Source organism: Rhodopseudomonas sp. (assembly GCF_036404135.1).
Classification (GTDB): domain Bacteria; phylum Pseudomonadota; class Alphaproteobacteria; order Rhizobiales; family Xanthobacteraceae; genus Rhodopseudomonas_A.
The window spans coordinates 1-55,830 of the sequence record NZ_DASWPE010000002.1; the positions used below are offsets into that span (position 1 = coordinate 1).

General features: G+C 67.1%; 50 protein-coding genes, 1 tRNA gene and 1 riboswitch. Of the genes, 19 read left to right on the plus strand and 32 right to left on the minus strand.

Annotation, left to right across the window (positions count from 1 at the left end; genetic code table 11):
- Positions 1-238: 238 nt before the first annotated feature.
- A complete protein-coding gene (locus VGC77_RS00145; protein WP_331169551.1) occupies positions 239-454 on the plus strand; it encodes a helix-turn-helix transcriptional regulator in 216 nt (71 codons plus the stop codon).
- 190 nt (positions 455-644) lie between these two features.
- Here the strand turns inward: VGC77_RS00145 and VGC77_RS00150 are convergent, their stop codons facing one another.
- From VGC77_RS00150 to VGC77_RS00170, 5 genes are all read right to left on the minus strand, one after another.
- Entirely contained in the window at positions 645-1,886 is a 1,242-nt protein-coding gene (locus VGC77_RS00150; RefSeq protein ID WP_331169552.1) for a tyrosine-type recombinase/integrase, read from the minus strand.
- 165 nt (positions 1,887-2,051) lie between these two features.
- Positions 2,052-2,127 (minus strand) — tRNA-Thr (locus VGC77_RS00155).
- Between the two features lie 189 nt (positions 2,128-2,316).
- The gene (locus tag VGC77_RS00160; RefSeq protein WP_331169553.1) at positions 2,317-3,987 is read right to left on the minus strand and encodes a heme biosynthesis protein HemY; all 1,671 of its coding nucleotides are present in this window, start codon (positions 3,985-3,987) and stop codon (positions 2,317-2,319) included.
- A gap of 7 nt (positions 3,988-3,994) precedes the next feature.
- On the minus strand, positions 3,995-5,410 hold the full coding sequence (locus tag VGC77_RS00165) for a hypothetical protein (RefSeq protein WP_331169554.1): 1,416 nt from the start codon (positions 5,408-5,410) through the stop codon (positions 3,995-3,997).
- Positions 5,411-5,449: 39 nt separating this feature from the next.
- A complete protein-coding gene (locus VGC77_RS00170; RefSeq protein ID WP_331169555.1) occupies positions 5,450-6,196 on the minus strand; it encodes a uroporphyrinogen-III synthase in 747 nt (248 codons plus the stop codon).
- Positions 6,197-6,323: 127 nt separating this feature from the next.
- Between VGC77_RS00170 and tsaD the strand changes: the two genes are divergently transcribed.
- From tsaD to VGC77_RS00185, 3 genes are all read left to right on the plus strand, one after another.
- Positions 6,324-7,469 carry a tRNA (adenosine(37)-N6)-threonylcarbamoyltransferase complex transferase subunit TsaD gene (gene tsaD / locus VGC77_RS00175; RefSeq protein WP_414709585.1) on the plus strand — a complete coding sequence of 382 codons (1,146 nt, stop codon included), beginning with the start codon at positions 6,324-6,326 and terminating at the stop codon, positions 7,467-7,469.
- Between the two features lie 186 nt (positions 7,470-7,655).
- Positions 7,656-8,645, plus strand: a complete 990-nt coding sequence (locus tag VGC77_RS00180) for an NAD(P)H-dependent glycerol-3-phosphate dehydrogenase (RefSeq protein WP_331169557.1) — start codon at positions 7,656-7,658, stop codon at positions 8,643-8,645.
- Positions 8,646-8,648: 3 nt separating this feature from the next.
- Positions 8,649-9,062 (plus strand): EVE domain-containing protein, encoded by a 414-nt coding sequence (locus VGC77_RS00185; RefSeq protein WP_331169558.1) that lies wholly within the window; start codon positions 8,649-8,651, stop codon positions 9,060-9,062.
- 99 nt (positions 9,063-9,161) lie between these two features.
- On the opposite strand, the gene VGC77_RS00190 is transcribed toward VGC77_RS00185, so the two are convergent.
- On the minus strand, positions 9,162-10,259 hold the full coding sequence (locus VGC77_RS00190) for a DNA topoisomerase IB (protein WP_414709586.1): 1,098 nt from the start codon (positions 10,257-10,259) through the stop codon (positions 9,162-9,164).
- A gap of 512 nt (positions 10,260-10,771) precedes the next feature.
- On the opposite strand from VGC77_RS00190, the gene acs reads away from it, so the two are divergent.
- The 6 genes from acs (at position 10,772) to VGC77_RS00220 (ending at position 19,987) form a co-directional block, all read left to right on the plus strand.
- Entirely contained in the window at positions 10,772-12,715 is a 1,944-nt protein-coding gene (acs, locus tag VGC77_RS00195; RefSeq protein ID WP_331169559.1) for an acetate--CoA ligase, read from the plus strand.
- A 587-nt stretch (positions 12,716-13,302) separates the two neighbouring features.
- Positions 13,303-13,818, plus strand: a complete 516-nt coding sequence (locus VGC77_RS00200) for a L,D-transpeptidase (protein ID WP_331169560.1) — start codon at positions 13,303-13,305, stop codon at positions 13,816-13,818.
- Positions 13,819-14,047: 229 nt separating this feature from the next.
- Positions 14,048-16,072 carry a methyl-accepting chemotaxis protein gene (locus VGC77_RS00205; protein WP_331169561.1) on the plus strand — a complete coding sequence of 675 codons (2,025 nt, stop codon included), beginning with the start codon at positions 14,048-14,050 and terminating at the stop codon, positions 16,070-16,072.
- A 65-nt stretch (positions 16,073-16,137) separates the two neighbouring features.
- A complete protein-coding gene (locus VGC77_RS00210) occupies positions 16,138-17,157 on the plus strand; it encodes a sulfotransferase family protein (protein WP_331169562.1) in 1,020 nt (339 codons plus the stop codon).
- A complete protein-coding gene (cysD, locus tag VGC77_RS00215; RefSeq protein WP_331169563.1) occupies positions 17,154-18,140 on the plus strand; it encodes a sulfate adenylyltransferase subunit CysD in 987 nt (328 codons plus the stop codon). The genes VGC77_RS00210 and cysD overlap by 4 nt, the downstream gene beginning before the upstream one ends.
- A complete protein-coding gene (locus VGC77_RS00220) occupies positions 18,140-19,987 on the plus strand; it encodes a bifunctional sulfate adenylyltransferase subunit 1/adenylylsulfate kinase (RefSeq protein ID WP_331169564.1) in 1,848 nt (615 codons plus the stop codon). Before cysD ends, VGC77_RS00220 begins: the two co-directional genes overlap by 1 nt.
- Before the next feature lie 81 nt (positions 19,988-20,068).
- On the opposite strand, the gene VGC77_RS00225 is transcribed toward VGC77_RS00220, so the two are convergent.
- The 7 genes from VGC77_RS00225 to sdhC all read right to left on the minus strand — a co-directional run bounded on the left by VGC77_RS00225 (position 20,069) and on the right by sdhC (position 26,867).
- The gene (locus VGC77_RS00225) at positions 20,069-21,946 is read right to left on the minus strand and encodes an OmpA family protein (RefSeq protein ID WP_331169565.1); all 1,878 of its coding nucleotides are present in this window, start codon (positions 21,944-21,946) and stop codon (positions 20,069-20,071) included.
- 208 nt (positions 21,947-22,154) lie between these two features.
- Positions 22,155-22,469 carry a hypothetical protein gene (locus tag VGC77_RS00230; protein WP_331169566.1) on the minus strand — a complete coding sequence of 105 codons (315 nt, stop codon included), beginning with the start codon at positions 22,467-22,469 and terminating at the stop codon, positions 22,155-22,157.
- 11 nt (positions 22,470-22,480) lie between these two features.
- Positions 22,481-22,966 (minus strand): pyridoxamine 5'-phosphate oxidase family protein, encoded by a 486-nt coding sequence (locus VGC77_RS00235; RefSeq protein WP_331169567.1) that lies wholly within the window; start codon positions 22,964-22,966, stop codon positions 22,481-22,483.
- A 322-nt stretch (positions 22,967-23,288) separates the two neighbouring features.
- Complete coding sequence (locus tag VGC77_RS00240; protein ID WP_331169568.1) at positions 23,289-24,071, minus strand: succinate dehydrogenase iron-sulfur subunit; 783 nt, start codon at positions 24,069-24,071, stop codon at positions 23,289-23,291.
- A 151-nt stretch (positions 24,072-24,222) separates the two neighbouring features.
- A complete protein-coding gene (gene sdhA / locus VGC77_RS00245) occupies positions 24,223-26,046 on the minus strand; it encodes a succinate dehydrogenase flavoprotein subunit (protein ID WP_331169569.1) in 1,824 nt (607 codons plus the stop codon).
- A 3-nt stretch (positions 26,047-26,049) separates the two neighbouring features.
- Positions 26,050-26,472, minus strand: a complete 423-nt coding sequence (sdhD, locus tag VGC77_RS00250) for a succinate dehydrogenase, hydrophobic membrane anchor protein (RefSeq protein ID WP_331169570.1) — start codon at positions 26,470-26,472, stop codon at positions 26,050-26,052.
- Entirely contained in the window at positions 26,469-26,867 is a 399-nt protein-coding gene (sdhC, locus tag VGC77_RS00255; protein ID WP_331169571.1) for a succinate dehydrogenase, cytochrome b556 subunit, read from the minus strand. Before sdhC ends, sdhD begins: the two co-directional genes overlap by 4 nt.
- A 355-nt stretch (positions 26,868-27,222) precedes the next feature.
- On the opposite strand from sdhC, the gene VGC77_RS00260 reads away from it, so the two are divergent.
- Together VGC77_RS00260 and VGC77_RS00265 are read left to right on the plus strand one after the other, a co-directional pair.
- On the plus strand, positions 27,223-28,209 hold the full coding sequence (locus VGC77_RS00260; RefSeq protein WP_331169572.1) for a cation diffusion facilitator family transporter: 987 nt from the start codon (positions 27,223-27,225) through the stop codon (positions 28,207-28,209).
- 179 nt (positions 28,210-28,388) lie between these two features.
- On the plus strand, positions 28,389-29,597 hold the full coding sequence (locus VGC77_RS00265) for an ABC transporter substrate-binding protein (protein ID WP_331169573.1): 1,209 nt from the start codon (positions 28,389-28,391) through the stop codon (positions 29,595-29,597).
- 98 nt (positions 29,598-29,695) lie between these two features.
- Here VGC77_RS00265 and VGC77_RS00270 read toward each other — a convergent pair whose 3' ends face one another.
- The 6 genes from VGC77_RS00270 to VGC77_RS00295 all read right to left on the minus strand — a co-directional run bounded on the left by VGC77_RS00270 (position 29,696) and on the right by VGC77_RS00295 (position 36,099).
- Positions 29,696-30,139, minus strand: coding sequence for a DUF2023 family protein (locus VGC77_RS00270; RefSeq protein WP_331169574.1), 444 nt, complete (start codon positions 30,137-30,139; stop codon positions 29,696-29,698).
- Entirely contained in the window at positions 30,118-30,600 is a 483-nt protein-coding gene (gene fldA / locus VGC77_RS00275) for a flavodoxin FldA (protein ID WP_331169575.1), read from the minus strand. Before fldA ends, VGC77_RS00270 begins: the two co-directional genes overlap by 22 nt.
- Positions 30,601-31,359: 759 nt before the next feature.
- On the minus strand, positions 31,360-31,752 hold the full coding sequence (locus tag VGC77_RS00280) for an MAPEG family protein (RefSeq protein ID WP_331169576.1): 393 nt from the start codon (positions 31,750-31,752) through the stop codon (positions 31,360-31,362).
- A gap of 123 nt (positions 31,753-31,875) precedes the next feature.
- Positions 31,876-32,961 carry a lipocalin-like domain-containing protein gene (locus tag VGC77_RS00285; RefSeq protein ID WP_331169577.1) on the minus strand — a complete coding sequence of 362 codons (1,086 nt, stop codon included), beginning with the start codon at positions 32,959-32,961 and terminating at the stop codon, positions 31,876-31,878.
- Positions 32,951-35,419, minus strand: a complete 2,469-nt coding sequence (locus tag VGC77_RS00290) for an ABC transporter permease (protein ID WP_331169578.1) — start codon at positions 35,417-35,419, stop codon at positions 32,951-32,953. Before VGC77_RS00290 ends, VGC77_RS00285 begins: the two co-directional genes overlap by 11 nt.
- Positions 35,416-36,099, minus strand: coding sequence for an ABC transporter ATP-binding protein (locus VGC77_RS00295; protein ID WP_331169579.1), 684 nt, complete (start codon positions 36,097-36,099; stop codon positions 35,416-35,418). Before VGC77_RS00295 ends, VGC77_RS00290 begins: the two co-directional genes overlap by 4 nt.
- 167 nt (positions 36,100-36,266) lie before the next feature.
- Between VGC77_RS00295 and VGC77_RS00300 the strand changes: the two genes are divergently transcribed.
- A complete protein-coding gene (locus tag VGC77_RS00300) occupies positions 36,267-37,523 on the plus strand; it encodes a hypothetical protein (RefSeq protein ID WP_331169580.1) in 1,257 nt (418 codons plus the stop codon).
- A gap of 19 nt (positions 37,524-37,542) precedes the next feature.
- Here the strand turns inward: VGC77_RS00300 and VGC77_RS00305 are convergent, their stop codons facing one another.
- Positions 37,543-37,743: a hypothetical protein gene (locus VGC77_RS00305; protein ID WP_331169581.1), complete on the minus strand. Its 201-nt coding sequence runs from the start codon at positions 37,741-37,743 to the stop codon at positions 37,543-37,545.
- Between the two features lie 156 nt (positions 37,744-37,899).
- On the opposite strand from VGC77_RS00305, the gene VGC77_RS00310 reads away from it, so the two are divergent.
- Positions 37,900-38,142 carry a hypothetical protein gene (locus VGC77_RS00310; RefSeq protein WP_331169582.1) on the plus strand — a complete coding sequence of 81 codons (243 nt, stop codon included), beginning with the start codon at positions 37,900-37,902 and terminating at the stop codon, positions 38,140-38,142.
- A 234-nt stretch (positions 38,143-38,376) separates the two neighbouring features.
- On the opposite strand, the gene VGC77_RS00315 is transcribed toward VGC77_RS00310, so the two are convergent.
- The 3 genes from VGC77_RS00315 to VGC77_RS00325 form a co-directional block, all read right to left on the minus strand.
- Positions 38,377-38,694: a hypothetical protein gene (locus VGC77_RS00315; RefSeq protein ID WP_331169583.1), complete on the minus strand. Its 318-nt coding sequence runs from the start codon at positions 38,692-38,694 to the stop codon at positions 38,377-38,379.
- Positions 38,694-38,924 carry a hypothetical protein gene (locus tag VGC77_RS00320; protein ID WP_331169584.1) on the minus strand — a complete coding sequence of 77 codons (231 nt, stop codon included), beginning with the start codon at positions 38,922-38,924 and terminating at the stop codon, positions 38,694-38,696. Before VGC77_RS00320 ends, VGC77_RS00315 begins: the two co-directional genes overlap by 1 nt.
- A 271-nt stretch (positions 38,925-39,195) precedes the next feature.
- A complete protein-coding gene (locus tag VGC77_RS00325) occupies positions 39,196-41,226 on the minus strand; it encodes a TonB-dependent receptor plug domain-containing protein (RefSeq protein ID WP_331169585.1) in 2,031 nt (676 codons plus the stop codon).
- Between the two features lie 111 nt (positions 41,227-41,337).
- A riboswitch (cobalamin riboswitch) is annotated at positions 41,338-41,551 on the minus strand.
- Between the two features lie 164 nt (positions 41,552-41,715).
- On the opposite strand from VGC77_RS00325, the gene VGC77_RS00330 reads away from it, so the two are divergent.
- The 5 genes from VGC77_RS00330 (at position 41,716) to VGC77_RS00350 (ending at position 46,484) form a co-directional block, all read left to right on the plus strand.
- Positions 41,716-42,744 (plus strand): iron ABC transporter permease, encoded by a 1,029-nt coding sequence (locus VGC77_RS00330; RefSeq protein WP_331169604.1) that lies wholly within the window; start codon positions 41,716-41,718, stop codon positions 42,742-42,744.
- A complete protein-coding gene (locus tag VGC77_RS00335) occupies positions 42,741-43,523 on the plus strand; it encodes an ABC transporter ATP-binding protein (RefSeq protein ID WP_331169586.1) in 783 nt (260 codons plus the stop codon). Before VGC77_RS00330 ends, VGC77_RS00335 begins: the two co-directional genes overlap by 4 nt.
- A 47-nt stretch (positions 43,524-43,570) precedes the next feature.
- Positions 43,571-44,356 carry an ABC transporter substrate-binding protein gene (locus tag VGC77_RS00340; protein WP_331169605.1) on the plus strand — a complete coding sequence of 262 codons (786 nt, stop codon included), beginning with the start codon at positions 43,571-43,573 and terminating at the stop codon, positions 44,354-44,356.
- 132 nt (positions 44,357-44,488) lie between these two features.
- Positions 44,489-45,160 (plus strand): DUF938 domain-containing protein, encoded by a 672-nt coding sequence (locus tag VGC77_RS00345; protein ID WP_331169587.1) that lies wholly within the window; start codon positions 44,489-44,491, stop codon positions 45,158-45,160.
- Between the two features lie 103 nt (positions 45,161-45,263).
- Complete coding sequence (locus tag VGC77_RS00350) at positions 45,264-46,484, plus strand: MFS transporter (protein WP_331169588.1); 1,221 nt, start codon at positions 45,264-45,266, stop codon at positions 46,482-46,484.
- A 25-nt stretch (positions 46,485-46,509) separates the two neighbouring features.
- Here the strand turns inward: VGC77_RS00350 and VGC77_RS00355 are convergent, their stop codons facing one another.
- From VGC77_RS00355 to VGC77_RS00395, 9 genes are all read right to left on the minus strand, one after another.
- A complete protein-coding gene (locus VGC77_RS00355) occupies positions 46,510-47,007 on the minus strand; it encodes a VOC family protein (protein ID WP_331169589.1) in 498 nt (165 codons plus the stop codon).
- Positions 47,008-47,088: 81 nt separating this feature from the next.
- Complete coding sequence (locus tag VGC77_RS00360) at positions 47,089-47,217, minus strand: DUF2474 family protein (RefSeq protein WP_331169590.1); 129 nt, start codon at positions 47,215-47,217, stop codon at positions 47,089-47,091.
- Complete coding sequence (gene cydB, locus VGC77_RS00365; protein WP_331169591.1) at positions 47,214-48,230, minus strand: cytochrome d ubiquinol oxidase subunit II; 1,017 nt, start codon at positions 48,228-48,230, stop codon at positions 47,214-47,216. Before cydB ends, VGC77_RS00360 begins: the two co-directional genes overlap by 4 nt.
- Positions 48,231-49,640, minus strand: coding sequence for a cytochrome ubiquinol oxidase subunit I (locus VGC77_RS00370; protein WP_331169592.1), 1,410 nt, complete (start codon positions 49,638-49,640; stop codon positions 48,231-48,233).
- Between the two features lie 298 nt (positions 49,641-49,938).
- Complete coding sequence (locus tag VGC77_RS00375) at positions 49,939-50,136, minus strand: hypothetical protein (protein ID WP_331169593.1); 198 nt, start codon at positions 50,134-50,136, stop codon at positions 49,939-49,941.
- A 149-nt stretch (positions 50,137-50,285) separates the two neighbouring features.
- Complete coding sequence (locus tag VGC77_RS00380; protein ID WP_331169594.1) at positions 50,286-50,897, minus strand: sigma-70 family RNA polymerase sigma factor; 612 nt, start codon at positions 50,895-50,897, stop codon at positions 50,286-50,288.
- 198 nt (positions 50,898-51,095) lie between these two features.
- A complete protein-coding gene (locus tag VGC77_RS00385) occupies positions 51,096-51,830 on the minus strand; it encodes a response regulator (RefSeq protein WP_331169595.1) in 735 nt (244 codons plus the stop codon).
- Complete coding sequence (locus tag VGC77_RS00390) at positions 51,827-53,575, minus strand: ATP-binding response regulator (protein ID WP_331169596.1); 1,749 nt, start codon at positions 53,573-53,575, stop codon at positions 51,827-51,829. The genes VGC77_RS00385 and VGC77_RS00390 overlap by 4 nt, the downstream gene beginning before the upstream one ends.
- Positions 53,545-55,614, minus strand: a complete 2,070-nt coding sequence (locus VGC77_RS00395) for a sensor histidine kinase (protein WP_331169606.1) — start codon at positions 55,612-55,614, stop codon at positions 53,545-53,547. Before VGC77_RS00395 ends, VGC77_RS00390 begins: the two co-directional genes overlap by 31 nt.
- Positions 55,615-55,830 lie beyond the last annotated feature (216 nt).

A 55,830-nucleotide genomic window follows, 5' to 3' on the forward strand; every position in this document is an offset into this window, starting at 1 on the left:
CCGCAAGCAACAACTCGGCATCGCGTTCGAAACAGGCCGCCGGCTCGGCCAAGAATTGGCATTCACCCACGGCATCGATCTCGGCAGAGGCCGGGGCATCGGAATTTGACCCATCCTATTTTCCGCCGACTCTTCGCCACAGTACGGCGACGCGCAAAACCCTCTTGCGTGTCCTTGAATGCCTGCCCTGTCTGGTCTCAGCAGTCGTCAGAAACAGCCAGCAGGAGGCCGCACGGCCATGCGCGAACCAGATCGTATCATCCGTCTGAAAGCTGTCCTTTCCCGGACCGGGCTGTCCCGATCCACGATCTACCGCAAGATTGCCGAGGGCACGTTTCCGGCCCAGCTCAAAATCAGTATCAACGGCGCAGGCTGGCGCGAATCTGACATCAACCGCTGGGTCGCAGATCCCGTCTCATGGCGCCCGAAACACGAGTTCGATGAGGCCCGGTGAGGTCGGTGGTTGTGCCATGTTCTCGCTGGTCCTTCAGGCTCCGCAGCCAGCGCCATGTGGGAATAGTGCGAAGCTAATTGATGGTGAGCGCCGTCGACGCATTGACGCCGCCGTCGCTGGTTAGGAAAGGCGGACGGGCAGAGAAACGTTTCTCAGCGGGTGATGGCCACCCTTGAGGCGACTGATTAGTTCAACGATTGGCTTTAGCGGCGTTCTGTTCAGCGCGAACAAACGTCACAACCTCGCCGCCCTCGCGTAGGACATCGAGATACTCCGCCCACCAGGCCATCATCTTGACGCGCTCGTCCCAATGCTCGCCGCGCGCATAAGCACGGCGAACGCTGTTGCTCTCCACGTGCGCGAGCGCGCGTTCGATCGCATCGGGATTCCACCTTCCGCATTCGTTCAAAAACGTCGAAGCCGTCGCGCGAAAACCGTGCGCCGTCGCCTCGTCCTGCGAGTAACCGAGCCGGCGCAGCGCCCCATTTAAGGTGTTCTCGGAAATCGGCCGAAGCACCGTTCTGATTGACGGGAAGACGAGCCTCCCGGCCCCCGTGACGCGATGAAGCTCCTTCAGCACGGCAATGGCCTGCGCCGGCAACGGCACCCGATGCGGGCGGCGCATCTTCATGCGGCTTTCGGGAACGGTCCATATCGCCGCTTGGAGGTCGAACTCCGACCATTCCGCGACACGCAACTCGCCCGGCCGCGGGAACAAAAATGCCATGAGCTTCAGGGCGGCACGCGTTGTCGGTTGTCCGTCGAAGCTATCGATCGCGCGCAGCAGCGCACCGAACGCCTGACGCTCCGTGATAGCCGCGCGCGGCGTTACAGTTGGGCTCGTAAGCGCGCCCCGGAGGGCAAGAGTGGGATCGTTCTCCGCTCGCGCGGTTGCAATCGCATAGCGGAAGACGCACCCGATGGTACCTCGGAGACGGCGAGCGCTTTCGAGCCGACCGCGGACTTCGACCTTGCGGAGAACCGTCAAAATCTCGGCCGCGGTGATTTCAGCGATTGGACGCTGACCGAGCATTGGGCGCGCGATGCCAAGGAGCCATGTGGTCTTCTCGATAGTGCGCTCAGAGCGACCCTCTCGGGTTTGCTTGGCAATAAATTCGTCAGCCAGAAGCGCGAATGTGTTCGCCGCCACCGCCTGCCGCGCCAACTTGTCGAGCCGCTGTTTGACGCCAGGGTCGGCTCCGGCCGCCAACACCCTCTTCGCGTCATCTCGCTTCACCCGCGCCTCCAAAAGCGAGACCTGCGGGTAGATCCCCAACGCGAGGGATTTCTGTTTGCCGCCGAATCTATATGCGAGGCGCCACAACCTACCGCCGGTCGGCTGCACCAGCAGAAAGAGACCACCGCCGTCGCTGATCTTGGACGGAGAAGGCCCCGGTTTAGCGTTCCTGCATTGGGCGTCGGTAAGGGACATTTGTTGGTATCTCCCTTGTTGGTCACTTCCGCGTACCAACAGAAAGACCAACAAATCAGGCGAATGCAGGGCGCCGGCCACGAACGGCTACGCTCTGAAAACCGTTGATTACCAGCGGCTTGAGCGACGGCTGCGGATGAGGGCGAACAGTGGAGAAGATGAGGATGGTGCCGCAAGAGGGATTCGAACCCCCGACCCCGTCATTACGAATGACGTGCTCTACCAGCTGAGCTATTGCGGCATATCAAGCGGTGAGCCTGACCTAAGAGCGTCGGACGGCGGCCGGGGACGAAGCATCCACGGCAGCCGGGCGGCGCGAGCCGCCGCTTCATAGCCGGAAAGCGCGCCGTGGTCAAAACCATGCGCGCCGGTTCGGCGCAATATCAAGCACCATGGCCGGACCCGTCGGGGGAGCCTCGGCCGGCGCCGCTCAATTGTCCCGCCGCGGCCGGTAGCCGCGCCAATTGCCGCCCTGGCTGGCCGCCGGATTGGGCTTGTCGTCGAAGTCGTTGTTGGCGGCCTCGTCGTCGTCGATCCCGGGATCGTCCGGCGCGCGCACGATCGGGATCACCGGCGCGGCGCCGCGCTGCGGCCGATGGAACAGCGGCGTCGATGTGTCGGTCGGACCGACCACCGGCGCTTCCGCCGCGGCCTTGCCCTCCATCACCACCTCGACCGGTTCGGCCGGCTTGCTCGCCGCCGTGGTCGCCTCTGACCTGTCCAGCTCCGAGGTGACGCCCTCGGTGACCTCTTCGGCCAGCGATTCGATCAGCGTCTCGTCGAACACGTCGGACTCCAGCACCACCGCCTTGTTGGTCGGCAGTTCGGCGAGCGGCGTGGTCCACTGGAACGCGTCGAGCCGGCCGGTCACCGGCGACACCGGACGCCAGCGGTCGGACACGCAGCCGTCGGCGGTCCACACCGGGTCGCGCAACGCCCGTACCGCGCGCAACGTCCAGGCCCGCGCGCTGCGCGAATCCTTGCGCTCGGTGTGCTCGATCTCCGCCATCAGCATGGCGACGCGCTGGGTCGGCGCGTCGACGAACGGCGTCAGCACGCCGCGGGCGCGGTTGAAGTCGCCGGCGTCGATCGCCGCGCGGGCCACCGCCAGCGCGCCTTCGATATGGCCGGAGGCTTTCGCGGCCAGCGCCTCGACCCGCTGCAGCCGAGCCTGCGCGGTATCGCCGGGCTTGATGTGGGCGTAGGCCTCGGCCAGATCCGGATGCGGATGCGACAGCCACGCAGTCTCGAGGGTCTTCATGGCGCGGCGGATCTGATGCGCCTCGCTGAGATATTTGCTGGCCAGCACCGCCGCCGGCACCAGCGTCGGCGCCAGCTTGACGGCTTCCAGCGCGCTGTCGCGCGACAGGCTGACGTCGCTCTCCTCGCATTCGATCGCCCGCGCCGTCAGCAGCACGCCGCGCAGCCGCCGATAGGCCTTCTTGTCGATCAGGCCGGAGCTCAGGTTGTTTTCGAGGATCTCCAGCGCGCCCGACCAGTCGCCGCGGGCGCAGCGGAAACCCAGCACCGCATGCGACGCCCAGCTCGAGGCCGGCGACAGCCGCAGCGCCTCTTCGGCGATGGTCAGCGCGGCATAGGGATCTTCGGCGCGTTGCGCTTCGATGAACAGCCCGCGCATGCCGAGCGATTTGGTGTCGTCGCGCCCGGCCATCGCCAGGAAGGCGCGCTTGGCGCCGTCGCGGTCGCCGTCGAGCTGGGCGGATTGCGCCTGCAGCAACAGCGCCAGCGGATCCTGCGGCGAATGCCGCTTGGCAGCGTGGGCGTGGGCGCGGGCGATCGCGGCATCGCCATGGCCGACCGCGAGCAGGCCCTGGGTGATGGCGTGGCGGGCGCGGGCCTCGCGGCGCGCGCGGCGGCCGCGCCGCAGCCGGGCCGGCGAGCGCCACAGGCTGGCCACGATCGCCCAACCGAGGCCGACCGCGACGATGGTCGAGAGCAGCGCCAGCGCGAACACCGCCAGCGTCATCTCGGCCTGCCAGCCGCGCCAGGACAGCACCACATTGCCCGGCTGCTCGGCAAGCCAACCGGCTCCCGCCGCCGCCACGGCAATCACGACAAGAAACAGAATGATACGGAGCATCGGAGTCCTATGGTGATTTTTTCGGGAGCGCCGCCATCGCGGCGGCAGCGAACTGACGGGAGACGGCGAGAGCGGCGTCGCGGGCGGCGGCCTTGTCGAGCCAGGGCTGCGCCGGGGCGCGGTCGGCTGGATCGAGCGCGCCCAGTTCGCGCACGGCTTCCGCGAGATCGTTGCGTTGCGCGGCCACCGCAATGCGCGCCACGATCGCCGCACGGTCCTTGGCGGTGGCGGCGTCGGGCCGCTGGATCCGGACCAGCCGATCGGCGCCGGCCTGCAGCCGCTCGATGATGCTGACGGAGGCCTCCAGGCCGCCCGGGGCGGCCGCCAGCTTCGGCAATAGCGCCACCAGTTCACGGCTGAGCAGGGTGACGCTCGGCACTCCCGAGGCCGCGAACGCATCCAGCGGCTTCAGCGCCGCGGCGTCCGGCGCCAGCGGCTTGGCGACGTTGAGCACGCCGGCATAGGGCTCGCCCTGCCGCACCGAGACGTCGAGCAGCATCGCCGCCACCACGCGGCGCAGCGCGGTGTCGTCCGGCGCGGCGGGCAGCGCCACCTGGGTCTTGGCGGCGCGCTCCAGCCGGTCGAGCCGCTCGTCGAGCGGCGCCAGATCGACCGTCGGCGCCGGGGTCTTCACCGCCTGTTCGAGCTGGCTCAGCCGTTCGTTGAGCGGGGCGAGATCGACCGCGGCCGGCGCCTCGCCGAGCGCCGCGGCGGGCGCGCTGCCGTCACCCGTCTTCAGCGCATTGACGGCGGCGGAGAGTTGCGCGGACTGGGTGCGCACCGCGGCGAGATCATCGCGCAGCGCTGCGAGCGATTTCTCCACCGCGTCGAGCCGCGGCGCCAGCTTAGGATCGGCCGGCGACGCTGCGGTTGGCGTCGACGCGGCGCTCGATACCGCCGCGACCTTGGATTCGAGGCCGGACAGCCGTGCGTTCAGCGCATCCAGCGCGGCGGCATCGGTTTGCGCGGCGGGAGCCGCCGGCGGCGGCGCCAGATTGGGACCGAGCGCGAACCAGGCGGCGCCGACCACGATCGCGGCGGCCACCGCGCCGGACAGCGTCGGGGCGATGATCGAAGCCGAGCGCGGCGCCGGCTCGGACACCGCCGCGCCCGGGGACGCGGCGGCGCGGGGTTCGTTGTCCACGGCATCGGGCTGCGCCGCGCCGGGCGCGACGACATCGGGCGTGACGGCAGCGGGCGCCGGAGCATCGGCCGCGTCATTGGCCTCCAACACCGCCTGCAGCGCGGTGTCCTGATCGATCGGCGCGGTGGGCTGCGCCGCAGCAGTCGCGGCGTCGGTCGCCGGCTTGGACTCCTGCGGCGGCTGCGCCTCGTCCGACGGGGGCAGATGTTCCGATCGGTTCGCGTCCGTCGCCGAGCGATTGTCGTGGGGCCTGACCTTGACCATCGTCACCTTCCTCATCACCGCGGCCGAATCCAGCGCGATTCGCCGTCACTTCCTTTACCGTGCCAGCGGGCTCAGCGCACGATCTAGCACGTCGAACAGCGCCGCCTCATCCGGGGTCCGCGCCTCGAACACCCGGGTCGCCCCGGCCTCGCGCACCACCGCGGCGACCGCCGTCGACAGACAGCATTGCGGCAGCGCCAGCGCCGAAATCTCGATCCCGGCGCTGCGCGCGGCATCCAGAAACGACCGCGCGCTGCGTCCCGAATAGTGCAACACGGCCTCGATCCGATCGGCGGCAAAGGCGTCGCACACCGCATCGGGCAGGTCGCGTATCGGTATCATTTTATAAGCGGTCTGCGTGGCGATCGTGAACCCCAGCGCGCGCAACTCGCCGGCGAGATCGCGCGCCACCTCGGCGCCGGACAGATACAACAAGGTATCGGACTTCTGCAGTTGCTTGGCGCGGGCGAGCGCGACGATCTTGTCGCGCAGCGCGCTGGCGTCGCCGTCAGCCACGATGACGTTGCGAAATCCACTGTCGCGCGCACTTTGCGCGGTACGCGCGCCGACCGCGAACAACGGCAGATCGAGCAGCCGGGCGCTGGCGGTCTGGCCGGCGACGGCGCGTAGCGCGTTGGCGCTGGTGACCACCACAGCGCCATAGCTCGCCTGCGGATCGTCCTTCACCGCCACCGCTTCGAACCGCAGCATCGGCGCCAGCAGCACCTCGTATCCCTTGGCCCGCAACGCCGCGGCGGTGGTCTCGTTATCGGGCTGCGGGCGGGTCACGAGCAGGGCCACGCTCAGATCTCCGCGCGCGACTGCAAGATCATCGGACAGCGAAAGCCTGGCCGGAGCGCGGGCGCTGCGGCCACGACTGCTCCAGCGGGGGATTGCAAACCAGACGATTGCATACACAGACCCCGCAATGCTACGCCGGGCAAGGAAAACGCCGGTTTGGCGGCAAACGCAAGGGCTCAATTTGGCTACCGATACAGCGTCTCTGGTGCTGGGGATCGAGACCACTTGCGACGAAACCGCGGCCGCCGTGGTCGAGCGCCGCAGCGATGGCAGCGGCCGCATCCTGTCCAACGTCGTGCACTCGCAGATCGAGGATCACGCGCCGTTCGGCGGCGTGGTTCCGGAGATCGCCGCGCGCGCCCATGTCGATCTGCTCGACGGCATCGTCGCGCGTGCGATGCAGCAGTCAGGCGTCGGCTTCAAGGATTTGTCCGGCATCGCCGCCGCCGCCGGCCCCGGACTGATCGGCGGCGTGATCGTCGGCCTGACCACCGCCAAAGCCATCGCGCTGGTGCACAACACGCCGCTGGTTGCGGTCAACCATCTGGAAGCCCACGCGCTGACGCCGCGGCTGACCGACGCGCTGCAATTTCCCTATTGCCTGTTTCTGGCGTCGGGCGGCCACACCCAGATCGTCGCCGTGCTCGGCGTCGGCAACTACGTCCGGCTCGGCACCACGGTCGACGACGCGATGGGCGAGGCCTTCGACAAGGTCGCCAAGATGCTCGGGCTGCCCTATCCCGGCGGACCGCAGGTGGAGCGCGCCGCGGCCAGCGGCGACGCCGAACGCTTTGCCTTTCCGCGGCCGATGCTCGGCCGCGCCGACGCCAACTTTTCTCTGTCCGGCTTGAAAACCGCGGTGCGCAACGAGGCGGGCCGGCTGGCGCCGCTGCAGCCGCAGGACATCAACGATTTGTGCGCCGGCTTCCAGGCCGCGGCGCTGGACTCCACCGCCGACCGGCTGCATGTCGGCTTAAGGATTTTTCGCGAGCGGTTCGGCGCGCCACACGCGCTGGTGGCCGCCGGCGGCGTCGCCGCCAATCAGGCGATCCGCGGCGCGTTGCGAGAGGTCGCCACCGCGGCCGGCACGCAATTCATGATCCCGCCGCCGGCGCTGTGCACCGACAATGGCGCGATGATCGCCTGGGCCGGCGCGGAGCGGCTGGCGCTCGGCCTGACCGATAGCCTCGAATTCGCGCCGCGGGCGCGCTGGCTGCTCGACGCCAACGTCACCACGCCGGCGCAATTCGCCAACACCCGCGCGGGCTTCTAGAGATTGTCGATGTGCAGTGAACGATGCCACGAGCGCAGCCTCACCTCTCGCATTGGGAGAGGTCAGATCGCTCTTGCGATCCGGGTGAGGGGTTTTGACCTCTCGATAGTTCGTACCCCCTCACCCCAACCCTCTCCCCATGGGAGAGGGAGCGCGTTTCCGGTGTCGCAACCATGAGGCCTTTCCATGCTGTCCTATAATTCGGTGGCGGTGCTCGGCGGCGGCGCCTGGGGCACCGCGCTGGCGCAGACCTGCGCCCGCGCCGGCCGGGACGTCGTGCTGTGGGAGCACGACGCCGGCAACGCAACGCAATTAGCGACCAAGCGGGAGAGCCTATATCTGCCGGGCGTGACGCTGGAATCCTCCATCAAGGTCAGCCGCGACCTGGGCCAAGCCGCACAGGCGCAGGCGATCCTGCTGGTGGTGCCGGCGCAGGTGCTGCGCCAGGTGGTCGCATCGTTGGCGCCGCTGGTCGCCGAGCGCACGCCGCTGGTGGCCTGTGCCAAGGGCATCGAGCACGGCAGCCACAAATTCATGACCGAGATCATCAGTGAGGCGGCGCCGCAGGCGACGCCGGCGATCCTGTCGGGGCCGAGCTTCGCCGCCGACGTGGCACGCGGGCTGCCGACCGCGGTGACGATCGCCGCGACCGACGCCGGCATCGCGCAGGCTTTGGCGCAGGCGATGAACTCCGGCACGTTCCGGCCGTATCACTCCACCGACGTGCGCGGCGTCGAACTCGGCGGCGCCACGAAGAACGTGCTGGCGATCGCCGCCGGCATCGTCGAAGGCCGCAAGCTCGGCGCTTCGGCTTTGGCGGCGATGACCACGCGCGGCTTCGCCGAACTGGTGCGGTTCGGCAAGGCCTGCGGCGCGCGCACCGAAACCATGATGGGACTGTCCGGGCTCGGCGACCTGATCCTGACCTGCGGCACCGCGCAGTCGCGCAACTTCTCGTTCGGCGTGGCGCTCGGCCGCGGCGAGAGCGCCGCCGAGGCCTCGCACGGCAAGCTCGCCGAAGGCGCCTTCACCGCGCCGGTGCTGTTGGAGATGGCGCGGCTGAAGCAGGTCGAGATGCCGATCTCGGCCGCGGTCGCCGCCATCCTCGCGGGTCAGATGAGCGTCGATGCCGCGATCGAGGGACTGCTGACGCGGCCGCTGAAGGCGGAGGAATAGCCGATGGCGTTCTGGCTGGTGAAGTCGGAGCCCTCGACCTGGTCGTGGGACCAGCAAGTTGCGAAGGGCGCCAAGGGCGAGGCCTGGACCGGCGTGCGCAACCACAGTGCCAAGCTGCACATGATGAAGATGAAGAAAGGCGACCGCGCCTTCTACTATCACTCCAACGAGGGCAAGGAGATCGTCGGCATCGCCGAGATCATCCGCGAGGCCTATCCGGACCCCACCGACGAGTCGGGCAAGTTCGTCTGCGTCGACATCAAGGCGCTGAAGCCCTTGAAAACCCCGGTGACGCTGGCGGCGATCAAGGCCGAGAAGGCGCTGAGCGAAATGGCGCTCCTGAAACAGTCGCGGCTGTCGGTGCAGCCGGTGACGGCGGACGAGTGGACCATCGTCTGCAAGATGGGCGGGGTGTAGCCACCCCCTCGTCGGGTGAGCGAGGCGCTGTTGCGCCGTGCCCAACTACTTTCACCGCGCGTTGGTGGGCACGCTTCGCCCTACGCTGTTAACGCAATCCTACCCCGCCGCCGCCACCACCTGCATCAACAGCTGCTCGCGTTTCGACTGCGAGCGATAGCCCTTCATGGTCGCGGCGAAGCGCTCCAGGATGCCGTCCTCGAACGCGGTGACGATGGTGTCGTGAACGTAGCTCTTGCGACAGATCGCCGGCGTGTTGGACAACTCATCCGCGGCGGCGCGCACCGCCTCCAGCACCTGCTTGCGGCGGCCGCGCTGGCTGGTCGCCGGCGAAATCCGCGACAGCGATTCCAGCACCACCGCCGACGCCATCAGGGTGCGAAAATCCTTCAGCGAAATTTTGATGCCGGCGATCTCGCGCAAGAAGGTGTTCACTTGCGCGGTGGAGATGTTGCGCACCACGCCGGCGTCGTCGCGATACTGAAACATCCGCTTGCCCGGCACGGTGCGCAGGATGCCGAGCGCGCGGATCAGCTTGGAGGCGTCGCATTCCTTGCGCACCGCCTTGCCGCCCTTGGCCTTGAAGCTCAGCACCACGCAATCGTCGTCGATCGCGACGTTGGACTTCAGCAGCGTGGTGGCGCCGCGGGTGCCGTTGAGCCGGGCGTAGGATTCGTTGCCGGGGCGGATCGCGGTGCGGGCGATCAGCTCGATCACCGCAGCCAGCGCGAATTCCCGGTTAGGCTCCGAGCTCGCCAGATGCTGCGACACCGCGCGGCGGATCTTCGGCAGCGCGCCGACCAGGGTCGCCAAGCGGTGCGCCTTGCGGGTCTCGCGGACCTTTTCCCAATCCGAATGATAACGATATTGCAGCCGGCCGGCGACGTCGCGGCCGACCGCCTGCAGATGCGAGGTTGGATCGGCGGCGTAGCGCACCTCGACATAGGCCGGCGGCATCGCCATCGCGTTGAGACGCTTGATGGTGCCGCGATGCCGCACCACGCTGCCGTCGGCGCGAATGAAGGCGTAGCCCTTGCCGCGCTTGATGCGGCGGATGGTCAGCTCGTCCTGCACCCCGAGCTTGAGGCCGAGGTCGGAGGCCAGGATTTCCACGCTCTGCCCGCCCGGAGCCGTCGATGGCTCAGCCGATTCCACCGCGACGGGCCGCGGCCGCTCAAAATTCTGCTGATCCATCATGGTGTTGCGCACCTCATGCGAGCCACCGCGGTAATGCGGCGGCCGGCCCATTGGTTCCCAGGGGTGGAGCTGCCTCGCCGTCTTGGTTGATGGAGGCTGTCGCGCACCCGCGGGAGAACCACACAATCCTCAACCAGTTACCGCCAAATCGCCTGCGGACAATCACGACGCCGGCATCGGACCGGCGCCGCGGCCTGCAATCGCCCCTGCCCGGCGCCGCGGACGCACGACGACGGGGCGATGACCGCCATCAAGGCCAAAAGTCCAATGCATCACCGCTTGTCGCCGCCCCGGCCCCCGACGCATAATCCTTCAACAAGAAAAACCGGACGGTGCAGCGATCGAGATCATCCGTCGCCGGCGACGCTCATCTTTGGACGGCCCTTCGCGCGGACCCCGTTGTCCGGCGGTTGCGGCGAGTTCGGTCCAGGGATATGCCGCCGCGACGCGACCACGACGTGAGGCACTGACGGCAATGCGCGGCAATGGCCGCTTTTGGGGTGGAGGAACGAATGTCCGAGAAGATCTATGACGTGTCCCCGGAATGGGCGGCGCGCGCCTTCATCGACGATGCGAAGTATCGCGAGATGTACGCCCGCTCGGTGAGCGATCCGACCGGCTTCTGGGGCGAGCAGGCGCAGCGCATCGGCTGGATCAAGCCGTTCACCAAGGTCGAGAATTCCTCCTTCGCGCCGGGCCATGTCGCGATCAAATGGTTCGAGGACGGCGTGCTCAACGTGGCCTGGAATTGCATCGACCGGCATCTGCACGATCGCGCCGAGCAGACCGCGATCATCTGGGAGGGCGACGATCCGTCGGAATCCCGCAACATCAGCTATCGCGAGCTGCACGACGAGGTCTGCAAATTCGCCAACGTGCTGCGCAGCCGCAACGTCCAGAAGGGCGACCGCGTCACCATCTATCTGCCGATGATCCCGGAAGCCGCCTTCGCGATGCTGGCCTGCGCTCGGATCGGCGCGATCCATTCGGTGGTGTTCGCCGGCTTCTCGCCGGACAGTCTCGCCCAGCGCATCACCGACTGCCAGTCGAAGATCGTGATCACCGCCGACGAAGGCCTGCGCGGCGGCCGCCGCGTGCCGCTGAAGGCCAATGTCGACGCCGCCTTGAAGAAGTGCGAGGGCGTCGACTGGGTGCTGGTGGTCAAGCGCACCGGCGCCGACGTGTTCATGGATGACGTGCGCGACTTCTGGTACGCCGACGCCGCCGAGATGGTGACCACGGACTGCCCGTGCGAGCCGATGCACGCCGAGGACCCGCTGTTCATCCTCTACACCTCGGGCTCCACCGGCCAGCCCAAGGGCGTGCTGCACACTTCCGGCGGCTATCTGGTGTTTGCCGCGATGACCCACCAATACGTGTTCGATTATCACGACGGCGACATCTACTGGTGCACCGCCGATGTCGGCTGGGTCACCGGCCACAGCTACATCCTCTACGGGCCGCTGGCCAACGGCGCCACCACGTTGATGTTCGAGGGCGTGCCGAACTATCCGAGCAACTCCCGGTTCTGGGAGGTGATCGACAAGCACCAGGTCAACATTTTCTACACCGCGCCGACCGCGATCCGCGCCTTGATGCAGGGCGGCGACGAGCCGGTGAAGAAGACCTCGCGCAAGAGCCTGCGACTGCTCGGCTCGGTCGGCGAGCCGATCAATCCGGAAGCCTGGGAATGGTATCACCGCGTGGTCGGTGAGGATCGCTGCCCGATCGTCGACACCTGGTGGCAGACCGAGACCGGCGGCATCCTGATCACGCCGTTGCCGGGCGCCACCAAATTGAAGCCGGGCTCGGCGACAAGGCCGTTCTTCGGCGTGGTGCCGCAGATCCTCGACGCCGACGCCAACGTGCTGGAAGGCGAATGTCAGGGCAATCTGTGCCTGGCGCGCTCCTGGCCCGGGCAGATGCGCACCGTCTATGGCGATCACGCCCGCTTCGAGAGCACCTATTTCTCGGCCTATCCCGGCAAGTACTTCACCGGCGACGGCTGCCGCCGCGACGCCGACGGTTACTACTGGATCACCGGGCGGGTCGACGACGTCATCAACGTCTCCGGCCACCGCATGGGCACCGCGGAGGTCGAGAGTTCGCTGGTCGCGCATGCCAAGGTCTCGGAGGCCGCGGTGGTCGGCTATCCGCACGACATCAAGGGCCAGGGCATCTACGCCTACGTCACGCTGATGGACGGCACCGAACCGACCGAAGAGCTGCGCAAGGAATTGGTGGCCTGGGTGCGCAAGGACATCGGGCCGATCGCCTCGCCGGACCTGATCCAGTTCGCCCCAAGCCTGCCGAAGACCCGCTCCGGCAAGATCATGCGCCGTATCTTGCGCAAGATCGCCGAGGACGAGCCCTCGACGCTCGGCGACACCTCGACGCTGGCCGATCCCGCGGTGGTTGAAGACCTGGTCGAGCACCGCCAGAACAAGCGGCTGTAAGGCGGCGGAGTTGGTCATTACCCGTTCGGCCGGCCTTCGACCGACCCGGCGACTGAAACGCTTGCGCTGACCGGTCTTTCGAAGTTGATCGGAGCGGTGCGGCGTTGGCCCCTCGCCCCGCTTGCGGGGAGAGGGTGGCGTGACAAGCGAAGCTTGGCGCGCCGGGTGAGGGGGCGCCTCGTGATGTCGAAGCGCCCCCTCACCCGGCCCGGCTTCGCCGGCGCTACGCCGGGTCGACCTCTCCCCGCAAGCGGGGAGAGGTTAAGTCAGTGCTCGCAGCGAGAGTAATTTCGGGCCTCCGCGCAGCGCGCCTGGCCGACGTCACGCCTCCTTCAACAAAATTTGTGGGCGCAGCGCGCGCCGCAGGTCGGATTCCCGGCGTGTGTTGTTTTCCAGGCATTTACTTTGTCGGCGGGATTTTCTTGTTTGGGCCCTGCAAATGCAGCGGAGCCGCCCGGCGCGCATGATTTGGTTACGCCCACCGGACGACACTCGCGAATGCAGGAGAGGCGAAGCCGGCCCAGCAGAGGCCGGACGTAATTGCATTCAAACCCGCAGCGTGCGGCGACATTGGATTGGAGAAATCGATGAATTTGAGGATCAGCCTGGCCATTGCGGCCGCGATCGGCGGCGGCCTGTTGACCGCGCCGGCCGCCGAAGCCCGCCCGGACATGGTGGCCTATCGCGGCGACTACACGCCGGGCACCATCGTGGTGAAGACCAACGAGCGCCGGCTCTATCTCATTCTCGACGAGCGCACCGCGGTGCGTTATCCGGTCGGCGTCGGCAAGGCCGGCAAGCAATGGGCCGGGGCAACCAAGATCGACGGCAAATATCGCGAGCCGGCGTGGTCGCCGCCCGCCGACGTCAAGCGCGACAATCCGAACATGCCGGACGTGATCCCCGGCGGGTCGCCGGCCAATCCGATGGGCGTGGCGGCGATGACGCTGGCCGGCGGCGAATACGCCATCCACGGCACCAACCGCCCCGCCTCGATCGGCGGCTTCGTCTCCTATGGTTGCGTGCGGATGTATAACGAGGACATCAGCGACCTGTATCAGCGGGTCCCGGTCGGCACCCAGGTGGTGGTCACCGCGCATTGAGGCTTGAGCCTTTCGCCAATCGTCAACGAGCCGCGCCCTTCGCGCGGCTTTTTTTTGCGGGCGGCGGCGGAGCCGGTTGGGTTATTGCGGCCTTGGTGTGGCAGCAGGCCTGCATCGCCGGTTGCAACGGCCGAGAATTAAACTCTCCTTGTAGTTGTACCAGGTAGAATATTCATCTTCCCTTCAGCGTTAAGCCGTCCTGTACAGCCTCACTCTTTTGGGGCACCCGATGGCAAAATTCCGCATTGGCACGAAACTCGGGCTGACCGCCGGCATCGGCGTGTTGCTGGTCGGCGGCATGCTGACCAACGAGTGGCTGGGCAATGATTCGATCGCGACGTCGAGCCGCTTTGTGCTGGTCAACACCAGCAACAAAGCCAACGCCCAGGCGGCCGACGCCGCGATGCTGCGCGCGCAGCTCGCGATCCACGATCTCACCGACGTGCAGACCGTGGAGCAGCTCGACGCCAGCGCCCGCAAGGGCCGCGACGCCATCGCCGAAGCCAACCGCGAGATCGACGCCGCCGAGCAGCGCGCCACCCGCGAGGTCACCAAGGTCGCCTATCGCGAAATCAAGCCGCTGCTGGAGCGCAGCGAGGCGCTGATCGGCGAGCTCGCGGCCGCACGCAGGTCGTCGATCGTCGGCATGACCAAGCGCGCCGGCACCACCGCGGCCTGGACCCGCTCGATCGAAACCCTGATCGCGTCGCCGGCCTTCGTCGCGCTCGACAATCGCGGCGACGTCGAAGGCGCGCTGCGCCAGGCCGACACCCTGCTGCAGACCGCGCGCGCCACCTCCTGGCGCTTCATGGCGCTGTCCGACCTCAAGCTGATTCCGACCATCACCAGCGACGCGACCAAGTCGGTCGAGGCGCTGAAGCGGGCGCGCAGCCTGACCTCCGATCGTGCCATCGCCGCCCAGATCGACGCGCTGATCGCGGAAGACAGCAGCTACCAAGCCTACACCGACGCGGTGATCAAATCCGAAGTCCAGGCGATCGCCATCCGCAACGACAAGATCGCGCCGGTGATCGGCGAGATCGGCGGCCGCATCGACAAGCTGGTCGACGTCGCTAACGAATACACCGCCAAGCGGCAGGGCGAATTGCTCGCGGTCCTGGAGCAGGTGCGCAGCGTCGGCAGCATCGTCGGCATGCTGGTGGTGCTGGTGCTGATCGGCTCGGCGCTGTTCTCGGTGATGAATATCGCCCGCCCGATCCGCCGGATCGGCGAGGTGCTGCTGGAACTCGCCGGCGGCAACAAGAGCGTGGCGATTCCCTACACCGAACGCGGCGACGAAGTCGGCGACAACGCCCGCGCCGCCCGCACCTTCAAGGACAATCTGATCCAGATCGAACGCATGGAGGGCGAGCAGAAGAGCCTCGAACTGGCCACCGCCAGCCAGCGCAAGGCCGACATGAACAAGCTCGCCGATCAGTTCCAGGCCGCGGTCGGCGGCATCGTCGCCACGGTGTCGACCGCTTCGGGCGAATTGGAAGCCGCCGCCGGCAGGCTGTCCAGCACTGCCGAACAGACCCAGCAATTGTCCGGCATGGTGGCCTCGGCCTCGGAAGAAGCCTCCGCCAACGTCGAATCGGTGGCCTCCGCCACCGAGGAGATGAGCACCTCGGTGATCGAGATCAGCCGGCAGGTGCACGATTCCAGCCGCATCGCCGGCGACGCGGTGAAGCAGGCGCAGCAGACCGACCTGCGGATCAACGAATTGCTGAAGGCCGCAGGCCGAATCGGCGACGTCGTCAAGCTGATCACCGCGATCGCCGAGCAGACCAACCTGTTGGCGCTGAACGCCACCATCGAGGCGGCGCGCGCCGGGGAGTCCGGCCGCGGCTTCGCCGTGGTCGCCTCCGAGGTGAAGGCTCTGGCCGAGCAGACCGCCAAGGCCACCGACGAAATCAGCACCCAGATCGCCGGGATGCAGACCGCGACCCAGGACTCGGTCGGCGCCATCAAGGAAATCGGCGCCACCATCACCAGGATTGCCGACATCTCCTCGACCATCGCCTCCACCGTCGAGGAACAGGGCGCCGCCACCGCGGAGATCGCCCGCAACGTCAGCGAAGCCGCCAAGGGCACCGCCGAGGTCGCCGACAAGATCGTCCAGGTCAACCACGGCGCCAGCGCCACCGGCTCCGCCTCGGCGCAAGTGCTGGCCTCGGCGCAGTCGCTGTCGCGGCAGAGCAGCAGCCTGCAGACCGAGGTGAGCAACTTCCTGCGCACGGTGCGCGCCGCCTGAACCAGCGTCGCCGGCCGCCGTCGCGCCGCCGGCTTTTCACTCCGCGTTGCGTAAAGAGTAGCAAAATGCCCCACCCCGTCACGCCCGACTTGCCTCGGCTGGCCGGCCTCGTGCGCCGCCAAGACCCCGCGCTGGACAGCCTTCTGCTGGAGCCCGACGGCAAATACCAGACCCGCCGCGTCAGGCTCGACGTGTTGATGCGCGAGATGACCGAATGCCTCGCCGCAGGCTTTGCCGGCCGCGCGGCCAGCGACTTTCCGATGCATTATCTTGCCTGGGGCAAATGCCGGGTCGGCTCCACCGCCCTGACCAATCTGTTCGGCGTCACCGGCATGCCGTCCTACTACCAGCCGCTGAAGATGATGCTGCGCCATCTGTTCGTCGGCCAGCCCGCGACGCCGTGGCTGATTCCAACCGCCGCCGACGAACCGCAGATCTTCAGCAAGGAGACCGCCGGGCCCTATGTGATCGCCGAGAGCCTGTTCAATCCGCTGCGGCTGTTGATCGAAGCCGGCTATCCGCCGGACCGGCTGCAACTGATCATGCTCGACCGCGAGCCGAAGAGCTCGCTGGCCTCGTCGCTCGACAAGCTTGCCGGCTGCGTGCCGGATGCCATGCTGTTGCAGAACTACGTGGTCGCCGCATTGAACGCGATCCGGATCGAAGCTTATGCGCGGCAGCAGGGCGTGCCGGTGATCCACTATGTCTATGAGGCCAGCAAGGACGCCGTGCAGTCGATCCGCACGCTGTTCGATCGACTCGGGCTCGGCGGCCGCTTCAGCGAGACCGCGGTCACCGACTGGCGCGACACCGGGCAATTGCGCTCGGAGGCCTCGCGCATCACCTTCGGCGACGAGCCGTCGATCTACAACATCGCCGGGCTGCACGGCGCCGACACCGCCTACCGCTATCATCCGCGCGCCACCGATACGCTGAGCCAGTACCAGCGCGACATGCTGGAGCGCTGCGGCGTCAACGCGGTGTATCGCGGCTCGGTGGAGGCCTGCATCCGCGACCTCGGCCTCGACGCTGCGACCGCGGCGCGGCTGTTCAGCCACGTCGCCGGCCGCCATGAACCCGCATGACCGCCCCCCTCAACGAGTTGGACGCAAGCCGCGCGACCTTGGTGCCTGAGCTCGCCGACCTGGCCGGCGATTGGACGCGGCCGATGCCCTCCTCGCATCTGCAGCGGCTGGAATCCGAAAGCATCGAGATCATGCGCGAGGTGGCGGCGGAATTCTCCAAGCCGGTGATGCTGTATTCGATCGGCAAGGATTCTTCGGTGCTGCTACATCTGGCGATGAAGGCGTTCGCGCCGGGCAAGCCGCCGTTTCCGATGCTGCATGTCGACACCACCTGGAAGTTTCGCGAAATGATCGAATTCCGCGATCAACGGATGCGCGAACTCGGGCTCGAGCTGCTGATCCACGTCAATCCTGACGGCGTCGCGCAGGGCATCGGCCCGTTCAGCCACGGCTCGGCGCTGCATACCGACGTGATGAAGACCCAGGGCCTGCGCCAGGCGCTGGACGCCCACGGCTTCGACGCCGCGATCGGCGGCGCGCGGCGCGACGAGGAGAAATCCCGCGCCAAGGAGCGGATCTTCTCGCATCGCAGCGCCGCGCACCGCTGGGACCCGAAGAACCAGCGCCCCGAGCTGTGGAGCCTGTACAACACGCTGCTTGCGCCCGGCGAAAGCATGCGGGTGTTTCCGCTGTCGAACTGGACCGAGCGCGACATCTGGGACTACATCCTGTTCGAGCGGATTCCGATCGTGCCGTTGTATTTCGCGGCGCTGCGTCCGGTGGTGGAGCGCGACGGCGCGCTGATCATGGTCGACGACGCGCGCATGAAGCTGCGCCCCGGCGAACTGCCGCAGCTTCGCTCGGTGCGGTTTCGCACGCTGGGCTGCTACCCGTTGACCGGCGCGATGCCGTCCACCGCCACCACGCTGGAAGCGATCGTCGACGAGATGCGGGCCTCGCGCAGCTCGGAGCGGCAGGGCCGCGTGATCGACCGCGACAGCTCGGGCTCGATGGAGCGCAAGAAGGCGGAGGGCTACTTCTGATGCTGTGCCTCGAACATCCCGAACGTCTCGCGCTGGCCGCCCCGGCGCAGCATCCCGACCGGCCGACGCTGCGCTTTATCACCTGCGGCAGCGTCGACGACGGCAAGAGCACGCTGGTCGGCCGGCTGTTGTATGATTCCAAGCTGCTGCTCGACGATCAGCTCAGCGCCTTGCACGCCGAGAGCAAGAGCGCTGGCGCCACCGGCCACGACCTCGATTTCGCGCTACTGGTCGACGGCCTGCAGGCGGAGCGCGCGCAGGGCATCACTATCGACGTCGCCTATCGCTTCTTCGCCACGCCGCAGCGCCGCTTCGTGGTCGCCGACACCCCGGGGCACGTGCAATACACCCGCAACATGGCGACCGGCGCCTCCACCGCCGACCTCGCGGTGGTGCTGATCGACGCCCGCAAGGGCGTGATCGATCAGACCCGCCGGCACAGCCACATCGTCGGCCTGTTCGGCATCCGCCACGTCGTGCTGGCGGTCAACAAGATGGACCTGGTCGGGTTCGATGCCGCTCGGTTCATCGCCATCACCCACGCATATCGCGCGCTTGCGACCGAGCTCGGGATCACCGATGTCTGCTACGTGCCGGTGGTGGCGCCCGACGGCGACAACATCTTCACGCCGAGCGCGCGGATGCCGTGGTACAGCGGCCCGACCATCATGCAGCATCTGCAGGCGGTGGACGTCGGCGGCGAGATCCGCGAGCGTCCGTTCCGCATGCCGGTGCAATGGGTCAACCGGCCGAACGCCGAGTTTCGCGGCTTTTGCGGCCGCATCGCCTCGGGCCGGGTGGCGCGCGGCGACGCCATCATTGTGCAACCGTCGAACCGCCGCAGCCACATCGCGCGGATTCTGACGCCCGCTGGCGAACGCGACGTCGCGGTGGCCGGGCAATCGGTGACGCTGCTCTTTGCCGACGAGGTCGATGTCAGCCGCGGCGACGTCTTGAGTTCGGGCGAGGCAGCGCGCGTCTCCGACCGGCTCGCCGCGCATCTGCTGTGGTTCGACGACGCCGCGCTGCAGCCCGGCCGGCGCTATCTGTTGAAGAGCGCAAGATCCTGCATCGGCGCGGTGATCTCGGCGCTGCAGCACCGCGTCGCCATCGACAGCATGGCGCAGCATGCCGCGACCACGCTCAACACTAACGAGATCGGCGCGGTCGAGCTGCGGCTGGAGCGGCCTTTGGTGTGCGAGACCTATCGCGACGATCGCGAGCTCGGCAGCTTCATCCTGATCGATCCGCTCAGCCACAACACCGCGGCGGCCGGCGTCATCGATGCGGCGCTGCGCTGCGCCGGCACGGTCGGCGCGTCGGTCGACGCGGCGCCGCGGGCCTACCGCACGCAACCGCGCGGCTACACGCTGTGGCTGAACGGGGGCGGCGATGCCGCGTCGCCCATCGCCCGGCTGGTCGAACGGCAACTCGGCGACCTCGGCCGGCCGTGCACCTGGCTCGACGCCGAGGCGCTGCGCCACGGCCTCAACCGCGATCTCGGCACCGGCGACGCAGCGCGGGCCGAGGCGATCCGCCGGCTCGCCGAAATCGCCAAACTGTTCGCTGCCGCCGGGCTGACCGTGCTGGTGACGCCGCCCAACTCGGCGAGCGCGCCGCCGCGCGCGCTGTTCGAGCCCGGCGCCTTGGTCGCGATCGATATCACCGTCTCGCCCGAGCCGCGCAAGCGCCCTTCCCGACAGCTTGATCGCCGGCCCAGCGAACGCGGCAGCCTCACCGTCGTCGCCGAGCCAGCGCAACAGTCCGACCTCGTGCTCATAGAGCTTTCTCCGGATGCCGGCTGCGTGCGCATCGTCGCTTATCTGCGCGACCACGGCCTGATCTGACGACATCGCAACCACGCCAAGGCGCGAGCAAAAAGAAACCCCGCGCAAGCGGGGTTTCTTGCTGTCGTGATGTCCCGCGGCTCAGCGCGGCGGGGCGACGCCGGGCGGCGGCGGCGGCAGCGACGCGGTGCCGCCGTTCAGGAGCGGCGTGATGCGGCGCACCGTGACGCGGCGGTTCTGGCGTTCCGCGGCTTGCGTCGGGACCTTCAGATACTGCTCGCCATAGCCCTGCGAGGTGAGGTTTTCCGCCGGCACGCCGAATTGCTGGGTCAGCAATTGCGCGGCGGATTCGGCGCGGCGATCCGACAGCGATAGATTGTCGGTGTCGTTGCCGACCGCGTCGGTATGGCCCTCGATCAGGAACACCTCGCGCGGGTTGCGCGCGATCGCCCTGTTGAGGCCGTCGGCGATCACCTGCAGCTTCGAGGCCTGGTCCGGCGGGATGTCCCAGGAGCCGAGCTCGAAGTTGATGGTGTCGAGGTCGATGCTCGGCATCCGTTGCCGCACGCCGGCGCTGTAGCGGATTTCGTCGAGCGAGTAGCGTCGCTCGATCCGCTCCACCGGCGGGGCTTCCAGCGTGTCGTAGATCAATTCCGGCGAGGCGTCCTCGTAATCGACGATGTAGCGGTTCTGCGGAATCCGCAACACCGGCGGCGGCAGGTCGACATAAAAGCTGCCGCGGTCGCGCGGGTCGCGATACGAGTTGTCGATGATGATGATCTCGCGACCGTCGCGGTCGCGGCGAATCCGGCGCAGCAACTGGCCGTCGCGGCCGTTGACGGTGATGATCTGCGAGCCATCGGGACGGATCACGATGGTGCGGTCTTCATCGCCGACCCGCTGCACCTGGATGTCGCGCGCGCCGTAGCGGAAGCGGTCGACCTCGTTGTGGCGGATGAACGACTGCCCGCCGGGATCGCGGACGATGACGCGGCCCGGTTCGGTGATGACGGTGCGGCCGCCCTCCTGAACCTCGCGGCGCTCATTGCGGAAGTCTCCCATGTTGCGCGGACCGGGCGGTGCCGCGCCGGGCGCGATCGGCGCCAGAGCTTGCGCGGGCGCCGGCGCCGGCGGGATCGGCGCGGTCACGGTCGGGGCCGGAGGTGGGCCCCCGGCGCCGCGCTGCGGGGCGCCGAGATTGTTCGGCGGAGCACCGGCCGCAGGGGCCGGAGCCGCCGCGGGCGGCGGCACGGCCGCGCCGCCGGGTCCCGGAGCCGGGGTCGGCGCAGTGGTCGGCGCAGGCGCTGCACCCGGGGCGCCGGCCGCGGGAGCGGATGGCGGGCCGCGGCGTTCGCCGGGGCCGCCCGGGGCAGTACCCGGCGTGCGTTGTGCGGGCGCCGCGCCGGGCGGCGGGGCAACCGCGGCCGGCGGCGCTGCGGTCGGCGCCGAAGGCTGCGCCGGCTGGGTCGGAGCGGGGGGGCGCTGCGGCGCGACCGCTGCGGGCGGCGGGGTCGGACGTTGCGGAGCTGCGGCGGGCGGCGGCGCGGCGGCCGGCGGCGGCGCCAGATGGCGCGGCGCTTCCGGAGGGGCCGCGACGGGCGGCGCGGGACGCGGCGCGGCAGCCGGAGGGGTCGTGGCCGGCGGCGGCGCGGTTCGCGCCGGCGGTTCTGTACGCGGCGGCGGAGCTACCGGCGGCGGGGCCGGACGCGCAGGCGCGGCGGCCGGCGGAGGGGCGGGCCGGGCCGGCGGTTCTGCATGCGGCGGAGCCGCGGCGGGGGGAGGCGCATGCGGCGGAGCGGCGGCGGGCGGAGCCCCGGGACCAGGAGCCCCCGGACCACCTGGGCGTTGCGGCGGGCCCTTCGGCGGCTGCTTCGCCACCGGCTTGCCGTCCGGCCCGACCTCGCCGGCCGGCGCCTGCGCCATCAGCTGCGGCGCGGTTTGCGCGTGCGACGGCAGCGCTGCGAATTGGCCCAAGGTCAGGGCGGTGGTGGCAAGCAGCGCGACGCGAAGTCTGATCATGATGGAGAGGTCCTCAAAGCTATTTCGGCGGCAAGCGAATCCGTCGCCGGCAAATCGGCGCCGCACGATCAACTGATAACGGTGGGGCCGGAATGTGGCGACGGGAAATCAATCGACTCATTATATCCTTTGATATCTTCGCCCGCGCGAGCGCGGCGCGCGGAGCAATTCATCGTCGGTTCAGGTCGGCCGTTTCGACCGGCCGCAACTACATGGTTGGTGGTGGGGCGGGCGAACCCGGCCCCACGTCGGGCTGCGCGCCTGGCGCATCGTCGGTGGCGGGATTCGGTGCGATCGGACCGTCCGGTCCGCGCGTCGGAAATTCCTCCGGCTGCTGGCCCGGCAATTCGATGGGCTGCGGCGGCTCGCCGGGATCGCGCATCGGCGGCGGCACGTCGGGCATCGGATTGCCGGGCGGATCCTCGAACGGCGGCTCCGTCGGAGTGCCGGGCGTGCTCGGTGGAATTTCCGGCGGCACATCGATCGGCGGGGTGTCCGGGACTTCCTGCGGTTCGGGTGCCATGAGATTTGGCATCAGATCGCGACCTTACGGTTATCGCCGAGATCCGGCCGGCCGCCGGTGACGGCCGCCACCGCCATTTTCACGTAACTGACCAGCGTGCCCGGTGAATCCCAATATTCGGCCTCCTGTGGCGTCACCTTCAGCACGCGAATGTTGGGGTCCTCGGCGCTGTCCCACCACGCTTTGGCGGCGGTGGTGAACAGCTCTTTGATCTTGGCACGATCGTTCGACACCACCGCGGTGCCGACGACCGAGACGTATTTTTGGCCGCTGGTATCGGCGAAGGCGAGATTGACGTGGTGATCGCGCGCGATCTCCTCGTCCTTGTGGCGACGCAGGTCGGTGAGAAAATAGATGGTGTTATCCGGCTCGACAAAAGCGCCCATCGGCCGCGAGCGGATCTTGTCGCCATCCCTGGTGGCCAGCATCGCGAAGGTGATCTTCTTCATCAACTCCCAGGCGTGGGTCACGTCATCGGAATTGGACTCGGCCGCCATCGTGCGATCTCCCTGAAAGGTTTCGATCGATAACGGGAGTGACGCGGCGATGTTCCGGGAGGGCGGCGAATTGGGAATAAGCTAACGCGCACTTATTGCTGGCGGCAGGGCGTATGATGATGCAGCGCGCACAGCGTGGCGGCGTTCGCGAGGCTACCCCGCAGGTGTCGTCCCTGCGCACGCAGCGACCCATAACCCCTGGCTTACATGTGGGAAGAACGTCCTCAGCCACAGCGCAAAACGCGACTCCGCGCCGTATGGGTCGCTGCATGCGCAGGGACGACGCGTTGAAATCCCTGGCGGCGCGGCCGAAGGCCGCAGCTTAGATCTGCCGTTCGACCAGCTTCAGCTTCAGATTGGCGATGGCTTCCGAGGGGTTCAGTCCCTTCGGGCAGGCCTTGGCGCAATTCATGATGGTGTGGCAGCGGTAGATCCGGAACGGATCCTCGAGATTGTCGAGCCGCTCGCCGGTGGCTTCGTCGCGGCTATCCTTGACCCAGCGGGTGGCCTGCAACAGCGCGGCGGGGCCGAGGAAGCGGTCGGAATTCCACCAATAGCTCGGACACGAGGTCGAACAGCAGGCGCACAGGATGCATTCGTATAGCCCGTCCAGCTTGGAGCGATCCTCATGGCTCTGCCGCCATTCCTTCTGCGGCGTCGGCGTGATGGTCTGCAGCCACGGCTCGATCGATGCGTATTGCGCGTAGAAATTGGTCAGGTCGGGCACCAGATCCTTGACCACCGGCTGGTGCGGCAGCGGGTTGATCTTGACCGCCGTTTCCTTGACGTCGTCCATCGCCTTGGTACAGGCCAGCGTGTTCTCGCCGTCGATGTTCATCGCGCAGGAGCCGCAGACGCCCTCGCGGCAGGAGCGGCGGAAGGTCAGCGTCGGATCGATGTTGTTCTTGATCCAGATCAGGCCGTCCAGCACCATCGGACCGCAGTCGTGGGTGTTGACGTGATAGGTGTCGACGCTGGGGTTCTTGGTGTCGTCGGGATTCCAGCGATACACCTTGAACTCGCGGGTTTCGGTCGCGCCTTCCGGCTTCGGCCAGGTCTTGCCGCTGGTGACCTTGGAATTTTTCGGAAGCGCGAATTCAACCATTTGTCTCACCTTTCGTCATTCCGAAATGCGGCCCGGTCGGCGTCGCCGACAGGGCGCAGATCCGGAATCCATCGTCCCCGTCGTGGTTATGGAGTCCCGGCTCGCTCGCAGGCTCGCGCCCCGGACTGACGGGCTGTGTCGCTGCTGTCGCTCAGTACACCCGCGCCTTCGGCGGGATGTACTGCACGTCGTTGGTCATGGTGTAGTCGTGCACCGGGCGGTAATCGATCGTGGTTTCGCCGCTGTGGTCCATCCACGCCAAAGTGTGCTTCATCCAGTTCTTGTCGTCGCGCGCCGAGAAGTCCTCGCGGGCATGGGCGCCGCGGCTCTCGGTGCGGTTGGCGGCGGAGTCCATCGTCACCACCGCCTGCACGATCAGATTGTCGAATTCCAAGGTCTCGATCAGGTCGGAATTCCAGATCAGCGAGCGGTCGCTGACGTGGATGTCATCGATGCCGCTGTGCACGTTGTGGATCAGGCCCTGGCCTTCCTGCAGCACCTCGCCGGTGCGGAACACGGCGCAATTGTTCTGCATCACGTGCTGCATCTTTTCGCGCAACCGCGCGGTCGGGGTGCCGCCCGCGGCATTGCGATAGCGGTCGAGCCGGCTCAGCGACTGCTCGGCAGAATCCGCCGGCAATTCCGGCTGCTTGCCGTTCGGGGTCAGCTTCTCGGCGCAGCGCAATGCCGCAGCGCGACCGAACACCACGAGGTCAATCAGCGAATTGGAGCCGAGCCGGTTGGCGCCGTGCACCGAGACGCAAGCCGCCTCGCCGAGCGCCATCAAGCCGTGCACCACGGCGTTGTCGTCGCCGTCCTTCTTGGTGACCACCTCGCCGTGATAATTTGTCGGGATGCCGCCCATGTTGTAGTGCACGGTCGGGATCATCGGGATCGGCTCGCGGGTGACGTCGACGCCGGCGAAGATCCGCGCCGATTCCGAGATGCCCGGCAGCCGTTCGTGCAGCACCTTGGGATCGAGATGATCGAGGTGCAGATAGATGTGGTCTTTCTTCTTGCCGACGCCGCGGCCTTCGCGGATCTCGATGGTCATCGCCCGCGACACCACGTCGCGCGAGGCCAGATCCTTGGCGGAGGGCGCGTAGCGCTCCATGAAGCGCTCGCCTTCGGAATTGACCAGATAGCCGCCCTCGCCGCGGGCGCCTTCAGTGACCAGACAGCCGGAGCCGTAGATCCCGGTCGGGTGGAACTGGACGAACTCCATGTCCTGCAGCGGCACGCCGGCGCGCAGCGCCATGCCGCCGCCGTCGCCGGTGCAGGTATGCGCCGAGGTACAGGACGCATAGGCGCGGCCGTAGCCGCCGGTGGCCAGAATCGTGGTCTGCGCCTTGAAACGGTGCAGCGTGCCGTCGTCGAGCTTCAGCGCGATGACGCCGCGGCAGACACCCTGATCGTCCATGATCAGGTCGATGGCGAAGAACTCGATATAGAATTCCGCGGCGTGGCGCAGCGCCTGGCCGTACATTGTGTGCAGCATGGCGTGGCCGGTGCGGTCGGCGGCGGCGCAGGTGCGCTGCGCCTGGCCCTTGCCGTAGTCCAGCGTCATGCCGCCGAACGGCCGCTGGTAGATCTTGCCGTCGTCGGTGCGCGAGAACGGCACACCCCAATGTTCGAGCTCGTAGACCGCCTGCGGCGCGTTGCGCACCATGTATTCGATGGAATCCTGGTCGCCGAGCCAGTCCGATCCCTTGACGGTATCGTACATGTGCCAGCGCCAGTCATCCTTGTGCATGTTGCCGAGCGCGGCCGAGATGCCGCCCTGCGCCGCCACGGTGTGCGAGCGGGTCGGAAACACCTTGGTGATGCAGGCGGTGCGCAGCCCAGCCTCGCTGCAGCCGACCACGGCGCGCAGTCCGGCGCCGCCGGCGCCCACCACGACGACGTCGTAGCTGTGGTCTTCAATGGGGTAGGCGTGGCCGTTGATGGCCGGCGCGCCGTTGCCGTTCGCGGCCATGCGTTACACTCCGGATGATAGTTTGAAGATCGCGAAGATCGCGGCCAGCGCCACCGCGATCGAGAAGAAATTGTTGGCCATGATGGTGACCAGCTTCAGCTTTTCGTTCTGCACGTAGTCCTCGATCACCACCTGCATGCCGATCTTCATGTGCACGGCGCTGGAGATGATGAACAGGATCAGGATCAGCGCGATCATCGGCGAGCCGATGATCTGCGCGGCGCCGGCCTGGTTGCGGCCGAGCAGCATCATGATCACCACCACCACCGGCAGGATCAATAGCGTCATCGCCACCCCGGTGATGCGCTGCTGCCAGAAATCGCTGGTGCCGGAACCGGCGGGGCCGAATTTGCGCACCTTGCCAAGCGGGGTGCGCATGGTCTTGGCGGGGCGCGGCGCGTTGCCGTGGGATTCCTCGACGCTCATCGTGCGCCTCCGAGCGTGAAGGCAACGATCCACAGCAGCACGGTGATCACCACGCCGCCGATCAAGGCCGCCCAGGTCAGTGATTCCCGCTCCGCGGAACTGAAGCCGTAGCCGAGATCCCAGATGAAATGCCGCACGCCGCTCAGCAGATGATGCATCAGCGCCCAGGTGTAGACGAACAGCATCAGCCGGCCGATCCAGCTGCCGGTAAAGGCCTGCACATTGGCGTAGGCGGCGGGCCCCGCCGCCACTGCGATCAGCCACCAGGCCAACAGCAGCGTGCCGAAATAAAGGGTGATGCCGGTAAGCCGGTGCACGATGGACAACGCCATCGTTAGGCTCCAGCGATAAGCTTGCATATGCGGCGAAAGCGGACGTTCGATCCTGGCGGTCATCGGCTGCTTACGGTTTGCGGGAAGCGGACAGCCCCGGCCGGGGCGCGGCTTGAACACGGTCTATTTACGAACAGGAAACAATCCGCGCAACGGCGAAATCACAATATGCGAATGCAGGTTCACCTTTTTAGACGAAGGTGCAGTCACATCCGCGCTGCACATTGCACCGCAGCATCGAGGATTTCAGGGCAATTGCTGGAGTTGTGAAGCGCGATTCATAACCAGCAGCGTTTGGTCGAAAGGCGAACAGCACCAGCCGAGCCGTGCTGCGTGCGAGGCATGCGTGATAGTATTCCCTCGCGGATGTTCTTATCTCGGCTCCATCGCAGCATCGCGACGACCCATGGCAGCACCGATGAGCCACCCTCCCCACCACCACGAAGGCCATGATCATGCTCATGATCATCCGCATGATCACGGCGTTTCCCACGCCGCGGGCCATGGCCATGCCGGCCACAGCCATGCGCCGACCGATTTCGGGACCGCCTTTGCGATCGGCATCGTGCTCAACACCGGCTTCGTGATCGGCGAGGCGGCATTCGGCTATGCCAGCAATTCGATGGCGCTGGTCGCCGACGCCGGCCACAATCTGTCCGACGTGCTGGGGCTCTTGGTGGCGTGGTCGGCGGCGGTGCTGTCGAAGCGGCCGCCGTCGCAGCGTTATACCTATGGACTGCGTGGCTCCTCGATCCTGGCGGCGCTGTTCAACGCCGCCTTCCTGCTGGTGGCGGTCGGCGCGATCGGCTGGCAGGCGATCCTGCGGCTGTTCGACCCGCAGCCGGTCGCCGAAATTACCGTGATGGTGGTGGCCGGCCTCGGCATCGCCATCAACGGCGCCACCGCCTGGCTGTTCGCCTCCGGGCGCAAGGGCGACCTCAACATCCGCGGCGCCTATCTGCACATGCTGGCCGACGCCGCGGTGTCGGCCGGCGTGGTGATCGCCGGGCTGTTGATCCTGCTGACCGGCTGGAGCTGGCTCGACGCGGTCACCAGCCTGCTGATCAGCGCGGCGATCTTCTGGGGCACCTGGGGCTTGCTGCGCGACAGCGTGGCGATGTCGCTGGCCGCGGTGCCGCGCGGCATCGATCCGGCCGCGGTGCGCGGCTTTCTCGAGCGCTGCGACGGCGTCAGCCAGGTCCACGACCTGCACATCTGGCCGATGAGCACCACCGAAGTGGCGCTAACCTGCCATCTGGTGATTCCGGCGGGGCCACCCGGCGACGGCGCGCTGATCGAGATCGCGCGACAGTTGAAAACCAAATTCGCCATCGATCATGCCACGCTGCAGGTCGAGACCGACCCCGCCTGCGCCTGCGCGCTGGCGCCGGATCACGTGGTGTAAGCCGCTGGAGCAGGATGCCGTTTCTTCGAATCGTCATCCCGCTCTCGCTTTTTGATGGAGCATGATCTTTTCCGAAAACCGGGATCCGTTTTTCGGGATCATGCCCTCGCAAGAATCCGCTGGGCAGCCGCGAATTTCTAAAATAGCCTGCCGATAATCAAAAATTTCGGGAGGCTTGAATGAAATTCGGAATCTGGTCGATCGCTGCTGCGTCGGTGGTATTGGCGGCGTCGGCCCATGGCGTGGCAGCGCAAGGCACGTCGCAGGGCGTCAAGATCGGCATTCTTAACGATCAGTCCGGCGTCTACGCCGATTACGGCGGCAAGTGGTCGCTGGAGGCCGCCAAGATGGCGGTGGAGGATTTTGGCGGCGAGGTGCTCGGCCACAAGATCGAGTTGGTCTCCGCCGACCACCAGAACAAGCCGGATCTCGGCGCCAGCATCGCGCGAAAATGGTACGACGTCGATGGCGTCGACATGATCACCGAACTCACCACCTCCTCGGTGGCGCTGGCAGTGCAGGATCTGTCCAAGGAAAAGAAGAAGATCGACATCGTGGTCGGCGCGGCAACCTCGCGGATCACCGGCGATGCCTGCCAGCCCTACGGTTTCCATTGGGCGTTCGATACCCATGCGCTGGCGGTCGGCACCGGCGGCGCGCTGGTGGAAGCCGGCGGCAACACCTGGTTCTTCCTCACCGCGGACTACGCCTTCGGCTACGCGCTGGAAAAGGACACCAGCGAAATCGTCACCGCCAAGGGCGGCAAGGTGCTGGGCGCGGTGCGCCATCCGTTGAACTCGTCGGATTTCTCCTCGTTCCTGCTGCAGGCGCAGAGCTCCAAGGCCAAGGTCATCGGGCTCGCCAATGCCGGGCTCGACACCGCCAATTCGATCAAGCAGGCGGCGGAATTCGGCCTCGTCGCCGGCGGCCAGAAACTCGCCGGCCTGCTGATGACGCTCAGCGAGGTGAACGGCCTCGGGCTGCAGGCGGCGCAGGGACTGGTGCTGACGGAAGCCTATTACTGGGACCGCGACGACGCCTCGCGCGGCTTCGCGGAAAAATTCTTCAAGCGCACCGGGCGGATGCCGAACATGATCCAGGCCGGCACCTATTCGGCGACGCTGTCCTATCTGAAGGCGGTGAAGGCCGCGGGCTCCAAGGACACCGAGGCGGTGGCGGCAAAGCTCAAGGAATTTCCGGTCGACGACGCCTTCGCCAAGGGCAAGGTGCTGGCCAATGGCCGCTTCGTCCACGACCTCTATCTGTTCGAGGTCAAGAAGCCCGCGGAATCCAAGAAGCCGTGGGACTATTACAAGCTGCTCGCCACGGTGCCGGGCGACAAGGCGTTCCCGACCGCGGCGGAGTCCGGCTGCCCGCTGACCAAGTAAGTCGGGCGCGGTCGCTTCGACCACAGCCGCGATGTCGTCGCGCCATCGCGCGGCGGCATCGCCAGGGTTGCGCGGGACACCCGCGGCGCGAGCCGCGGCTACATCGCCAGATCGCCGGGCTCCAGCGCGTAGTGATCGGGAGGGATCGCCAGCAGCGGCGGCGCGGCGGCGGCGGTCTCCACGGCGGCCGCCGCGGCGTCGGAGCGTGCCAGATAGCGCACGCATTGCATCTCGCGGTCGTAGCCGAGCAGCACGCCGAGCATGAAATCGTGCTCGGCGGACAATTCGCACAGCGGTCCCACCATGAAGCCGCGCACCGCCTTCACCGCCGGGCGGCAGCCGAACACCACATTGACCCGCTCCGGACAGGCTTCGTGGACGTGGTGGGCGATGCCCCGGCCCTCGAGCCGCGCGATCACCGGCCCCGCCGCCGCGGCGGTCATCGTCATCATCGCCAGGGGCCGCATGCCTTTGGCAAGCTCGTAGAGGTGATGATTGAAGATCTGCAGCGCGGCGCCGTTCAGATCAACTGACTGACCCATTCCTTGATCCTCTTCTCGGTCTTGGAGGACTGGCTGTCCTGATCGAGCGCGAGGCCGACGAACTGGCCGTCGCGCTCGGCCCGGGAGCCGGTGAAGTCGTAGCCCGCGGTTTCGGTGAAGCCGACCACGCTGGCGCCCTGCCCGACCACGAGGTCATAGAGCACGCCCATGGCGTCGACGAAGCAATCCGGATAGCTGACCTGGTCGCCGGTGCCGAACAGCGCCACCTTCTTGCCGACGAGCTTGGCGGTCGTCAGCTTGTCGAGATGCGCCTCCCAATCGGTCTGCAGATCGCCGGCGCCGTAGGTCGGCGAGCCGAGGATCAGCAGGCTGGGGCTTTCGAAATCGGCGACGCTGGCCGCCTTGATGTCGATCGCGCGGCCCTGGATGTGCTTGGCGATGCGGGAGGCGACGGCTTTGGTGTTGCCGCCGTCGGAGCCGAAGATGACGTTGACGCTCATTGATCTTCTTGTCGCAGGAGGAAAACAAAACCCGCGCGACGTTTGGTCCCGCGCAGATCCGGTGAAAGCCGCTCAAGCCTAGCGGCCCTGCGAGCGCGCCTCAATTTCAAAAATAAGTCGTTATGAGTAATTTTTACTCAAGCCGCTTTTTTATAATAATAATTCCAAACTAATCACGCCGGACTATAACCATTCCAAAGTGGTCGTTGGGTGCCGCCCGCTTTCATCGTCAGTGCCTCGCGTAAAGCGATCAGCCAGACCGCCGGCATCCTGAGTGTCTGACTCAAAAACGATCACAGCGCGCCGTCATCCTGAGGAGCCCGGCGAAGCGCGTAGCACGAAGCCGGGCGTCTCGAAGGATGCGGCGACAAGTTCGCGCTCCTAGCTACTTCCTGCTTGCTATTTCTTGCGTGCGCACCTGCGACTCGCCGCTTGCTGATTGTTTCTTGCGACTTTCGGCTTGCAGCACCCGCGGCCATCCTTCGAGGCCCTCGCGAAGCCGCTCGGGCGCCTCAGGATGACGGCGCGGTTGTGGCGGGGCATCCCGCAGGCGCATTGCGGCGGCGCCGAGGCGATGAGTTCAATGCCTTGGAGCGCCGTCATCCTGAGTATCTGACTCAAAGAACGATCACAGCGCGCCGTCATCCTGAGGAGCCCGGCGCAGCGCGTAGCGCGTAGCGCGTAGCGGGCGTCTCGAAGGATGCGGCGATGCAAGCGACGGCTGTGCAGCAACGCCGGCGGCGCGGACGTAGCAGCGCCTTACCAACCGAACACCCGCCAGACGATGCCGACCACCGCGCCGGCCCACAGCAGCAAGGCAGCGACGGTCTGCACCGCGAAGCCGGCGCCGCGCTTGTTGGCGGCTTCGGTATAACCGACCATGTAGATGATCCGGCCGACGATCCACACCACGCCGAGCACCGCGGCGAAGCCGTCGCTGAGATAGATCGCGAACAGCCACAGCGACGGCAGCACGATCGGCATCCATTCCAGCGTGTTCATCTGCACCCGGAATACCCGCTCGAAATCCGGCTGCCCGGTGGTCGCCGGCGCCTTGACGTCATAGGCGACGCGCGCCCGGCTGACCTGCACCGTGGTGTAGAAATAGAACATCACGGCCAGACAGGTCACGATCGCGGTGAGGTGAAACATTTTTCGAGGACTCCCTGACGTTATCGATTGTTGTTGCTGCAGTCGGTGGCGATGCGCCGTGCTTGCGGGACGTGGTCGGTAACGCGCGGTGCGGCTGCGGGTTCGCCGGCGCACAGCTTGACCTCAATATCCGGTCATCTCAAGGTATCCGATGCCGGAGTGGCTGCCGCGGATCGCGATCGGGCCCTCCCAATAGGGAAAGCTGGTGGCCATCCAGCTTCGCGCATTGAGCGGCGTGGTGTCGATCGAAAGCCCGCGCGACGCAATGGCGATACGCCACGCCGTCGGCAATTGCCGTTCGCCGATCGGCGTGGTGGCGGTGGGCGTGATGACGATGTCGGAGGCGGCAAGCGGCACCGACTGGCCGTCGCTGCCGATCGAGTTGCCGGCGAAATAATGGGCGCCGTCGCTTTGCCGCAGCCGGAACAGCATCAGCTTGTCGCCGGTCTCCAGATGCAGCGAGAACCAGTCCCAGCCGGTCTGGTCGGAGGCCAGCGGCTGGCTCGACCATTCGCGGTCCATCCAGGCTTTGCCGCTGACCTCGACGACTTGGCCGTCGAGCGTGACCTGGCCGGAGGCGATGAAATAGGGCTGGCTGTAGTAATACGACGCCTGGCCGCGCTCGGATTTCTTGCTGTAGCCATGGTCGCCCTGCAGCACCAAGGACTGTTGCACCTCGAGCCGCAGCGCGTAGCTGAAATCCGCGCCGGAGGCGGTGAGATAGAGCGGCGACAGCGTCGCCGGCTCCATCGCGTCCAAACCCTGCATCTGCCAATTGTCGATCCAGGCGCGGAATGGCGACGCCGTGACGCCGGCCTGGCCGATGCCGCCGCGGGCGAAGCGTTCGGCACTGCGGTGGGTGTCGGCGCGGGTCAGCGCCGCATGCGCCATCCAGATCTGCTGATTGGCCCAACCCTCCTGCTGCGCGCCCGGCCGCATCGCCTGGCGAAACAGCGTCCATTGCACGCCATAAGCAACACCGGCGGCGTCCTGCAGATTAGCGGTGAGGTACCACCATTCGATGCGAAACTCCGGATGCGCGCCGTGATCGAGCGGAAACGTCAGCGCGCGGCCGGGCACGACCGGCGCAAATTCGCCGGCGTCGCGGCCGAGCCCGGCAAAACCCTGCGCGCGCGCCTTGCGGCTGAGCGCCGTGAGCGCGAGGCCGACGGCGAAGCCGCGGCGCGACAGGCGGACGCTATCGCTCATCAGCGAACACCTTCACCAGCTGCGCCGGCTGCATCCGCAGCAGTTTCAGGATCGGCAATAGCGCGGCGAGCAGCGCCGCCAGCATCGCGATGCCGAGCAATTGCGCGAGCTGCTCGGGAAACACCTGGAACGGCAGCCGCCAGCCGAATGCTTTGACGTTGACCACCGCGATCAGGCACCACGCCACCACGAGGCCGAGCGGCAGCGCCAGCAGCGACGTGATCAACGCCACCGACAGCGTCTTCATGAGCTCGATCAGTGCGAGGCGGCGCCGGGTGACGCCGATCGCCCATAAAGGTGCCAGCTGCGGCAGCCGCGACTGGCTCAGCGTCAACAGGCTGGTCAACAGCGCGATGCCGGCGATGCCCAGCGTGAAGGCGTTCAGCGCATTGGTCACCGCGAAGGTGCGGTTGAAGATTTTGCGCGATTCCGCCTTCAGCGCGGCCTGGTCGGCGAGGCTGCGTTGATCCAGGCCGAATTTTTCGCGCAATGCCGTGACCAATGCCGGCACCGCGGCGGGCGTCACGCGCAAGCCGAGCCGGGTCTGCGCGATGCCGGGGAAATGCGCCACCAAGGGCGCGATGGCGACGCCGAGCTGGCCGCGCGGATTGCCATAGTCCGCATAGATCGCCGCGACCTCAAGCGGCCACGGCCCCTGCGGCGTCGGCACCTCGATGCGGTCGCCGAGCTTAAGCTTGAGCCGCCGCGCCAGTTGCTCGCTGACCAAGGCCGCCACGCCGCGCGCCACACGGTCCCACGCACCCTGCGAGGATTGCAGCAGCGGCCATTGCTGGCGATAGGTGACGTGATCGGCAAAACCGAGCAGCTCGACCGGCCAGCCGCCGAACTGCGCCTCGGCGCGGCTGCCGGGCAGCAGCGCCTGCACCTCGGGCCGATCGGCGAGCCAGGCCTTGATCTCGCGCGCCTGGGCGTCGCTCGCGGCATTGAGATAGACCTCGGCGGCGAGCCGTCCGTCGAGCCAGCCGGTAAAGGTGGTGCTGAAACTCTGTACCATGGTGCCGACGCCGACATTAACCGCGAGCGCCAGCAGCAAAGCCATCAGCGCCAGCGACAATCCCGATAGCTGCAGCCGGCTGTCGGCCCAGAACCATTTCGTCAGCGGTTTTCGCGCGCTACGCTCGCTCACCAGCAGCACCAGCCCGAGCACGGCGGGCAGCACCAAGGCGGCGCCGAGCAGGATCGCCGCCAGCACCGCAAAGCCCGCGAGCAGCGAATCGCCGAAGATGAGACAGCCGAGGCCGCCGGCGAACACGATGAGCGCCAGCGCGCCCTGCACGACGAGCGCGGTCTGCTGCGCCTGCTGCCAGGCGTAAGGCTGCGCCGCGGCCAGGACCGGCAGCCGGATCGCCTTGAGCAGACTGGCGGAGGCCGCACCCAGCGCGCCGATCACGCTGATCGCGAGGCCGGCGGCCCACCATTGCGGGCGCAGCGTGAGTTCGCCGGGGATCTGCGCGCCGTACAGGCCACGCAGGCTGGCGGCGACGTCGGGCAACAGCGTCGCGGCGATGAAATAGCCGCAGACCAGACCGATCAGGCCGGCGAGGAGCGCCAGCGCCACCAGTTCTGCGATCAGCACGCTGTTCAATTGCCACGCCGAGACGCCGCAGGCGCGCAAGGTGCGCAGCATCGGCCGGCGCTGCTCGAAGGCAAGGCCAATGGCCGAATTGACGATGAACAGGCCGACCAGAAACGACAATAGCCCGAACGCGGTGAGGTTGAGATGGAAACTGTCGGTCAGACGCTCCAGATCGGTCTCGGCGTCGGGCTCGACCAGCCGCAGCGTATCGCCGCCGGCAACGGAGGCTAGCGGCGCGCGCGGGCGGAGATCGCGTTGGCCGAGCAGCAGCCGCGAGATTTTTTCCGGCATGTTCAAGAGCCGCTGCGCCACGCCGATATCGACCACCACGAGGCCCGGCACCAGCTCGGTCTGCGGCGTCAACGGCGGCATCGTGAGGCCGTTGTTAGTGAGCGGGGTGTCGCCCACCGCGGCCTTGAGTTCGGCCAAAGTGTCCGGCGCGATCAGGGTCTGTCCCGGCGGCGACAGAAAACCCTGCAGGCCCGAGGTGCCGATCGCCGGCGCGGCGCTGGCCTCGATCGGCAGCGACAACGGCTCGACGCCGAGCAATCGCAACGACCGTCCGCCGATCTGGATGCGGCCTTCCACCAGCGGCGACACCGGCCAACCGGCGCGGCGCAGCTCGACGAAGATCTGCTGCGGCAATAGCTCGCCGTCGCGGCCGACCAAAGTGGCGGTGCGGGCGCCGCCGAGCGCCGAGGCCGCACGATCATAGCTCACGCGCGCCTGCTGGTTCAGCGCCTGCACCCCGCTCCACAGCGCGGTCGCCGAAATCAGCCCGACCAGCAGGGTCGCCAGTTGCAGCGGATGCCTTCGCCAATGGCTGAGCAGCACCGCGAGAATCCAGGCCGCGCGTTTCACGCGATCAGCCCGGCATGCAGATGCACCTGGCGGTCGAGCATCGCGGCAAGCCGCGCGCTGTGCGTCACCATCAGAAAGCCGCAGCCGGTGCGGCTGACCAGATCGCGCGAAAGCGCCATCACCTCGTCGGCGGTGGCCTCGTCGAGATTGCCGGTCGGTTCATCCGCGAGCAGCAACAGCGGCTTCACCGCCAAGGCGCGGCCGATCGCGACGCGCTGCTGCTGGCCGCCGGAAAGCTGCTCCGGATAGCGTTTCAGCAGCTGGCCGAGCCCGAGCCGTTCGATCAATTCGGCCTGCCACGCCGCATCGTGGCGGCCGGCGATGCGCGACTGGAACGCCAGATTGTCGGCGACGCTGAGGCTCGGGATCAGGTTGAACTGCTGGAATACCAGGCCGAGGCGATCGCGGCGGAACGCGGCGCGGCCGGCATCCGACAATTGCGAGATCAGCGCGTCGCCGAACCGCACCTCGCCGGCATCGGCAGCGTCCAGCCCGGCAATCAGGTGCAGCAAGGTGCTCTTGCCGCTGCCGGATTCCCCGGTCAGCGCCACGCTCTCGCCGGGCGCGACGTCGAGATCGACGCCGCGCAGCACGGCGACGCGGTCCGGCCCGGAGGAATAGGATTTCGCCAGCGCGCGGACGCTCAGCGTCTGCGACAGGATGGGCGGCTTGCCGTGCATCACGGGCGCGGCGTGCGAGCGGTCATCGGATGGCCTTCCTGCGATGGCGTTGCGTTGCATATCGTGCGGCGGGCGCGGCATCGCAACTCACGGCGTTCCGCAAAATCGATCAGCAGCGCCGCTTTGCCGCCTTGAACGCCGCCGCGGTGTCGCGCAAAGCTCGCGGCATGGCCGATCCGCGCGCTCCGATGCCGCCATTGCGGGTGCTGCTGTCGGAAGGCGGCAGCACCTCGGCGCGTGAAGCGATCACGGTGCTGGGCCGCGCCGGGCACCGCGTCGAGATCTGCGATCCGTCGCCGCGCTGCCTCGGCCGGTTCTCCCGCCATGTGACGAAGTTCCACCGCTGCCTCGGGCTCGGCCGCGATCCGGCCGGCTATCTGGGGTTTGTCGAGGATTTGCTCGCTCGCGAAAAATTCGACGTGCTGCTGCCGATCCACGAACAGGGCCTGCTGTTTTCCAAGGTGGCGCCGCGGCTGCAGCGGCTGACCGCGCTGGCGCTGCCGGGCTATGCGGCGTATCGCCAAGTGATCAGCAAGGCCGGCTTCAGCCGCTTGCTCGACGAGCTCGGGCTACCGCAGCCGCAGACCCGCTGCGTCAGCTCGGCCGCGCAATTGCGCGAACTGGCACGCGCGCCTTGCGTGATCAAGACCGCGATCGGCACCGCCAGCCGCGGGGTGTGGCTGGTCCGCGAGCCCGGCCAGGTTGACGCCGCGTTGCGCGACCTCGACGCGATCGACGGCTTTGCCGACGAGGTTTTGTTGCAGGATTTCGTCGCGGGCCCGATCGAACACGCCCAGGCGGTGTTTGCGAATGGGGAATTGCTGGCGATGCACGCCTATCGCCGCATTGCCGAAGGCGCCGGCGGCGGCGCCGCGATCAAGCAGAGCGTGCGACGCGACGGCGTGCGCGCCGATCTGGCCAAGATCGGGCGGCGGCTGGCGTGGCACGGCGCGCTGTCGGTGGATTACATCCTGCCCGCGGACGATGCGCGGCCACGCTACATCGATTGCAACCCGCGGCTGGTCGAACCGATGGGCGCGAAGCTCGCCGGGCTCGATCTGATCGATCTGTTGCTCAGGGTCTCGCTCGGGCAATCTCCCCCACCGCCGGCCGAAAGCCGGTCAGGTGTGAGAACCCATCTGGCGATGCAGGCGCTGCTCGGCTTCGCGCGGGACGGCGGCGGCCGCGCCGGGCTGCTGCGGCAATGCCGCGATCTGACGTGGCGCCGCGGTCCCTACGCCGGCAGCGCCGAGGAATTGACCCCGGTCGCAGCGGATTGGCGAAGCGGCGTGCCGACGGCGATCACCGCCGCCTTGTTGCTGCTGGCGCCGTCTTTGGCCGGGCCGCTCGCCGCGAAAGGCTGGGGCGACCATCTGCTTGATGCCGCCGCGCTGCGCCGGATCGACAGCGCCGAGATCGGCTAGCTTCGCGGCCGAAGAGGGTCTAAAGGTCGCGCTGCTCGTCGTCGCGATCGGGTTCCGGCGCACAGATGTCGCCGGCCCCATAGATGTCGTCGTCATCAACCGGCCGCGGCGGCGGCGTTTTCTTGGTGTCAGGCTTGACCGGCTTGGACCTTTCGGTCTTCGGCCTGATTGCCATCAGTCCAAACATGATTAAATGGTCCTGTCTCAACCGGAACGACAACCGGCTTTCCCGGTCAACGTTCCGTGACCCCAAATGTAACCTCTCTTGGCGGCCATCCCCACCCCGGATTGGGCAGATCTTCCCTGCATTTTCCGTCGGATAGCTGATAAGCAAGAGACTGCCTGCAACAGATTCGCAAGCTCTACTGGAGTGACAATGAAGAAGCCGAAACTTGAACTCGACGAACCGCAGCCCAAGAAGATCGTCCGCGCCGACAAGGCGCCGACCGAGGGCTATTCGCTGGTGGTCGACGGCCATTTCAAATCGCATCACGACACCGTCGAAGCCGCCGAAGAGGCCGGCATGGCGCTGAAAAACCGCTATCAGATGCTGCAGATCCAGGTCTACGACGCAGTCACCAAGACCCGCTCGATGATCGAGTGGCCGGCGCCGGTCTGAGCCGCAGGCCTGCTATAGCGTTTTCGAGCGAAGTGGATCCCGGTTCGCGTGAAGAAAACGCGTCAAAATAAGAATCTAGAACTCCGGCTCTGATTCTATCAGAACCGGAATAGCTCTAGCTTCAAAGATCGCGACGCGATCACGACGCCGCACAACGCGTCATGGCCGGACAAGCCCGGCCATGACTTGAAATGCGGCTCGCATTTTTGGAACTGTTGAGTTTTCCGAGCCGCGTCAGGTGCGGCGGCCGCCATTGACCTGGCTCGCCAGCCATTCGCCGAGCGCCGGGGTTTTCGCCGAAGCGGTCTTGCCCGAGCCGGTCTTGCCGGATTTCGCGCCCGGCTTGGCGGCGCTGCGGGTCTTCTTCGCCACCACGGCGCGCGCCGGCTCGGCGGCCTCGCGGGCCAGCCGCAGCGCCTTCAGCCGCGCCATATTGTCGATCACCGCCTTGGCCGCGGCGTCGCGGTCGGTCTTGCCCGACTTGCCCTCGTCGGCGGCCTTGGCCGCCTTGTTGAAACGCGCTTCGGCGCGGTCGCGATCGTCTTTTGTCATCAGGTCGATTTCTTTTTCTTCGCTTTGACGGGTTTCGCCGCAGGCGGATTAGCAAGGTCGGCGGCCTCCTTGGCGAGCCGGATCGCCCGCAAATTGGCGGTCCGCTTGCGAATGGCGACGTCGGCCGCGGCGATCTCGGCCATCGCCTTCACGCCCTCGGCATCCTGATTGCGCTTCCTGGTCTGGCGAATCTCTTTCAGCTCGGTGGCAGATTTGGGTTCGTCGTTCATCGATATCCTCAAATCCGGGGAATGAATCGCGGCACGGCGCCGCTGGCCTCTCGTAACATGAAGCCGCGCGCGATGCGATCAAGGAACCGGGGCGGAGCGGGTATAATCGGCCGCGAACAGCGCCGTGGCGGCCGCCAAGCGCCCGCTCCGCCTTTGAGCAGCTTGCCCGGCGGCGCGCAACAGGCCCCGGCCGCGGGTCACGCGGTCGGGTTGCTGGCCGGAGTCGGGCCGCCTGGAGTCGGGCGCCGCGGGTAGCCCGGCGCGCGAGCGCTTAATTCGTTAGACGGACGCCGGCAAACACCCCGAGGCCGGGCTGCAGGAAACCGACCGGCACCTCGTAGGTCTTGTCGAACAGGTTGTCGATGCGGCCGAACACCGTGACGTGCTGATCGATGTCGTAATTGGCGGCGAGATTCACCGTGGTGAAGGCCGGGGCGTCGAGCAGCGTGGTGCCGAAGCGATCGTAGTCGAGCCACGAACTGGTGTGCAGGATCGAGGCCGACAGCGTGGCGCGCTCGACCGGGTTCCAGATCGCCGACAGCGTCACCTTGTTGTCGGGGCGCCGGCGCAGCCGCAGCCCGGTATCCTCGTCGCGGGTCTGGGTGTAGGTGTAATCGACGCGGAACCGCAACGTCTCGTTCGCCTTCAGCGCGACGAAGGATTCCACCCCATAGGCTTTGGCGAGGCCGACATTTTCGTAGGAATAGCCGCCGAGCGCGACGTCGTATCCGGTCATCGAAATCAGGTTGGTGATCTCGTTGTTGAAATAGGTGGCGCCAAAACTGACGCGGTTCTGCCACAGCGGCTGCTCGAAGCCGATGTCGTAGCCCTTGCTGGTCTCCGGCTTCAGATTCGGATTGGAGATGGTGTAGTAGGCCGGGTTGTTGACATACAGCTCGGTCAGCGTCGGCGCCTTGAAGCCGGTGCCATAGGTCGCCTTCAGCTTGGTGTCGGTGAGCGGCACGATGTAGGTCGGCGCCACCCGCCAGGTGGTGTGGCCGCCGAAACTGTCGTTGTCGTCGTAGCGGATGTTGGAGACCAGGAAGAAATTCTCGGTGAAGGCCGATTGCAATTCGACGAAGCCGGCGCTGTCGCCGGTGTAAGCCTTGGTCATTTGCTGCTGGTAGGCGCCGCCGAGGTCGTAGTCGCCGACCGAATCGGTGTGAATCGAATCGTTCTGGCGTTCCAGCCCGAGCACAACTTTCTGGCCGGAGCCGGCATCGACCACGCCGGTCCAGTCGAATTTGGTGCGCTCGCCGCGATACGAGCTCGGCGGGCCGATGCCATAGGCATAGGTCTGGTTGTTGCTGGTGAAATCCGGATTGGGATTGACGGTCCGGTTCCACTGATTGGCGTAGCTGACGCCGAAGGTGCTCTTGAAACGATCGCCGAGCGGCGTCCACACCGCTTCGCCGCGGGTCAAAAGATCGCGACTGGCCGTGGTGCTCTGCAAGGATTCCGGAAACGTGCTGGGATATTGCGAGTAATCGTCGCCGGTGAAACCCTTATGCGCGTCGGTGTAGCGGCCGACGAAATTCAGCGCGAGGTCGTCGCCGGCCTGCACGCCGAATTTGGTCGAGCTGGTCAGGTTGTCGTAGATATCGTTGTTGCGCTTCTCGCCCGGCGCCAGCAGATTGAGCGGCGTCACCGCCACTTCGGTCGAGCGATAATGCGCGACGTTGAAGGCGTAGTCGATATTGCCCTCGGAGCCGGCGGCGCGGGCGGTCTGGTTGAAGGTGCCGAACGAGCCGCCTTCGACGGTGCCGGTCAATTTCGCCGGCCCCTGGCCGCGCTTGGTGGCGATCGAGATCACGCCGCCGATTGCGTCCGAGCCGTACAGCCCGCTCTGCGGCCCGCGCAGCACCTCGATGCGCTCGATATCGGCGCTCAGCAGATTGGCAAAATCATAGGCGCCGTTCGGCTTGCTGGGATCGCCGGCGTCGATGCCGTCGATCAAGACCTTGACGTGGTTGGCGTTGGTGCCGCGCATGAAGATCGAGGTGGCGCCGCCGGGGCCGCCGGTGCGCACCACATTCAGCCCCGGAACCATGGTGAGCGCGTCGGACACCGTGCGCCGCTGCTCGCGCTCTAAATCCTCAGAGGAGATCACGGTCACGGAGCTGGCGATCTGTTCGACCGGGGTGGCGAGGCCAGTCGGACTGACCACGATGGTCGGCAGCGCGGTGGCCGGTTCGGCCTGCGCGGGCGCTGCGAGCGACAGCGCCGGCACCAGACAGCTGGAGGCCAGCAAGGCGCAGCAACGCCGGTGCGGCCGCGAGGCGGCGTGAAAACGAGACGGCATGGAGAAACCTCGGATCAAACTCTGTGGCACGTCACAGCGACCCGAAGCGTCATCGCCTGCCGCGGCAGGCCGATGACGCCAATGTCTGCACCCCCCGGCCGACATCGTCGCGTGTGACCACGATTGACGGCAGGTCTCCTGGCTCGCGGGTCGTGACCCTTCGTCGCCTTCCCAGGACCGAGTTTCCCAGTGGCATCGGACGAAAGACTGGCCGCTTACAGTTGCGGGGGCAGCCGCGGCATTGGGCCTGCTCCCGCGTAGGAGCCGTCCCGCACCGCATTCCCTTTTGATCCTCCGGGGAGGAACCGTCACACGCATCTAGGGGCGGCGTCGGCACCAAGTCAATCCGACATTCTCCGGCAGTGTTGCGGTTCCCGCAGGGGGCGTTGCAGAAATCTGCGGCTGCGGCTTGTTCCTGATCGCAGGGCCTGTAAGAGCATCGGCGACGGCGCAATGCGAGGACCAGACGTGACCGAAAGCGCGCAACAGATGGCGAGGATCGAGACCGCGGGGGCGCGGCCGCGCGGCCTGGTGACGCTGGCGCTGCTCGTGATCGTGGCGCTCTTGATGCTGGCTTCGCTCGGCATCGGGCCGGTGCGGCTGTCGCCGCTCGCCGTGCTCGATGCACTATTCGGCGGCGGCGGCGAGGTCGCGCAGGTGATCGTGCAGCAGATCCGGCTGCCGCGGGCGATCCTCGGCTTCGCCATCGGCGCCATTCTCGGGCTGTCCGGTGCCGCGCTGCAGGGCCTGCTGCGCAACCCCTTGGCCTCGCCGTCCTTGTTCGGCGCGCCGCAGGCCGCGGCGTTCGGCGCGGTGCTGATGATCGCGCTGGGGCTCGCCGACGTGCGCTCCTACGCGCTGCCGGTGGCGGCGATCCTCGCCTCCTTCGTCTCGGTGTTCGCGCTGCTCGCGGTCGCCGGCCGCAACGCCGGCATGCTGCTGCTGATTCTCGCTGGATTGGCGATTTCCAGCCTGGCGGGAGCGGCGACCGTGCTGGTGATGAATCTGGCGAGCAATCCCTATGTCGCGCTGGAGATCGCGTTCTGGATGCTGGGGTCGCTGGAGGACCGCAGTTTCCGCCACGTGCTGCTGGCGCTGCCCTTCATCGCCGCGGGGGCGCTGATCCTGTTCAGCCAGCGCCATGCCTTCCGCACGCTCAGCCTCGGCGAGGAGACCGCGCAGAGCCTCGGCGTCGACGTCGGCCGGCTGCGGCTTCTGGTGATCATCGGCGTGGCGCTCGGCGTCGGTGCCGGCGTCGCGGTCACCGGCACCATCGGCTTCATCGGCCTGGTGGCGCCGCATCTGATGCGGCCCCTTGTGGGCCACGATCCGGCGCGGCTGCTGGGGCCGAGCGCGCTCGCCGGGGCGGCGCTGCTGCTCGCCGCCGACATCGCGGTGCGGATCATTCCCTCCACCAGCGACATCAAGGTCGGCGTGCTGACCTCGCTGATCGGGGTGCCGTTCTTCCTCTATCTGATCGTGCGCGAACGCCGCTCGCTGGGCGGAGGCATGGCATGAGCGAGAGCGCGTTCCTGCAAGCCCGCGGGCTCAGCGTCGCGCTGGCCGGCCGCGCGGTCGTGCGCGACATCTCATTGTCTCTAGCGCGACAACATCTGGTGGCGCTGGTCGGTCCGAACGGCGCCGGCAAGACCACGCTGCTGCGCGCGCTTGCGGGCCTGCTGCCCTCGACCGGCGAAATCGCGGTCGGCGGCGAGCCACTGGCGGCGCTGTCGCTGCGCGAGCGCGCCCGCCGCTTCGCCTATCTGCCGCAGGGCCACGCCGTGCACTGGCCGCTGCCGGCGCGCGACATCGTGGCGCTCGGGCGCTATCCGCATGGCGCCACCGATCCGTCGCGGCTAAGTCCCGTCGACGCCGCCGCGGTGCGCCGCGCCATGCTGGCGACCGACACGGTGCCATTGGCGGAGCGCCGCGTCACCGAATTGTCCGGCGGCGAGCGCAGCCGGGTGGCGTTGGCCCGGGTGCTGGCGGTGGAAGCCCCGGTATTATTGGCCGACGAGCCGACCGCCTCGCTCGATCCGCGCTACCAGCTCGACGTCATGCAATATCTGCGCGACGCCGCCGACAGCGGCACGCTGGTGATCGTGGTCACTCACGATCTCGGCCTCGCCGCACGATTCGCCGACGGCGTGCTGGTGCTGGCGCAGGGCCGGCTGGCGGCGCAGGGCGCGCCGGCCGAGGCTTTGACCGACACGGTGCTGACCGAGGTGTTCCGGGTCAGCGCCTACCGCGCGCAGCACCAGAGCGAAGCGGTGATCGTGCCGTGGGACGCCGCGTGAGCCGCCGCGCCACGCTGGCGATTGTGGCGCTGCTGGGCGCGACCACGATGGCCGCTGCGCAAGCGCAGCCGCGGATCGCCTCGACCAATGTCTGCACCGATCAGCTCCTGATGACGATGGCGGACCCCGTGCAGATCGTGGGGCTCAGCCCCTATTCCCGCGATCCGGCGCAATCCTTCGCAGCCGTCGAGGCGCGGCGCTACCGGCTGTTGTCCGGCGGCGCCGAGGACATTTTGATGCTGAAGCCCGACGCCGTGGTGTCCGGGCAATACGACAAGCGCGCCACCCGCGAGCTGTTGCAACAGCAGGGCGTACGCGTGGTCGAGTTCGACGTGGTGCCGCAATCGCTCGACGCCATCAAGCAGCAGATCCGCGCCATGGCGGAGCTGCTCGGCCATCCCGAGCGCGCTGCGCCCGCAATCGGCCGGCTCGACGCATCGATCGCGCGGGCGCGGGCGATGGCGGCAGAGCGGCCGATCCGGGTGCTGCCGCTGTGGCGGCGCGGCTGGGTGTCGGGTCGCGGCAGCCTGATCAGCCTTTTATTCGCCGAGACTGGTCTGGCCAACGCCGCCGCCGATCTCGGCGTCGCCTCGGGCGGCTTCGCCTCGCTGGAGGCGATCATCGCCGCCAAACCGGATCTGCTGCTGGTCTCCGACGGCAGCGATTTCGCCGAGGACGAAGGTTCGGCCTTGCTGCTGCATCCGGCGCTGGAACGGTTTTATCCGCCGTCGAAGCGGATTATCCTGCCGGAGCGACTGACAGTGTGCGGCGGGGCGATGCTGGCCGACGCGTTCGACCTGTTGGCTTCGGAACTGGCGCGGATCGATCGCTGAGGCTCTCCATCAGCAAATCCAAACCACGGTTGTCATTCCCGGGCGCGGGCGGCGCGAGCCGCACGCGAACCCGGAATGACCTTCAGCTTTGTTTGGTTTAGTTTCTTCCGAATTGCACCAGCAAGGAGCCCGATGCCGCAGATCCCGGTCGAATTCGGCCAGCAGCCGCGCCGCGACAGCGACGGCCGGCTCGATGCCGCAGCGTTCCACCGCAACCACGCGGCGATCTGGGCCGCGCTCGCGCCCTTGCTCGACGCGCCATCCGGCGAGGTGCTGGAGGCCGGCAGCGGCACCGGCCAGCACGTCGTCGCCTTCGCGCGGCAGAGCCCGAACCTGATCTGGTGGCCGAGCGATTTCAACCCGGCGCATCGCGCCAGCATCGCCGCCTGGCGGGCCGAGGCCCGGCTCGCCAATGTCCGCCCGCCGCTCTTCATCGACCTGTCCGATCCGGCCTGGTGCCCGCGGATGCAGGACGGCAGCGGCCCCGGCCCGTTGCTGGCGGTGTTCTGTGCCAATGTCGTGCACATCGCGCCGTGGTGCGTTGCCGAGGGGCTGTTCGCTGGCGCCGCGCGCATTCTGCGCGACGACGGCCGGCTGATCCTGTACGGGCCGTTCAAGCGCGACGGCGTCGCTACCGCGCCGAGCAATGCAGCGTTCGACCAAAGCCTGCGCGCCAGCAACCCGGACTGGGGGCTGCGCGATCTCGACGAGCTCGAAACGCTCGGTCGCGGCCATGGCTTGATCTTGAGCAATATCACCGAGATGCCGGCGAATAATCTGTTGCTGGCGTGGTCGCGCGGCTGACCCCGCGCGCCGCCAGCGTCGGTTGATTGCCGATCCGCCGAGCTTATAGTGCGCGGCAATCGACGCGGCCGGAGGGGGAACCGGGCGACAGGGCGAATCAGCAATGGTGGACGCAATCATGATCGACGAAGCGGCCGGCGATGCGCGGGCGCGGTCGAATCTGCTGCGACTCGGCATCGCCCAGGCGCTGACCGGCGCCAATGCCGCGGTGATCTTCGCCACCGGCGCGATCGTCGGCGCCACGCTGGCGCCGGACGCCGCCTTCGCCACGCTGCCGCTGTCGGTCTATGTGGTCGGCATGGCGGCGGGAACGCTGCCGACTGGCGCGATCTCGCGGGCGTTCGGCCGCCGCGTCGCCTTCCTGCTCGGCGGCGGCTGCGGCGCGCTGTGCGGCTTGCTGGCCTGCCTCGCCATCCTGCACGGCTCGTTCGCGCTGTTCTGCGTCGCCACCTTCCTCGGCGGCATCTATGGCGCGGTGGCGCAATCCTATCGCTTTGCCGCCGCCGACGGCGCCAGCCAAGCCTATCGCTCGCGCGCGATCGGCTGGGTGATGACCGGCGGCATCTTCGCCGGCGTGATCGGTCCGCAGCTGGTGCAATGGACCATGGAAATCTGGCTGCCCTATCTGTTCGCCTTCAGCTTCGCCACCCAGGCCGGGGTGGCGCTGATCGCGATGGCGGTGCTGGCCGGGGTCGACGCGCCGCCGCCAAAGCCCGCCGACCTCGCCGGTGGCCGGCCACTCTCGCAGATCGCGCGGCAACCGCGCTTCGTCATCGCGGTGATCTGCGGCGTAGTATCCTACGCCATGATGAATCTGGTGATGACCTCGGCGCCCTTGGCGATGCAGCTGTGCGGGCTCACGGTCAGCGATTCCAACACCGGCATCCAGTGGCACATGGTGGCGATGTATGGCGCGAGCCTGCTCGCCGGGCCCGCGATCGCGCGGTTCGGCGCGGCGCGCACCGCCGCACTCGGCTTGTTGCTGGAAGCGCTCGCCGCCGTGATCGACCTCTCCGGCGTCACCGCGCTGCATTTCTGGGCCGGGCTGATCATGCTTGGCATCGGCTGGAATTTCGGCTTCGTCGGCGCCTCGGCGCTGGTGCTGGAAACCCACCTGCCGGCGGAGCGCAACAAGGTGCAGGCGTTCAACGATTTCCTGGTGTTCGGGGTGATGGCGCTGGGCTCGTTCGCCTCCGGCGGGGTGCTGGCGCTGTATGGCTGGGCCACCATCAACTGGGTGGTGTTTCCGCCGGTGCTCTTGGCGCTGGCGGTGCTGACGATCGCGGCGTGGGAAAAGCGGCGGGCGGTGCCGCACGGCTCGTAAGCTTTTGCGCGCGCCGGCTGCCCAGCTACGCCTCGCGCTGCTGCAACAGTGCCTCGAGGTCGAGCCGCTGCGTCACCATCGCCAGCGTGCCGTCGGCGCTGCGCGGCCATTGCTCGGAAGGTTTATCGCAATACAGTTCGACGCCGTTGCCGTCGGGATCGCGCAAGTAAAGCGCCTCACTGACGCCGTGGTCGCTGGCGCCTTCCAGCGCAATGCCGGCCTGCATCACCCGATACAGCGCGTCCGCCAGCGCGGCGCGCGACGGATACAGGATCGCCGTATGATAAAGCCCGGTTGAACCGCGCGGCGGCGGCGCGCCGCCTTTGCTGTCCCAGGTGTTCAGTCCGATATGGTGGTGATAGCCGCCGGCCGACAGGAACGCCGCCTGGTCGCCGAAGCGTTGCGTCACCTCGAAACCCAGCACGTCGCGATAAAAGCCGAGCGCGCGCTCCAGATCGGCGACTTTCAGATGGACGTGGCCGATCCGGGTCTGCGCCGCGACCGGCGCTGAAACTGCTGACATGTGAACTCCATCGACCGTGTGGCCTGGCTTCGAGCTATGCAGCGCAGGCGCGTGATGCAAGCGCCGCCGCGGCACCCGACCTCAATGCGGCGCGATCCACAGCCGCAGCAGCAACGACACCAGCGCCACCGCGCCGACGCCGCCGGCCCATAACGCCACGAACCAAGCGAGCCGCTGCGCCAGCGGCCGCGGGCGCTCCGGCGCGCTCAATGGTAGCCGCTTTCGGAATTGACCTTGCCGCGAAACACCCAATAGGCCCAGGCGGTATAGATCAAAATGATCGGCACCAGCACGGCGACGCCGACTAGCATGAACAGCTGGCTGTTCTCAGGCGCCGCGGCCTGCCAGATGGTGATGCTGCGCGGCACGATATAGGGCCACATCGAGATGCCGAGCCCGGCATAGGCCAGCGCGAACAAGGTCAGCGACAGGAAGAACGGCCGGTAGTCCTGCCTCCTGGCCAGCGCGCGCAACAACAGCACGGTGACGCCGGCCACCGCGATCGGCACCGGCGCGGTGGCGAGCACATTGGGCCAGGCGAACCAGCGCTGGGCATATTCGAAATTCAAAAACGGCGTGGCGATCGAGACCGCGCCGATCGCGATCAGCATCGCGATCAACAGCCACCAGCTCAGGCGATAGGCCTCGTCGCGCAACTCGCCCTCGGTCTTCATGACGAGCCAGGTGGCGCCGAGCAGGCTGTAGCCGGTGACCAGCGCCAGCCCGGTGAGCACCGAGAACGGCGTCAGCCAGTCCCACCAGCCGCCGCCATAGCCGCGGCCCTCGACATGCACGCCCTGCAGGATGGCGCCGAGCGCCACGCCCTGCGCCAAGGTCGCCAGCAACGAGCCGCCGGCAAAGGCGATGTCCCAGCGGTTGCGCTCGCGCTGGGTGCGCCAGCGGAATTCGAACGCCACGCCGCGAAACACCAGCCCGAGCAGCATGATGATCATCGGCGTGTAGAGCGCCGGCATCAGCACCGCATAGGCCAAGGGAAACGCCGCGAACAGCCCGCCGCCGCCCAGCACCAGCCAGGTCTCGTTGCCGTCCCACACCGGGGCGACAGAGTTCATCATCACGTCGCGGTCGGCTTTTTTCGGAAAGAGCGGAAACAACATGCCGAGCCCGAGATCGAAGCCGTCCATCACCACATAGACGAACACCGCAAAGGCGATGATGAAGGCCCACACCGTGGCCAGGTCGACGTCGACACCGAGACCCATTTAGTTGAACCTCCGGCTGGCGATCGCGGCCGGGGCCGGCGTAATGCCGGCGGCGCGCTCCGGAGTGTCGCCGCGCGGCCCCCGCTCGCCGTGATGCGGCGGCTGCTTCATCAGCCGCAGGATGTAGACGCTGCCAGCGATGAACACCGCGAAATACACCAGGATGAAGGCGATCAGCGACGAACCGACCGCGGGCGCCGCCAGCGGCGACACCGAATCGGTGGTGCGCAACAGCCCGAACACGGTGAACGGCTGTCGCCCGGTTTCGGTGGTGACCCAGCCGGCCAGCACCGCGATGAAGCCGGCCGGCCCCATCGCCAGCGCATAGCCATGCAGCAGGCGCGAACTGAACAGCGCGCCGCGAAACCGGCTCCACAGGCTGAATAGGCCGAGCCCCAGCATCAAAAAGCCGATCCCGACCATGATGCGGAACGACCAGAAGGTGATCGGCACCGGCGGCCAGTCCTTGCGCGGTACGCTGTCGAGGCCGGCGAGCGGCGCGTCCAGCGCGTGTTTTAAGATCAGCGACGACAATTTCGGGATCTGCAGCGCATAGCGTACCACCCCGGCCTGCTGGTCCGGCAACCCGAACAGGATCAAGGGCGCACCTTCGGGATGGCTCTGGTAATGGCCTTCCATCGCCATCACCTTGGCCGGCTGATGCTCCAGCGTGTTGAGGCCGTGGGCGTCGCCGGCCATGATCTGCAACGGCGCCACCAGCGTCGCCATCCACATCGCCATCGAGAACATCACCCGGGGGCCGGATTTGTGAGAATCCCGCAGCAGGTGAAAGGCGCCGACCGCGCCGACCACCAGCGCGGTGGTGAGATACGCCGCCAGCACCATATGCAGCAGCCGATAGGGAAACGACGGGTTGAAGATCAGCTTCAGCCAGTCGGTGGCGACGAACTGGCCATCGGCATTGACGGCGTAGCCGGCCGGGGTCTGCATCCAGGAATTCGCCGACAGGATCCAGAACGCCGAAATCAGCGTGCCGATCGCCACCATCAGGGTGGCGAGGAAATGCAGCCTGTGGCCGACCCGCTCCAGCCCGAACAGCATGACCCCGAGAAAGCCCGCCTCGAGGAAGAACGCGGTCAGCACCTCATAGGCCATCAACGGCCCGAGCACCGGGCCGGTCTTGTCGGAAAACGCCGACCAGTTAGTGCCGAACTGGTAGGACATCACGATGCCGGAGACCACGCCCATGCCGAAGACGATGGCGAAGATCTTCAGCCAGTAATTGAACAGGTTGATATAGACCTCGCGCCGGGTGGCGAGCCACAGCGCTTCCAGCACCGCAAGGTAGCTGGCGAGCCCGATCGAGAACGCCGGGAAAATGATGTGGAACGACATGGTGAAGGCAAATTGCGCCCTGGCCAGCACCACGGCGTCGAAATTCTCAAACATCAGCGCACCTGTCATTCGCAACGGAGGTCTTAGCACGCGAGGTGCGGCGATCCATCGGGCGTGGTGTCGCGCGTGCAATGCAAGAATAGCCGGGAACCGCGGAGGTTCCCTCAAGCGCCTGAGCTTCAGACACCCCATCAGTGTAACGGCTGGGCGCGGCCGCCGCAAAAGCAAGACGACCCGGACGGGGGGCATCCGTCCGGGTCGCTGGAGGTCGAAGATGAAATGTCGATGGTGCTGAAAATCGCCTGCTGAAAAATTGCCGGTCGTCAAAAATGGTCTGCCGCGTCAAAAGCAATCAGCGGGCGGCGCTGTCGTTACCGAGCGAGATCACGCAGACCTCGGCCGGGCTGGTGGCGCTGCAGTCCACCACCTGGCGCACCGTCATGCTGCCGTCGCGCGGCGCGCGCGACGGAGCGTTCTGGCTGGACAGCGACGCCAGCGTGCAGATCGCGCCGAGCGGGATGATGAAAAAGCGGACATTCGGCTTCAGCATGGACGGCTCCTCTGCTCGGCGTTGGATGCTGGTGGTCTAGCAGCGAGGGCTTTCCGGGCGATGTCGCCGATCGCTGCAATTGTCGTTGCAAAGTTAGCGTTGGTGATCTGCCTGCGGCGGCGGCGCGCCGCGCCGGCGGCGCTGCCGGCTCACGCCGCCAAGGTCTCGACGCCCTGGCTTTTCAGCAGTTCGGCCAATTGTTTGCGGGCATAAAACATCCGCGTCTTCACGGTGCTCGGCGGAATCCCGATGATCAGGCCGGCCTGCTCCACCGACTTCTCGTGATAGTAAACGAGGGTGATGATTTCGCGATGTGCCGCCGACAGCTTGGCGACGCAGGCGCGCAGGATGGCGTTGATGCGGCTGCGATCGAGCGCGGCTTCCGGGGTCTCGGCGTCGTCGGCGATCTCCAGTACGTCGTCCTGGTCGAGTTCTTCGTGCTGGCGCTGGCGCAGCGCGGTCAGCGCCTTGAAGCGGGCGATCGACAACAGCCAGGTGGAGACCAGCGCGCGGCCCTCAAACTGGCCGGCGGTGCGCCAGACGTCGAGAAACACCTGGCTGACCAGATCCTCGGCCACCGAGGCGTCGCGCACCATGCGCAGGATGAAGCGATAGACCCGCACATTGTGCCGGGCATACAGCGTGTGCATCGCGGAACGATTGCCGGTCGCGATGGCGTCGAGCAACATCTCATCGGTGGTCGCCCGCGCGGCGACGATACCTTGACGACCGGCTTCGTTCAGGGCGATGACGTTCTGCATGACGGGCTCCCATTGATCACCGCTTGCGGGCGGCTTCGTTGGGAGAATTACTAGTCAGCACGCGTTTCAGGACGTCTGCGCCAAAACCGCAAAATGGTTTCGTGGACGATTAGAATTGTTTCACGCGCGGCGCCGCCATGAAACAATTCCTCTGGAAAATCCTGCAATAACAGTCGGATCGTCCTGACCGCGGCGGGCTCAGGCGCGCTCGCCGGCCGGCGAAAACAGGTAGCCGCCGCCGCGGATGGTGCGGATCACCGCCGGCTTGGTGGGGTCCGGCTCGATCTTGCGTCGAATCCGCATGATCCGCAGGTCGACGGCGCGGTCGAAGGCTTCGGCGTCGCGGGCGTTGGCCAGTTCCAGCAGCCGCTCGCGCGACAGCACCCGTTTCGGATTGGCGGCGAACACTTTCAGGAGGCCGAATTCCGAGGCGGTCAACGGGTGCTCGTTGCCGTCGTCGTCGCGCAAAGCCTGCGCCTCGAGATCGAGCCATTTGGTGCCGAACCGCACCAATTGCTCCTTGGCCGGCTTCGCCGCCGCAGCCGCCGCCGCCGGCTTGGCCGGTGCGCTGCGGCGCAGCACCGAGCGGATCCGCGCCATCAATTCGCGCAATTCGCACGGCTTGGCGACGTAGTCGTCGGCGCCGAGTTCGAGCCCGACCACCCGATCGATCGGGCTCGCGGTGGCGGTCAGCATGATCACCGGCACGTTGGTACGGGCTTTCAGATCGCGGATGATCGACAGCCCGTCCTCTTCCGGCATGTTGAGGTCGAGCACCACGAGGTCGGGCACCGCCTTTTCGATGCAGGCGCGCAGGCTGGCGCCGCCGTCGCATAAGGTGACGGTAAAGCCGTGCATCTTCAGATAGTCGCCGACCATTTCGCGGGCCGGCGCCTCGTCGTCGACGACGATGATGTGCGGGTTCTGGCTCATGCGCTGACCGCCGCCGCCGGCAGGGTGATGGTAAAGCTGGCGCCCTCGCCCGGGCCGGCGCTATCGGCGCTGACGTTACCGCCATGCATGTCGATGATCTTCTTGACGATCGACAGCCCGAGCCCGGTCGAGCTTTCGCCGGCGGTGGGCTTGGCCGACAGACGCTGGAAGCGGCCGAACAATCGGCCGAGATCCTCCGGCGACAGTCCGGCGCCCTGATCGGTGACACGGATCACGGTGTTGTCGCCGGCGCGGTCGACGGTGAGCGAAATCTTGCCGCCGACCGGGCTGTATTTGATGGCGTTGCTGACCAGATTGTCGATCGCCTCGCGGACCCGGTCGGAATCGCACACCGTGACCTGATCCTGCGGCGCCGACACCGTGATCTCCTGCTGCTTGTTCAGCGCCAGCGGCCGGTTGGCCTCGGCGACCTCGGTGACCAGCGCGGCGATATCGACCGGCTCGCGGCGGATGGTGATGTCGAAGGCGTCGGCCATGGCGTCGGAGATCAGGTGGTCGACCATCGAAGTCAGCCGCCTTGTGGCGTCGCGGATGTGCTCGACCTGGGCGCAGACACTCTCCTTGGAGGCGTCGGTGCCGATCAGTTCGGTGAGCATTTCGGTGCGGCCGAGGATCACGCCGAGCGGATTCTTCAGGTCGTGCGCCACGGTGCCGAGAATTTCGTTCTTGAAGCCGTTGGCGCGTTGCAGCCGCAGCCATTGCGTCGACAGCCGGCGATTGGCCTGTGACAGCGCGCGGGTGCGCTGCGCCACCCGGTCCTCGAGCTGCGCATTGGCCTCGTTGAGCTGCTGGTACAGGATGACGTTGTCGAAGGCGATCGACAGCCGGCTGCCGAAGATCTCCACCAGCGAACGGTCGGTGTCGGACAGTTCGCGCTCGGCCTGCAGCAGCACCACCACCTCGCGGCCTGAGCCGGTGCGGACATAGAGCACGGTGCGCTGGTCCTCGAATTCGTGCTTGCGGCGGCGGAACGCCTCCTCGACCATGTGGCGGACGTCGTGGTCGAGCCCGCCCGGGCCGCAACTGCCGATGAAGCGGCGGTAGCAGCCGGAGCCGGCCAGCACCGCGAAATCGTCGCTGATCTCGCCGCCGTCGCGCAGCACCAGGATGCCGGCGCAATCGACATTGAGCAGCGAGGCGATCTGGGTCAACACGCCCTCGGCCAGCCGCTGCATCGACTTGAAGTCGTACAAGGTCGAGGCGGCGTCGATGATGATCTCCAGCCCGCGCCTCGTCTGCACCATGCGCTCGAGCTGCTGGTAGCTGCGCAGCGCCGCGGTCAGCGAGGTGAACAGCTTGTCGGCGGTGAGTTCGGTCTTGGCCTTGTAGTCGTTGATGTCGTAATCGACGATCACCCGGCGCTCCGGCGCCTGGCCGGGCTGGCCGGTGCGCAGGATGATGCGCACGGTCTCGTTCTTGATATCATTGCGGATGTATTCGACGAGTTCGAGGCCGGCGGCGTCGGTTTCCATGATGACGTCGAGCAGCACCGCGGCGACGTCTTGGTGCTCGCGCATCAACACCCGGCCCTCCGCCGCCGAATAGGCCGACAAGATCTCCAGGGTCTGGCCGTTCAGGCAATAATCGCTGAGCGCAAAGCGGGTGCCGTCGTGCACCGCCTGATCGTCGTCGATCACGGCGATTTTCCACTTCTTGGCGCTCGACGGCTCCGGCGCCAGGCCGGTATCGTCGATCAGTTGGAGGACATCGTCCTGGTCGGCCATTGCGGGGTCCCGTCGCTGTCGGTCTGGGCTTGAACGGCGCCGGTGGCGGCGCGCGGCATGATAATGCGAAAGATGGTACCTTGTCCCAGCCTGGATTCCAGCATCATCCGGCCGCCGAGCTGCTGGGTGACGAGGTTGTAGACGATGTGCAGGCCGAGCCCGGTGCCGCCTTCGTTGCGCCGGGTGGTGAAGAACGGGTCGAACGCCTGGCGCTGCACCTCGGGCGTCATGCCGATCCCGGTATCGGCGAAAATGATCTCGATATCGTCGGCGCCGCGCGGCCGCGCCGAAATCGAAATGCTGCCGGAGCGGCCGGCCGGAAACGCGTGGTTGACGGCGTTGAGGAACAGGTTGGTCAGGATCTGGCCGTAGGACCCCGGATAGCCGTCGATCAGCAGGCCCTCCGGGACGTCGAGGCTCAGCGTGATCGGCGCCCGCTTCAGCACCGGGCGCAGGCTGACGACGATCTGGTCGGTGGCCTCGTGCAGATTGAACAGCCGCCGTTCGGCGTGCGAGCGGTCGACCGCGACCTGCTTGAACGACTGGATCAGCTCGGCGGCGCGTTGCAGATTGGCCATCAATTGTTGGGCGGCGTCTTTCGAGGTGCGGACGAATTCGTCGAGCTGCGAACGCCGCAGCGGTGCGGCGGATTTCATGTCGGCCTCGAACTGCGCGGCCTTGCGGACGAAGGACGACGCCACCGTCAGGCTGATGCCGATCGGATTGTTGACCTCATGGGCGACGCCGGCGACCAGCCCGCCCAGCGCCGCCAGCCGTTCTGCGTCGATCAGGTTGCGCTGCGCGGCGTTGAGTTCGAGCAGCGCGCCTTCGGCCTTTTCCTTCGAAGCGCGCAGATCGTCCTCGGCCTTGCGCTTGTCGATGGCATTTTCGCGGAACACCTCCACCGCGCGCGCCATCGCCCCGACCTCGTCGCGGGCCGAGGTGCCGGCGACGCGGCGGTCGTAGTCCCCGGAGGTGATCGCCTGCATCGAGCTCATCAGCTGCTGCAGCGGCCGCCGGATGCTGAGCGCGATGACGATGCCGGCGATCACGATGATGCCGAGGAAGATCACCGCGATCCACAGCACCTTGCGGGAGATGTCGCGCAGCGTGCGGTCGAAGGTGGCCTGCGCCCTTTGCTCGCGCTGCCGCATCTTCACCGACAGCCCGTCGATCGCGCCGATGGTGGCGGCCTGGCTGGCGTCGATCGAATTGCGTAACAGGTCGGTGCGGCTGACCAGTTGCGCCGAGAGCTGGCCGAGCCCCTCGCGCAGCGCCTCGGTGCGGGCCTTCAGCCGCTCCAGCGCCATCCGCTGCAGGTCGTTGTCGGCGAATTCGATCATCACCGGAATGGTGCGCTCGATGGTCTCGGTGTTGGCGCGGGCCTGTTCGGCGGAGGTGGTCGACAGCGACAGGTAGTAGGAATTGGCGGCCACCAGGAGCGCGGTGAAGGCCTCGCGGGAGCGGCCGAGCGGCGGCCAGATCGGCGCCTCGCGCCGCCCGGTGGCGCCCTCGATGATCGAATACAGCCCCGCCATGTCCTTGGCCGGCGCCAGCACCTGGTCCTGATAGGTCTTGGTGATGGTGGCCTGCACCGCGCGCAGATCTCCGAAACCGTTGAGGAAACGCTCGGTGACGCGCTCCAGCTCGTCGACCGAGCCGGACAGCATCGGGTCGGTCGAAGCCCGGCTGGTCAGCGTGCCGAGCACCGCCTCGCGCAGCAACAGGATCTCGGCGAACAGCTCTGGGCTCGGCTGGTTGATGTAGCGGTGGATCAGGTTCTGCAGCCGGCCGGTCTCGCTTTCCAGCAGCGCCAGGATCTTGTCGGATTCCCGGACCTGGCGGACGTCCTCCCAGGCCGAGCCGAGCACCTGCGAGCCGCTCCAGATCAACCCGGCCAGCACCAGCACCACCGCGGAATTCAACGCCGCGATCGACAGGATGCGCCAGCGGATCGGCACCGCCCGCACCAGCCTGACGAGGCCGCTGCCGCTCAGTTGCGGCGGGGGGGCGGAGCCCTGCTCCGGCTGCTGCGTCACCGGGTCCAAGTCATGTCACCTTGCGCCGCGGGCTGCGACCGACGCCGTGGCGCGGCGTGGTGGCGCGGCACGCAGGGTGGCTGGACACGGGCGAGCACAGTTTCATATGGTTTACGTCGATCGAGCGGATCATAAGGTTTGCCGAGCGGATCATAAGGCAATCTAGCAGACTGCCGGAAATGGCCAATGGGAGGCGGCGCTGAGCAACCGATCCAA

Excerpts from the sequence above, each read along its gene's own strand:
- VGC77_RS00145 (WP_331169551.1), top strand. The coding sequence starts at position 239 with ATGCGCGAACCAGATCGTATCATCCGTCTGAAAGCTGTCCTTTCCCGG.
- VGC77_RS00150 (WP_331169552.1), bottom strand. The coding sequence starts at position 1,886 with ATGTCCCTTACCGACGCCCAATGCAGGAACGCTAAACCGGGGCCTTCT.
- VGC77_RS00160 (WP_331169553.1), bottom strand. The coding sequence starts at position 3,987 with ATGCTCCGTATCATTCTGTTTCTTGTCGTGATTGCCGTGGCGGCGGCG.
- VGC77_RS00165 (WP_331169554.1), bottom strand. The coding sequence starts at position 5,410 with ATGAGGAAGGTGACGATGGTCAAGGTCAGGCCCCACGACAATCGCTCG.
- tsaD (WP_414709585.1), top strand. The coding sequence starts at position 6,324 with ATGCTACGCCGGGCAAGGAAAACGCCGGTTTGGCGGCAAACGCAAGGG.
- VGC77_RS00180 (WP_331169557.1), top strand. The coding sequence starts at position 7,656 with ATGCTGTCCTATAATTCGGTGGCGGTGCTCGGCGGCGGCGCCTGGGGC.
- VGC77_RS00185 (WP_331169558.1), top strand. The coding sequence starts at position 8,649 with ATGGCGTTCTGGCTGGTGAAGTCGGAGCCCTCGACCTGGTCGTGGGAC.
- VGC77_RS00190 (WP_414709586.1), bottom strand. The coding sequence starts at position 10,259 with ATGATGGATCAGCAGAATTTTGAGCGGCCGCGGCCCGTCGCGGTGGAA.
- acs (WP_331169559.1), top strand. The coding sequence starts at position 10,772 with ATGTCCGAGAAGATCTATGACGTGTCCCCGGAATGGGCGGCGCGCGCC.
- VGC77_RS00200 (WP_331169560.1), top strand. The coding sequence starts at position 13,303 with ATGAATTTGAGGATCAGCCTGGCCATTGCGGCCGCGATCGGCGGCGGC.
- VGC77_RS00205 (WP_331169561.1), top strand. The coding sequence starts at position 14,048 with ATGGCAAAATTCCGCATTGGCACGAAACTCGGGCTGACCGCCGGCATC.
- VGC77_RS00210 (WP_331169562.1), top strand. The coding sequence starts at position 16,138 with ATGCCCCACCCCGTCACGCCCGACTTGCCTCGGCTGGCCGGCCTCGTG.
- cysD (WP_331169563.1), top strand. The coding sequence starts at position 17,154 with ATGACCGCCCCCCTCAACGAGTTGGACGCAAGCCGCGCGACCTTGGTG.
- VGC77_RS00220 (WP_331169564.1), top strand. The coding sequence starts at position 18,140 with ATGCTGTGCCTCGAACATCCCGAACGTCTCGCGCTGGCCGCCCCGGCG.
- VGC77_RS00225 (WP_331169565.1), bottom strand. The coding sequence starts at position 21,946 with ATGATCAGACTTCGCGTCGCGCTGCTTGCCACCACCGCCCTGACCTTG.
- VGC77_RS00230 (WP_331169566.1), bottom strand. The coding sequence starts at position 22,469 with ATGGCACCCGAACCGCAGGAAGTCCCGGACACCCCGCCGATCGATGTG.
- VGC77_RS00235 (WP_331169567.1), bottom strand. The coding sequence starts at position 22,966 with ATGGCGGCCGAGTCCAATTCCGATGACGTGACCCACGCCTGGGAGTTG.
- VGC77_RS00240 (WP_331169568.1), bottom strand. The coding sequence starts at position 24,071 with ATGGTTGAATTCGCGCTTCCGAAAAATTCCAAGGTCACCAGCGGCAAG.
- sdhA (WP_331169569.1), bottom strand. The coding sequence starts at position 26,046 with ATGGCCGCGAACGGCAACGGCGCGCCGGCCATCAACGGCCACGCCTAC.
- sdhD (WP_331169570.1), bottom strand. The coding sequence starts at position 26,472 with ATGAGCGTCGAGGAATCCCACGGCAACGCGCCGCGCCCCGCCAAGACC.
- sdhC (WP_331169571.1), bottom strand. The coding sequence starts at position 26,867 with ATGACCGCCAGGATCGAACGTCCGCTTTCGCCGCATATGCAAGCTTAT.
- VGC77_RS00260 (WP_331169572.1), top strand. The coding sequence starts at position 27,223 with ATGAGCCACCCTCCCCACCACCACGAAGGCCATGATCATGCTCATGAT.
- VGC77_RS00265 (WP_331169573.1), top strand. The coding sequence starts at position 28,389 with ATGAAATTCGGAATCTGGTCGATCGCTGCTGCGTCGGTGGTATTGGCG.
- VGC77_RS00270 (WP_331169574.1), bottom strand. The coding sequence starts at position 30,139 with ATGGGTCAGTCAGTTGATCTGAACGGCGCCGCGCTGCAGATCTTCAAT.
- fldA (WP_331169575.1), bottom strand. The coding sequence starts at position 30,600 with ATGAGCGTCAACGTCATCTTCGGCTCCGACGGCGGCAACACCAAAGCC.
- VGC77_RS00280 (WP_331169576.1), bottom strand. The coding sequence starts at position 31,752 with ATGTTTCACCTCACCGCGATCGTGACCTGTCTGGCCGTGATGTTCTAT.
- VGC77_RS00285 (WP_331169577.1), bottom strand. The coding sequence starts at position 32,961 with ATGAGCGATAGCGTCCGCCTGTCGCGCCGCGGCTTCGCCGTCGGCCTC.
- VGC77_RS00295 (WP_331169579.1), bottom strand. The coding sequence starts at position 36,099 with ATGCACGGCAAGCCGCCCATCCTGTCGCAGACGCTGAGCGTCCGCGCG.
- VGC77_RS00300 (WP_331169580.1), top strand. The coding sequence starts at position 36,267 with ATGGCCGATCCGCGCGCTCCGATGCCGCCATTGCGGGTGCTGCTGTCG.
- VGC77_RS00310 (WP_331169582.1), top strand. The coding sequence starts at position 37,900 with ATGAAGAAGCCGAAACTTGAACTCGACGAACCGCAGCCCAAGAAGATC.
- VGC77_RS00315 (WP_331169583.1), bottom strand. The coding sequence starts at position 38,694 with ATGACAAAAGACGATCGCGACCGCGCCGAAGCGCGTTTCAACAAGGCG.
- VGC77_RS00320 (WP_331169584.1), bottom strand. The coding sequence starts at position 38,924 with ATGAACGACGAACCCAAATCTGCCACCGAGCTGAAAGAGATTCGCCAG.
- VGC77_RS00325 (WP_331169585.1), bottom strand. The coding sequence starts at position 41,226 with ATGCCGTCTCGTTTTCACGCCGCCTCGCGGCCGCACCGGCGTTGCTGC.
- VGC77_RS00330 (WP_331169604.1), top strand. The coding sequence starts at position 41,716 with ATGGCGAGGATCGAGACCGCGGGGGCGCGGCCGCGCGGCCTGGTGACG.
- VGC77_RS00335 (WP_331169586.1), top strand. The coding sequence starts at position 42,741 with ATGAGCGAGAGCGCGTTCCTGCAAGCCCGCGGGCTCAGCGTCGCGCTG.
- VGC77_RS00340 (WP_331169605.1), top strand. The coding sequence starts at position 43,571 with ATGGCCGCTGCGCAAGCGCAGCCGCGGATCGCCTCGACCAATGTCTGC.
- VGC77_RS00345 (WP_331169587.1), top strand. The coding sequence starts at position 44,489 with ATGCCGCAGATCCCGGTCGAATTCGGCCAGCAGCCGCGCCGCGACAGC.
- VGC77_RS00350 (WP_331169588.1), top strand. The coding sequence starts at position 45,264 with ATGGTGGACGCAATCATGATCGACGAAGCGGCCGGCGATGCGCGGGCG.
- VGC77_RS00355 (WP_331169589.1), bottom strand. The coding sequence starts at position 47,007 with ATGTCAGCAGTTTCAGCGCCGGTCGCGGCGCAGACCCGGATCGGCCAC.
- cydB (WP_331169591.1), bottom strand. The coding sequence starts at position 48,230 with ATGGGTCTCGGTGTCGACGTCGACCTGGCCACGGTGTGGGCCTTCATC.
- VGC77_RS00370 (WP_331169592.1), bottom strand. The coding sequence starts at position 49,640 with ATGTTTGAGAATTTCGACGCCGTGGTGCTGGCCAGGGCGCAATTTGCC.
- VGC77_RS00375 (WP_331169593.1), bottom strand. The coding sequence starts at position 50,136 with ATGCTGAAGCCGAATGTCCGCTTTTTCATCATCCCGCTCGGCGCGATC.
- VGC77_RS00380 (WP_331169594.1), bottom strand. The coding sequence starts at position 50,897 with ATGCAGAACGTCATCGCCCTGAACGAAGCCGGTCGTCAAGGTATCGTC.
- VGC77_RS00385 (WP_331169595.1), bottom strand. The coding sequence starts at position 51,830 with ATGAGCCAGAACCCGCACATCATCGTCGTCGACGACGAGGCGCCGGCC.
- VGC77_RS00390 (WP_331169596.1), bottom strand. The coding sequence starts at position 53,575 with ATGGCCGACCAGGACGATGTCCTCCAACTGATCGACGATACCGGCCTG.